The organism is Tardiphaga sp. 215_C5_N2_1 (assembly GCF_052076055.1).
Taxonomy (GTDB): Bacteria; Pseudomonadota; Alphaproteobacteria; order Rhizobiales; family Xanthobacteraceae; genus Tardiphaga; species Tardiphaga robiniae.
The window spans coordinates 3523571-3577902 of record NZ_CP197240.1 but is presented as its reverse complement, the minus strand read 5'-3'; the positions used below and the strand labels follow the sequence as shown (position 1 = coordinate 3577902).

The window sequence follows — 54332 nt, the reverse complement described above, 5'->3', positions numbered from 1 at the left end:
CCATCCCACACCGCAAGCACGCCGAGCGCGTCGGAGAGATTCTCTACCGTCACCTTGGCGCGCAGCTTGTAGAAGCCGAGCTTGGTGGCCAGCGGTTGTGCCAGTTCGCGCGGGCAGTCGATCAGGAGCCCGCCGCCATGGCCAGCCGGTGCTTCGGTGATGAGGAAGTCGGCGATGATCTTGCCCTGCGGCGTCAGCAGCGCGCCGAACCGCGCGGTGCCCGGCGTCACCACCTCGATCTCGGAGGTTACGAGGTTGTTGAGGAAACCGCGGGCGTCGTCGCCGGCGATTTTCACCACACCCCGATCGGGGAGAAACGCTGCTTTCATTGGGAAAATCTCGAAAAATCCAATAAACGAGCCAGGAAACGAGGGTGAATCACGGCTGGCGGATATGACAGCTAAAGTTAAGCCGCTAAGATGCCGACAACAAGGCCTGCGCTCATCCTGCGCGGCATTCACAGGCTGTGACGAGACCAGATGACCCAGACATTCGATACGATTTTGAAGAACGGCACCGTCGTCAATCAGGACGGCGAGGGCGTGCGCGATATCGGCATTCGCAATGGCCGAATTGCGGCCATCGGATCGCTCGGTGCGGCCTCGGCCGCTGAAGTGATCGACTGCAAGGGGCTGCACATCCTGCCGGGCGTGATCGACACCCAGGTGCATTTCCGCGAGCCGGGCCTCGAACAGAAGGAAGACCTGGAGACCGGATCACGCAGCGCCGTGATGGGCGGCGTCACCGGCGTGTTCGAAATGCCGAATACCAATCCGCTGACCATCGACGAGGCGACCTTCACCGACAAGGTGAAGCGGGGTCATCATCGCATGCATTGCGATTACGCCTTCTTCATCGGTGGCACCCGCGAGAACGTGCAGGACCTGCCGGAGCTCGAACGCGCGCCCGGCTGCGCCGGCGTGAAAGTATTCATCGGCTCGTCCACCGGTGCGCTGCTGGTTGAGGACGATGACAGCCTGCGCCGCATCTTCCAGGTCATCAAGCGCCGCGCCGCCTTCCATGCCGAAGACGAATATCGCCTCAACGAGCGCAAGAACCTGCGCATCGAAGCCGACACCCGTTCGCACCCGGTTTGGCGCGACGAGACTGCGGCGCTGATGGCGACGCAGCGGCTGGTCAACCTTGCGCGCGAGACCGGCAAGCGCATCCATGTTCTGCATATCTCGACGAAAGAAGAGATCGAATATTTGCGCGACCACAAGGACGTCGCGTCCTGCGAGGCGACGCCGCATCATCTGACCATGGCGGCTCCGGAATGCTATGAGCGTCTTGGCACGCTGGCGCAGATGAACCCGCCGGTGCGCGATGCCAGCCATCGCGACGGCATCTGGAATGGCATCAGTCAGGGCATCATCGATGTGCTCGGCTCCGACCACGCGCCGCACACGCTCGAGGAAAAGAAGAAAATCTATCCGGCGTCGCCCTCGGGAATGACCGGCGTGCAGACGCTGGTGCCGATCATGCTGGATCACGTCAATGCCGGCCGCCTGTCGCTGGCACGCTTCGTCGATCTGTCGAGTGCAGGTCCCGCGCGGCTGTACAACATCGCCATGAAGGGCCGCATCGCGGCGGGCTATGACGCCGACTTCACCATCGTGGATCTGAAGCGCACCGAGACCATCACCAATGACTGGGTAGCCTCGAAGGCCGGCTGGACGCCCTATGACGGTGTGAAAGTCACCGGCTGGCCCGTCGGCACCTTCGTGCGCGGCCGCCGCGTGATGTGGCAGGGCGAACTGGTCACGCCGTCGCAGGGCGAGACGGTGAAGTTCCTGGAGACGTTGAAGGCTTGAACTCTTCACCCTCCCCTGGAGGGGGAGGGTCGATGCGAGCGAAGCTCGCAGCGGGGTGGGGTGAAATCACGAGCGACGTAGTGTGTGGCCTCACCCCACCCCGTCTCGCATCCGCTTCGCGGATTGCTCACCGACCCTCCCCCCCTTCAGGGGAGGGTAAGAAATCTTACTGCCGTGCCAGTGTCAGCGAGAACTCGCCATTGCGCACGCGGCCCGGAAGACCCTCGACAAACTTCGCCACGGCGTCTTCGCCATAGGTGCCGACGAGCTCGGCAAAGGCTGCGAACAAGCTGGCCTGCGCGAGGCAATCGCCATCGACGCCGTCATGCCGTGCTTCCGCCCAGGCTTCGTTGAGATAGCTCAGCGCGGCCTGCTTCTGTTCCTGATCCGGTAGCGGATCGCGGGCGGGGCGGTACGACAATGATTCGCTCATGAAATTCCCAAAACGGTCTTCGGTGCGCATCAAAGCGAAGCGCGCCTCGCAAGTTCGAATCGAGATTTACCACGCGGAGCAGGTTCCGCGAGCGACATCTTTAAGAAAGGTTAACGACAGTGACTCACATTGTCCGACATTATGTTAACAGCGGGAACCGGTCATCTTGACCGGTTGAGGAAGCCTATGGACGCAAACAGTTTTTCGTCTTTCGCGAGTCCCGGCGACGCTGCGCGCGCAGCAGAGTTGCGCCGCGTCAAGGCGATTGCGGCGCTGGTGCTGGCGAGCTGTCTGGTCGTGTTTGTCGGTGCAAAAATCTTGCTGCCGATTCATCCCGCGTTCGGATTCGTTGCGGCCTTCGCGGAAGCGGCCACCATTGGCGGATTGGCGGACTGGTACGCCGTTGTCGCGCTGTTCCGTCGGCCGCTGGGTCTGCCGATTCCGCACACCGCGATCATCCAGGCGAATCAAAATCGCATTGCCGACAAGTTGGGTGAATTCATCGAGGTGCATTTCCTCGAAGCCGGGCCGGTCGAGGCCAAATTACGTGAGGTGGATTTTGCGAGTTTCGTTGCAGACTGGCTGAGCGATAAAAAGCGTAGCGCGGATCTCGCGCGTTTCTTGCTGCGGCTGTTGCCGGAGGCGATGTCGGCGACGGAAACGTCTGGTCTCAAAACCTTCATCACGCGCCGCGTGATGACCCAGCTGCAGTCGGTCGATCTCGCGCCCATCGCTGCCGGCACCATGCGCGGCTTCATCCGGGATGGTCGCCATCAGGGCCTGCTCGACAATCTGCTCGGCGCGATGCATGGCGCGCTGACCGAGCCGGACACGCTGGCTGTCATCAAGAACAAGATTCGCGACGAGCTGCCGACGTTGCTCAAACTCTATCGCGCCGATGCGTTCCTGCTGAAGCGCATCGTCGCGTCGGCCACGACCTTCTTTGACGATGTACGCAAGGATCCAGCGCATCCGTTCCGTGGTGAGTTCGACCGCATGCTGCTCTCCTTCGTCGATCGGCTGGAGACCGAGCCCGGCTTCACCGGCCGCATCGATGGGTTGAAGCGCGATCTGCTGGCGCGCCCCGAGCTTGCCGAACTTGGGCGTAATCTCTGGAACAATGCGCGCAGCTTCATCGAGCGCAGTGCATCAGGTGAAAGCAATGTACTGGCACATCATCTGGCCAATGTGTTCGTCGAGGCCGGTGCAGCGCTGCGCGCCGATGCCGAGATGCGCGGCGAGATCAACCAGGGCATCGTCGTGGTGCTGCGCACGTTCATCGCCGATCAGAAAAGCGGCGTGTCGAGTTTTATCGCCGATCAGGTGAAGGGCTGGGACATGCAGCAGCTGATCGGTGTCATCGAAGTCAATATAGGCCGCGATCTGCAATATATCCGCTTCAACGGTTCGCTGATCGGCGGCCTCGCTGGGCTGGCGCTCTACACGATCGAATATCTGTTGCGACTGCTGTGAGAGCAGTTCCGCATTGCGGAAGTGAGGCGCCGGGGGGTATCGGGATGCGCTTGAACTGCCACAAACCCGACCTTAACTTGAGTGAACTGATAGTTGCTTCGGTGCGTTGTGTGATTCCCTCCCTGTGAGGCTGCATTCAAATCAATCGATATGACCGGCCAGCGCGCCGGCGAGAGGAAATCAGATGTCGGCTACGGCCCAGGCGCAACGTCCCCCATCGAAAACCCTGATGTTTCTTGAAGGCCGTGCGGTTCACGAATTCGGCGCCTTTCTCGGCGCGCTGCCGCTGCTGAATCTCGCGCCGCGTGGCGATGGTCATCCGGTACTGGTACTGCCGGGCCTTGTGGCCTCGGATGTTTCGACAGGTCCGCTCCGCACGTTTCTCAAGGGCCGCGGCTATGCCGTCAGCGGCTGGAAGCAGGGCCGCAATCTCGGGCTGCGTGACGGCGTGCAGGGCAGCATGGTCGAATTGCTGAAAGAGATGAACGAGACCCACGGCCGCAAGGTGAGTCTGGTCGGCTGGAGTCTCGGCGGCCTTTATGCGCGCCAGCTCGCCAAGATGATGCCGGACCGCGTCCGTTCGGTGATCACGCTGGGTAGCCCGTTTGCCGGCCATCCGAAATCCACCAATGCCTGGCGTGTCTATGAATTCGCCAGCGGCAAACGCGCCGACGACACCGACGACGATTTCGGTGGTTCGCTTGCCGATACGCCGCCGGTCCCGACCACCGCGATCTACAGCCGCACCGACGGTGTCTGTGCCTGGCAGGGCTGCATGGAGAAGTCATCGGCGATGTCCGAGAGCATCGAGGTCGAGAGCAGCCATTGCGGGATGGGGCATCACCCCGCTGTCGTCTATGCAGTGGCGGAGCGTCTCGCGCAGAAGGAAGGCGCGTGGGCGCCGTTCGATCGCTCGGGCTGGCGCAGCCTAGTCTATCCGGACCCTAGCAGGTAAAGGCGCGTCAGCGACACGCTTACTCTGCTGCTGTCGTCACGATCCTGATCTCAGATGTCAGTGTCCGGTGTACCGGGCACTTGTCAGCGATCTCCATGAGCTTTGCGCGCTGCTCCGCATCGAGCTTGCCGTCGATCGTGATGACGCGTTCAATCTGGTCCAGCATGCCGTCCTTGGTCTCGCATTCCTCGCAATCCCTGGCGTAGATCTTCTTGTGGTTCAGCGTCACCGTGACGTGGTCCATCGGCAATGCCTTGCGTTCGGCATAGAGCCGCATGGTCATCGCGGTGCAGGCGCCGAGCGCGCTGAGCAGCAGATCATACGGACCGGGTCCGGTGTCCTCGCCGCCGGCGGCGATCGGCTCGTCGGCGAGTATCTGATGCGGGCCGACAGTGATGACCTGCTGGAATTTGCTGGCGCGCGTCTCGCTCACCACCACCTTGCGCGGCTCTTCAGGCAGGCTCGCTACGGGCGTGACGGCGACCGCATTGAGATAGCGTCCGGCCCAGGCGGCGATGACATCGGCGACATAGATCGCGTCATGCTTTTGCGTGAGCAGATGATCGGCGCCGGCCAGCGAGACGAAGCTCTTGGGATGTTTGGCAGCGACGAAAATCTTCGTGGCGTTGTCGATGCCCACTGTGTCGTCGGTGGGCGCATGCATGATCAGCAGCGCCTTGTGCAGCCTGGTCACCTTTGTGATCAGATTGTGCTCGGCGATATCGTCGAGGAATTCACGCTTGATGCTGAACGGCCGGCCGGCGAGCTTGACCTCGACCTCGCCTTTTTCGCGGATCGCGTCGACATGTTCGGCGAACATGTCGGTGACATGCGCGGGATCGGAGGGCGCCGCGATGGTGACAACGGCCTTGGCTTCCGGCACCTGTTCAGCGGCGGCGAGGATCGCTGCGCCGCCGAGGCTGTGGCCGATCAGGATTGCCGGTGTCTGGCGTATTTCCCGCAAATGGTCGGCGGCCTTTACGAGATCGGCGATATTCGACGAGAACGTGCTATTGGCGAAATCGCCCTCGCTGGAGCCGAGGCCAGTGAAGTCGAAGCGCAGCACGGCGATGCCCTTGAGCGTCAGCGCCGCGGAGATACGCCGAGCCGCGAGCACATCCTTGCCGCAAGTGAAGCAATGCGCGAACAGCGCATATGTATGGACAGCGCCATCGGGCAGGTCCAGCGCCGCCGCCAGCATATGGCCGGCCGCGCCGGGGAATTGAAAGCGTTCAGTTGGCACGGTGGGCTCCTGTCGTGACAGATGACTCTTTCTACACCGATTCCACCCAATCAATCAGTGGGTACCCAACACCCGCGCGAGAATGAGGCCGAGCTGCTCTCTTGGCGTCGCACCTCGGGTTGAACTTTAGTTCTGCGCGGCCGCTCGAGCACGCGCTTGCCGGCCTCCGATGTCGGTGCTAGATGTCGGGTCATCGTACAACTTTTGGGGTGCGCTGCCGCTACAAGCTGATGGACGGCGGGCCGGCACGCTCCTAGAATTGTGACAAGATCGACCCCGCAAAGGGGCGAACCAGAATAATGGCCAACGCGCCGCATCGGGAAATTCACAGGGAGGATTTCGTCCATGAAGAGAAGAGATGTCGTCAAAGGCGGACTGGCCGCGCTCGCGGTTGGCGCTACCGGTCTCGGGCGGTTCACGCCTGCGCAGGCGCAGACCAAGATGGTCCTCAAGGCCTCTGATGTCCACCCGCTCGGCTACCCCACGGTCGAATCCGTGGTGCGCATGGGCAAGAAGCTGGATGCCGCCACAAGCGGCCGGCTCACCATCCAGATGTTTCCGTCCATGCAGCTCGGCGGCGAGAAGGAAGCCATCGAGCAGGCCCAGGTCGGCGCTCTGCAGATCGCGCGCATTTCCGTCGGCGCCGTCGGCCCGGTGGTCGATGACGTCAACGTCTTCAACATGCCGTTCGTGTTTCGCGATTCCAAGCACATGGAAGCGGTCCTCGATGGCGAGATTGGCACCGAGCTGCTGAACAAGATCACGGCCAATGAAAAAACCGGCCTGGTCGCGCTTGGCTGGATGAATGCCGGCTCGCGCAACATCTATAACAGCAAGCGCCCGATCAAGACGCTCGCTGATCTCAAGGGTCTCAAGATCCGGATGATCGGCAATCCGTTGTTTATCGACACCATGAATGCGCTCGGCGGCAATGGTGTCGCCATGGGCTTCGATCAGGTGTTTAGCGCCATGCAGACCGGCGTCGTCGATGGGGCCGAGAACAACCTGCCATCCTTCGTGGCGCAGAACCACTTCCAGGTCGCCAAGTATTTCTCGATGACAGAGCATCTGATCATTCCGGAATTGCTGGTGTTCTCGAAGGCGTCATGGGCGAAGCTCACGCCGGACGATCAGGCGCTGCTGAAGAAATTCGGCCGCGAAGCGCAGCTCGAACAGCGCGTGCTCTGGTACGAGGCGGAGAAGACCGCGCTGGACAAGATGAAGGAAGTCGGCACCGACATCGTCACGTCCATCGACAAGCAGCCGTTCCGCGATGCCGTGAAGCCGGTGTGGGACAAATACGGCGCGAAATACGCCGAGATGACCAAGCGCATTGCTGCGGTGAGCTAGCGGCATGTTCTCAATGTGTCGTCCCCGCCTTCGCGGGGACGACAGGATAGGCCAGCGCTTCCGTCGCGTTACCTGAGGTCTTCATGTCTGACGTTATTTCCAAACTGCCGGCTGCATCCAGTCATCACGCCGATACGGCCAGCCATGGTGCGGCTTACGCGTTCCGCCGCGCCATGAACGCACTATACTGGTCCGGCGCCGTGTTTTCTTGCCTGGCGCTTGTGCTGATCTCCGCGATTATTCCTTGGGCTGTTTACACCCGCTACATTTTGAACAGCGCGGCGTCGTGGCCGGAGCCGCTGGCGGTGTTGCTGACGATAGCGGTGACTTTCATTGGCGCCGCCAACTGCTATCGCCAGCGCATCCACATGAACATGACGGTAGGTACCAACCTGCTGCCGCCTCACGCGCGTGTCGTGGCTGCTTTCATCAGCGAGTTGCTGATGGCTGCGGTGGCACTGTTCATGGTGATCTGGGGCATGAAGCTGGTGATGACCACCTGGGGCAATTCGGTGGATGAATTTCCCTGGTTGTCTGTCGGGATCACCTACATGCCGATCCCCGTTTCCGGCGCGATGATGTTTCTCTTTGTCGTCGAACGCCTGACCATCGGTCCGCCGCCACAGGATGGCAGCGACGCACACATACCTCTCGACTAGCTTCGCCGATCAGCTCCAGCCAGAATAAAGAAAATCCGACATGGACATCGCCGTTCTTCTGCTCAGCATGTGTCTGTTCTTCGCCGTCGGCATGCCGATCGCCTTTGCCCTGGCGCTTTCCGCGCTGGTCGGCGCACTGTGGATCGATCTGCCCGTTGCAGCTGTGATGCAGCAACTCTCCAGCGGCGTCGGCAAGGTGTCGATGCTGACCGTGCCGTTCTTCGTGCTGGCCGGCGCCATCATGGCAGAAGGCGGCATGGCCCGAAGGCTGGTTGATTTTGCAGCCGTCGTGGTCGGCTTCACGCGCATCCGCGGCGGCCTCTCCCAGGTCAATATTCTGGCTACGACCATCATGTCCGGGATCTCCGGCTCGTCGGTCGCGGATACGTCGGCGATTGGCTCGGTGATGATCCCGCAGATGGCGGCGAAGGGTTATCCACGGGTATTCGCCACCAATGTGACCATCTCCGCCTCGGTCCAGGCGATCCTGGTGCCGCCGAGCCACAATGCGGTGATCTATTCGCTGGCGACCGGCGGCGTGGTCTCGATCACCAGCCTGTTCCTGGCAGGTATCGTGCCCGGTCTGTTACTTGGCTTCGCGATCATGTTGTTGTGTCTCTACTTTGCCTATCGCGATGGTCATCCGAAGGGCGAGCCGGTGCCGGTGAAGCAGGCGCTGAAGATGCTGGGGGATGCCACCTGGGGCATCGTCACACTGGTGATCGTGCTCGGTGGCATTCTTACAGGCGTGTTCACGCCGATCGAGGCTGGCGCTGTGGCGTGCGTCTGGGCCTTCTTCGTCACGATGTTTATCTATCGCGACTACAAATGGTCCGAGCTGCCGATGCTGACCTACCGGACGCTCCAGACGGTGGCGATGGTGCTGACGCTGGTCGCGACCGCGTCATGCTTCGGCTATGTCGCTGCGATGATGCGGATGCCGGCGCATATGACGGAGTTCTTCGTCGCCATCTCGTCGAACAAATACGTGCTGCTGATGTGGCTCAATATCATGCTGCTGATCCTCGGCACGGCGCTCGATCTCGCGCCACTGCTGCTGATCTGCACGCCGATCCTGCTGCCGGTGGTGAAGAGTTTCGGGATCGACCCCGTGCATTTTGGCATCGTGATGCTGCTCAATCTCGGCATCGGTCTGCTGACGCCGCCGGTCGGTACCACGCTGTTCGTCGGCTGCGCCATCGGCAAGGTCTCGGTGGACGAAGTGATGCGCGGAATCTGGCCGTTTTACTGGGTGATGTTCGCCGTCTTGATGCTGGTGACTTACGTGCCGTGGTTCTCGATGGCGCTGCCGCACGCGTTCGGCTTCAGGTGAGCTACTGGACCGGATCGACTGACAACTGCTTGTAGCGTTCCTTGCCGTTCAGCAAATGCCGGCGCATCGCATCGCGAGCCTTGCGCGGCGAACGGGCGCTGATCGCATTGACGATGACTTGATGCTCCTTCTCGATACTCTCGAGATAGCGCTTCTGCAATTCGACTTTGCCATCGAAGGTGCGGATGCTCTGGCGCGGGATGATAAGACCGCCAAGGAATTCCAGAAAACCGACAAAGCGCGCATTCTGCGTGGCGACAGCAATGGCGAAGTGGAAGTCGAAATCCTCCTTCACTGCGCGGTCGCCATTGGCGATGGCGCGGCTGAAGGTAGCCGCGGCCTTGGCAATGGCTCGGATCTGGGCAGCGGTGGCGCGCTCGCTGGCTATAGCCGCGGCCTCCATCTCGACGGCCGTGCGCAGTTCAAGAATTTCGATCACGCTGCCAAGCGAGCCCAGGCCGTCGGGGTCGATGGCATAAGGTTGCTGATCGGGCTCACTGTTGACGAAGGCACCGGCGCCCTGCCGGGTGGTTACAAGGCCCCGGGCGCGGAGTGCGGCAATCGCCTCGCGAACGACCGTGCGGCTGACGCCCATGGCCGCCATCATGGCCTGCTCGGTCGGCAGACGCGCGCCTGCGGGCAAGCGGCCTTCGATGATCTGGGCAGCGATGCGCTCGACGACTTCCTCAGTACGGCGGCGCACGGGATTGAGCGGTCGCAGCAAAGGCGTGCCTGCGGCCCCATTGGTTGTCTTGCGCTTGGTGCGTGGCTTAGCTTGTCCGGTCATCGTACAACCGGGCTATCATCGCCGATGTCGCTGCGCAAGCTTGCGGCACGCGTCATTGCGCTGCACGCTCTTACATTGTTTCGAGTTCGGGCAGCTTGAGATCGCATTCGACCCAGGCGCCGTTAATGGTGAAGCGCTGGAACGGCGAGTCGGGCACCGGTGCCTGCAATGGGGCGAGGAACTGCGCGTCGGCGGGGCTGCGGAGGTGAAACTGGATATGGCTGGCGGAAAGGGCGTTGCGCGACAGCCAGATCATGCCGGAAAACAGCTCGATCAGCAGTTGTCCGTATTTATCGAGACCGGCACTCCCGAAGTCGTAGGTCGGCGACACGGTCATGAAACGGCAACGCAGCACGGGACCTTCGAATTTGGGCATCAGAAGTTTGCTGACCTGACAGAAAGCCTGCGGAACGGTGCCGTCGTAGAGACCGTACAACCCACCCTTGCCGCCCTGCATGACAGGGTCCAGCGCCGCGAAAATACCCTGGGTGTAAGTGGAGAAGTCTTCCTCGGCTGCCTCGGCAGCCTTCCGCCACTGCGACTTCAGTGAAGCCCAGCTTCTGTCGGCGTCGGTGATCGGCACGAGCCGCATCTCGAGGTCCCCCCGCCGATTTACACACGGCCGGATGCAACCCTAGCTATATACCCTCAAGATTTTGATAACGCGGGAACTTGGCGCCAGCGGCGTTTGCGCTCCCGCGGACGTCTACAGAGCGCATTCAGGCGCCAGCGGACTGTAGTCCGGCTGCAGCTGCGGCCACGATCGACGCCACCACCTGCTTCCAGGTCTTCGACGACTGCGGGCGATGAGACGAGGCTTTGAAGCGCATGGTCTTGTCCGGTTTGGCCGCACATATTGCTGCGCAGCCGAGCGTCCTCAGGGACGACATCCGGAAAATCGTGCCTTGCGCGGGCGAAGTCGATCCCCCGGCAAAAATAGCAATACCCGCGCTGCTCTCGTGCCGGACGGCGGTTGGCTTGTTCTCTGCCGGCAATGAACGGCAGTGAATTATTCTCGCTGCCTCAACCCATCGCGGGAGCTTGCTCCTGCACTGCCGCCGGTTCCTGGCAAACATCGACCCAGCTGGCCCCGGTCAGTTCGGCCATCCGTGCCGGGGACATCCGCACCGAACTGTTGACCGAGCCCGCCGCCGGCCACACCTCGGCGAATTCCTTCAGCGACACGTCGCAGTAGACTTGTAATGGCGTTGCCAGGCCGAACGGGCAGACGCCGCCGACCGGATGGCCGGTGAGGGCAACGACCTCGTCGGCCCCCAGCATGCGGGGCTTGCCGCCAAGTGCATCGCGTGCCTTCTTATTGTCGAGCCGCGCTGTACCCTTGGTCACCACCAGCACCACCCGGTCGCCGACCCGCACCGACAGCGTCTTGGCGATTTGGCCGGGTTCGACGCCCAATGCCTCGGCGGCGAGAAGGACCGTGGCCGAGCTTTTGTCGGTGACGGTGACGGATAATTCGGGGGCGTTGGCGGTGAGAAAGGCGCGGACGGACTCAAGGCTCATGATGCGGTCTCGGTGACATACCGCCACGCCCTCTCACATGTCGCCGACAAAGTGAAGTCACATCCGTGCATTGGGGAACTGGGGCGGCGCTGCCGCGCCATTCCCTCGCGCCGGTTTTGACCTTATACGGGCTCTTGTCTGGCTGACCGTGCCGGATGATGTTCTGGAGCCTACCCCTCGATGCTGCCGGCCTATGTGATCCATGCCAAGTCGTTGCCCGAGCGCACGGAGCATATCCAGCGCGAGCTCGACCGCGCGGGCATCAAGTTCGAGTGGGTGCTGGATTTCGATGCCGACGAGATCACCTCCGATGTCGATCGGGCTTATTTCGCCGAAGGCGCCGATCTCACGCTGCGGCAGAAATCCTGCGCGCTGAAACATGTCGTCGCCATGCAGCGCATCCGCGAGCGCGGCCAGGATCTGGCGCTGATCTTCGAGGATGACGCATTGCTGGTGCCGGATTTCTGCGACCAGTTGAAGCGCGTGCTCGACGAAGCCGAAAAGTGGCCGCGGCCGCGCATTCTGCATCTTGGCGCCGCGACCAATTTTTACACCCCGGCGTCGGAGTTGCGCCCGGGCCAGATCGTCTATCCCGGCAATCGCGTGCGCAATATGGAAGCCTATGTGCTGGGCGCGCCGGAGGCCTCGGCGCGACTTGACTGGATCGCGCGGCATCCCATGCACGAGCCTATCGACATCGCCTTTAACACCGGCGATCCCGCCATGGGCATCCCGTTCCTGTGGCCGGAACCGCCGCTAGCCGAACAAGGCTCGCTCAACGGCGTGTTCAAGAGCTCACTCGATCGCAAGGGGCATGCGCAATTGCAGTTGCGCATACAGTTTGCCGTGCAGAAGTTCAGGCGGCGTTATTTGAAGCGGTGGCTGAAGCTGAAGTAGTTTGCGGCTTTTGGCCGGTCATTCCGGATGGAGCGTTGCGCACCAGCGCGCCCAGCAATCCCACTGCCAGGCAGTATAGCATCCCTTGCGTCACCGCCGAGATGTGACTGTTGAAAAGTCCGCCAATCACGTTCTGCAACACGACGGCCTGGCCGAGGATGCTTGCATAATCGCGCGCGAGAAAAAGCCGTGCATGCGCGATCCACATTGCCCATAGTAGCAGCCCGCCGATCAGGCCGACCTGCAGCACGGTATGAAGCGTTTGATTGTGCGGATCGGGCGTGGCCTGGCCATAGGGCGACGGCTTCGTCGCCTCCATGCTCTGATACAGCGGCTTGATGCTCCCGGTGCCGTGGCCGACGATGGGCGAGGCCTTCACGAAGCCGACTGCCTTGCTCCAGAAATCCAGCCGCGATGCAGTCGAGATTGTTTCGCCGCCTGCGGTCTGGCCGCTATTGGCGTTGATGTCCGAGTTGATCTCTGCAATCCGGCGCTGGGCTTGTGGCGAGGTCAGCAGTGCGATGCCGATTACGATCATGGCTGCGACCGCGACCATGGCAGAGCGTCGCCAGCCGCCGGCGTGGATGACGAATAAACCGAGTAATGCGGCGGCCATGATTGCGCCGGTCTTCGACACATAGATCAGGAAAATGTCGGCAAAGAACAGAAGCGCGAGCACGATCATCGCGATGGCGCGGCGGGTGTCCTGGACCCAGATGCGCATCGCGCCGATCGCCAGAGCGAAGGCACAAAGTGCGAAGCAGCCGGATTGAACCGCGTTGTCCTTGAAGGGCACGCCGGGCGCCTTGAACCAGCCCCACGGCCCCGTGGGCCACAGGAACGCAGCCCATGACAGGGCGAGAAGACATATACAGGCGGCAAGAAAGCCATAAGCGATCTGTAATGCTTGTTTCGGCGTAAATGCCGTTGCCATCACCAGTGGGATCAGCAGCAGCTTGGCGTAGGGACCAACCCATCTGATCGCGCCGCTGAGCGGCTGCATCGACCAGAGCACGCCGACCAGGATCAGCACGAACAGCGCGACCGGCAGATAGGCCGCCGGCCTCCGCAACGTGGCGATGAAACGATCGCGGTCGAGTGTCAGCAGCGCGAGCACTGCAAAGATCGACACCGCGATAGCCTGACCGCTGGTTGAGAACGGCAGCGAGAAGCCGGTGGCAATGGCGGCGATCTGCCGGGCATCCGCAAGTTTGCGCGGCAGATCGTTGTTCGTCATATGCCCAGGAGTTTCCGTGCGTTGTTCTTCAGGACCTTCGGACGCACCTCGTCGCGAATGTCGAGCTTGGCGAAATCGGCCATCCAGCGATCCGGCATGATCACTGGCCAGTCGGAGCCGAACAGCATCTTATCCTGCAGGATCGAATTGATGTAGCGCACGAGGATCGGTGGGAAGTATTTCGGCGACCAGCCGGACAAGTCGATATACACGTTGGGCTTGTGGGTCGCGACCGACAGCGCCTCTTCCTGCCAAGGGAAGGAGGGATGTGCCAGAATGATCTTCAGGTCCGGAAAATCCACCGCAACGTCGTCCATATACATCGGGTTGGAATATTTCAGCCGCATTCCCATGCCGCCGGGCATGCCGGAGCCGACGCCGGTCTGGCCGGTGTGGAACAGCGCGATAGCGCCGCCTTCCTGGATCGCCTCATAGAGCGGATAGGCCATGCGGTCGTTGGCGTAAAAGCCCTGCATGGTCGGGTGGAACTTGAAACCCTTTACCCCGTATTCGGAGATCAGCTTGCGTGCCTCGCGCACGCCGAGCTTGCCCTTGTGCGGATCGATCGACGCGAACGGGATCAGCACGTCGGCGTTCTCTTTGGCGATCTCCAGCATCTCGTAGTTGTTGTAGCGGCGGAAGCCGGTCTCGCGCTCGGCGTCGACCGGGAAGATCACCGCGGCAATCTTTTTGTCGCGGTAATAGGCGGCTGTTTCCTGCACTGTCGGCGGATGCTTATGCGGCGACTTGAAATACTCGGCCATGCGGGCCTGGAAATCATCATAGCCGTCGTCGGCGTGGCAGCCGCATGGCTCTTCCGCATGGGTGTGGATGTCGATGGCGACAAGGTCGTCCGGATTGAGCAATTTCATGTCCCGCGTCTCCCGCACTTTCATCATTATCGTTGGCGGTTGCTCTAGCAAACCGGCCTGCTGAATGAAAGGCGCGGAACGCTGCCGACCTAGCCGGTAGAGAAGGACTGTGTCCGGATATCCTGCGCGGTGCGGCGGAGCGGGATCAGGTATTTCTCCTTTGCCGTCGCCTCGTCCATTGTGCCCGAGATCGCATTCACGCTGATCGCCGCGACGACCCGGCCGCCGTGGTCGCGGACGGGGACGGCGATGCCGCAGATGGCTGGATCGAGTTCGCCATCGACCCAGCCATAGCCTTTGGCCTCGACGCGTTCGAGCTCGCATTCCAGCAGCACGGGATCGGTGATGGTGTGTGGGGTGATCTGCTTAAATTCGGTGGTGGCGAGATAGTGCGCGCGCTGGTCCGGCGGCAGGGCCGCCAGCAGGACCCGGCCGAGCGACACCACGTGGGCGGGCAGGCGGCTTCCGACGGCGAGATTGGCCGAGAGAATGCGCTGCGCCGGCAATCGCAACGCATAGACGATCTCGGTCTCGTCCAGCACGGCCAGCGAGCAGGATTCGCCGATTTCGTTGCGCAGGTCTTCCAAAGCGCGTTGCGCATAGCCCCAGTAAGGCAGTGCATTGAGGTAGGACAGGCCAAGCCCCAGCGCCCGCGGGCGTAGGCTGAAATAGCGGCCATCGGCTTCGCAATATTTCATCACGATCAGCGTCGCCAGCATCCGGCGCGCCGTCGCGCGGCTGAGGCCCGCGATCGCGGCGACTTCCGAAAGCGTGTGCCGGCCCGGTGGGCGACCAAGCGCTTCGACGGCCGCAAAACCACGGGCGATCGCCCGAACGAAACCGTCACTGTCTTTGGCCATGCACCATCCTACCGGTTCGGACTTGTCAGTCCCGGGAAACCGCGCCTATACTTGTTCGTAAGGCGGACATAAAGTTCGCCTGGTGAACGTTAGTGGAGAAGGCGCTATGGCGCAAGCGGAAGTTTTTGAAACCGATTTCTGGAAGGACGCGAACCTGCGCAAGGTCTGGGACGAGATCGTCCCGGGCGAGCCACGCAAGACGCTGCCTTATGTCCTGACGAGGGAGGCGATCCAGCTTTATTGCCGCTCGGTCGGCGAGAACCACCCATTGTATTTCGACGAGGCTTACGCGAAGGCGTCGCCCTATGGCGGTCTGATCGCGCCGCCATCGATCCACATCCTGTTGATGTTCTCCTGCACGCCGGCCGACGACTGGATGCGCACACCTGGCACCGTCAATGCTGGCCAGTCCTGGAGCTACAACATCCCGGCACGGCCCGGAGACACCATCACCCTGCAGGCCCGCGCGCTCGACAAATTCATCAAGCGCGAGCGGCTGTTCGTGGTCCACGACAACGTGTTCTTCAACCAGCGTGGCGACGTCATCTGTTCTGGCCGCGGCCAGACCATCCGCCCGATGTGAGTGTGGCAAGGAGATCAACCATGACAACCAGCTTTGACAAACTCTCCACCGGCGACACCATCGACGGTCCGAGCTTCGCAGTGTCGCGCGAGTCGATCCGGCTCTTCTGCGACGGATCGCTCGACTACAATCCGCTGCATCTCGACGACAACTACATGAAGAACTCGTTCGGCAAGACCAATTTCGGCGGCATCATCATGCATGGCATGAATAATTTCGGGCTAATCACCCGCATGCTGACCGACTGGGCCTATCCTGCGGGTGCAATCCATCGCCGTCTCGAAACGCGCTGGGTCAAGCCGGTGAAGCCTGGCGACACGATCCAGCCGGTCGGCATCATCAAGGCCAAGCAGACCACCGAGAAATCGCGCTGGGTGCTGATCGACGTGCTGGTGAAGAACCAGAACGACGAGAAGGTCGCGACCGGTGAGGCGATGGTTGAATTTCCGCTGACAGCCTAGTGGCTCAATGCAACGGCGTGCGGCATAGTCCGCACGCCGGACAAGAACAGGCAAGGGATCGAAATGAAGAAGCTCACGAGGCTCGCCCTGTCGTGTCTGGCGATGACTTTTGTCATGTTGTCGGGCGCGCTGGCGCAGAATTTTCCAGTCAGTCAGATCAAGATCATCGTGCCGTTTCCAGCGGGGGGCACAACGGACATCCTCGCGCGGTTCGTCGCGCAATATCTCGGCGAGAAGCTCGGCGTCACTACGATCGTCGAGAACCGGCCAGGCGCATCGGGTACGATCGGTTCGGAGGTCGTGGCGAAATCGCCCGCCGATGGCAGCGTGTTGTTGGTCACGGCCACGCATCACGTGATCAATCCGAGTCTGCGCAAGAGTTTGCCTTACGAGACACAGAAGGACTTCTCGCCGATCGCCCTGATCGCGACGGCGCCAAATGCGCTTGTTGTAACCAGGGACTTTCCGGCGAAGTCGGTCGCCGAGTTGATCGAACTGGCGAAGAAGCAGCCCGGCAAGCTGTCCTTCGGATCGGCCGGCGTCGGCGGCGCCAATCATCTGTCGGGCGAATTGTTTAAGCAGATGGCTGGAATCAATATCGAGCACATCCCTTACAAGGGGGCCGCGCCGGCGATGAACGACCTGATCGGCGGCCATATTCCGATCATGTTCGATACGTTGCCGACCGTTTTGCCTGCTGCCGAGGCGGGCAACATCCGCGTGCTCGCGGTCACCAGCCTGACCCGAGCGGCCTCGCTCCCCAACGCCCCGACCCTCGATGAGGCCGGCGTAAAGGGGTTCGAGGCGACCGCCTGGTTCGGCATGTACATGCCACAGGCCAATGGCAGCCCGGCCTATACGAAGCTGGTGGCGGCCATGAAGGAGATCCTGGCGGCACCCGCGACCCGCGAGAAATTCGCCACCCAGGGCGTCGAGCCGGGCAAGCTGACGGGAGCTGAATTCACGGCTTTCGTCGATTCGGAGATCAAGAAGTGGGGCGCAGTGGTGAAAACCGCGAATGTCCCGCAAGAGTGATCCGCACGTGTTTGAAGGGTCCGGTGGCTGTTCCCGGACCCTCAAGCCACCAAAATACCTGCAAATATCGATCCGATGGTCGTCAGATGCCCGGATCGGATTGACAGTCCGGCGCCCGATGGCTTAGAAACCGCGGGTCCCGGGCGACTTGGTCGCCAGCGGGTTCAAGCTCATTTTCGCTGATTTCGGCCTGCTGCGCACGGCCTTTGACGTCAGTATCGCAAGCTATCAGGATTGACCGATGAAAGTCCGTAACTCGTTGAAATCGCTGCGCGGTCGTCACCGCGACAACCGCTTGGTCCGCCGCAAGGGCCGCGTCTACGTGATCAACAAGACCCAGCGCCGTTTCAAGGCTCGCCAGGGTTGAGTTGCTGCGCGGCCGGCATTTTGCCGGCTGGCCTCACGACATCACAGGTGTTTGACGCGCTGCTGCTTTGCAGCGCGTTTTTTCGTGTCTAGACTTGTGGCATGGCATTGAGAATCCCGGCCGCAGGTTTTGGAATTCTGCTGAGCGCATTTCTGGGCGCAGCACCCGTCTACGCGCAGGTCAAAGATCCGCAGATCGTGACCCCGGATGCGCCGAAGAAGATTCCCGAGCCGCCCGCCAAACTGCCGAAGGTCAATGCCGACAAGACGCGCGGCCTTGATTTTCTGTTTGGTGCGCTGAAAGCGGCGCCGGACGAAGCCAGTGCCAAACACGTCGAAGGCCGGATCTGGGCCCTGTGGTCGCAGACCACAAGCGACACTACCGCGCTGCTGATGACCCGCGCCAAGACGGCGCTGGACGCCAAGCAGGTCGATCTGTCGCTGCAATTGTTGAGCGCGGTGGTGAAGCTGCGCCCCGATTACGTCGAGGGTTGGAATCGGCGCGCCACGCTATATTACCTGCAGAACGATTACACCCGGTCGTTGCAGGATATCGAGCAGGTGCTGATACGCGAACCCCGGCATTTCGGTGCTCTGGCAGGGCTCGGCATGATCATGCAGGAGCTGGGCGACGACAAGCGTGCGCTCGATGCGTTCCGCAAGGCGCTTGCGGTCAATCCGCATCTCGAAAAGGTGCCGGAGCTGGTCAAGACCCTGACCGAAAAGGTCGAAGGCCGCGATATCTGAGATTCCTTGAAAGTTGGGGCGCTCGCGGGGCATCGTGGGAACATCACCCTGCTTTGATGCATCCCTGCTGCCCGCGATGGAAAAACAAGACATCGTCGCCGGGGAATCAAACTTCTGACACAGGAAACGGGCGAAAAGGGCGTTTTCCGAGCCACAGGAAGGGACACCTTTTGGCGCCGAAGTCATTTCCGCTATTCGCTTTGCTATGTGTGTTGATGGCCGCACCGATGGCTGCTGTGACCGGCCCTGCGCTGGCGCAGAAAGCCGATGCGCCGCCGGCGCCTGCAGCTTCGACGCTGTCCCCCGATCAGGCCAAGGCTGCGCTCGACACATTGCAAGACGACGTCAAGCGCAAGGAAATGATCGATACGCTGCGCGCGGTCGCCACGGCGACACCTGCATCGCCGGAGAAGAAACCGGCCATTCCGCTCGACGCCGACAGTCTTGGCGCGCAATTGCTCGTGACTATTTCCGATCAGCTCGGCGATATTACACGCGAGGTCTCGACAGCCGTGCAATCGGTCACGCGCTTTCCGGCGCTATGGTACTGGCTACAGCGCAGCGCGAACGATCCCGCCACCTATCATCTCCTGTTCGACATCGCCTGGAAGCTTGTTGTCGTATTCGGCGGTGCGCTGGCGGCGGAATGGCTCATGGTTTGGCTGCTGCGGAGGCCGCAGGCCGCGCTCGAGGCGCGCATTCCTTTCGTCGCCCGTGCGCCGTCCTCGCTCATCGAACGTGCCGATCCACCGTCGTCCACGGCGGACGTCACCGAGACGCCTGATCTCAACAAACGGCGGCGCAGCCTGACCCGGGCGTGGCAATCGCTGCTGCGGCTTCCCTATGTGGTCGGGCGTCTTCTCCTCGAATTGTTTCCGATTTTCGTCTTTACCGGCACGGTATCGCTGCTGCTCGGCACCCAGATCGGCGATGCCGGGATCACGCGCCTCGCGATCCTTGCGATCGTAAACAGCTATGTGGTGGCGCGCGCCATCATCTGCGCGATGCGCGCGTTGTTCGGGCCGCTCGCTCTGTTCAGGGTGAAGGAGGAGACCGCAGCCTATCTCGAAATCTGGACGCGTCGCATCGTCGGCGTCGGCGCCACCGGCATCGCAATCGCCAATGTCGCCCTGATGATGGGCCTCTATCGTTCGGCGCATTTTGCGTTGATCAAGCTCGTGATGCTGGTCGTGCATCTGTTTGTCGTCGTCATCGTCCTGCAGTGCCGGAAGCCCGTTGCCGATGCACTCCGCGCGCCGATCGGTGCTACGGGCTTCCTGAGCGCGATGCGAAATCGCCTCGCCAGTCTCTGGCATGTGCTGGCCATCGTCGTCGTGATGGCGGCTTGGACCATCTGGGCGCTCAATATCCAGAACGGTTATTCATTGCTGCTGCGATACATCGTCGGCACGGTCATTGTCGCGCTGGTGGCCCGGCTCGTCTCGATGATTGCACTGAGTCTCATTGATCGCGGTTTCCGCATCAAACCGGAAATCCTGCAGCGCTTTCCAGGTCTTGAGACGCGTGCCAATCGTTATCTGCCCCTGTTGCGCAAGGTCGTCGCAACGATCATCGCGGTGATCGGCCTCGTTGCCTTGCTGGAAGTGTGGGGCGTCAATGCCATTGTCTGGTTCTATGGCGGCCAGATCGGCAGTCGGGTCGTCTCGGCTGTCATCACCGTCGGCGTAGCGGCCATTGTCGCTGCGGTTGTGTGGGAAGGTAGCAATGCGCTGATGGAGCGTCAGCTCGCGGCGCTGACGCGCGATGCTCATTTCGCCCGCGCGGCGCGTCTGCGCACGTTCCAGCCGATGCTGCGCACGACATTACTCGGTGTAATCATCGCGGTGGTTGCGCTCACCGCGCTGAGCGAGATCGGTGTCAATGTTGCGCCGCTGCTCGCCGGTGCCGGCATCCTCGGCATTGCCATCGGCTTCGGTTCGCAGAAGCTGGTGCAGGACGTGATTACCGGCTTGTTTCTGCTGCTGGAAAGCACCGTGCAGGTCGGAGACAACGTCACGGTGTCGGGTCTCTCGGGTGTCGTCGAGAACGTCTCGATCCGTACCATCCGGCTGCGTGCCGGCGATGGTTCGGTTCACATCATTCCCTTCAGCGCGGTGACCACCATCACCAATGCCAGCCGCGGTGCAGGCAACGCGGCCGTCAGCGTCAGCGTCGCTTACAAGGAAGATACCGACCGCGCCGGCCAGTTGCTGAAGGACATCGTCGAGCAGATGCGCAATGAGGCAGCTTTCAAGCCGCTGATCCGCAGCGATCTCGAATTGTGGGGCGTCGACAAGGTCGATGGCTCGATGGCGACGATCGTCGGGCAGATCCGGTGTACCGATTCCGGCCGCTGGGCCGTACAGCGCGAATTCAATCGCCGCATGAAAATCCGCTTCCAGGAAGAAGGTATTGAGATCGCGTCACCCGGACAGATCGTCCTGATGCAGTTGTCCCCGCCGACCACTGAAGCTGCAGAGGACAATGACGCAGATATCCAGCAGAGCAAGTCAGCGCAGCGCCGCGTCGGCTAGTCATTATCGCTGTCTTTCGACGATGCAGCAGCTCCGGATTAACCAAAGTTGCGACTACGTGGGGCGCAGTGGCACGAGTTCAAGACGCGCGTACGTTCCACCATTCCACAATGTCCGAAAGTCGAAGACAAAGACGATCCAGAATAGGCGCGTTGGTCGATCTAGTGCAGGACGTTATTGCCGGGCCGGATAGCACCGAACTGGGGTGAAGCGGCATAGAGTTGCTGCAATTCCGCTTCCAGTTGTTCGTTGACCATCAGCAAAGCCTTGAGCGCGCCGCGCAAGTCGCCATTGCAGGTAGAAATGATTTCGTCGATCACAGCATCGGTTGGGCGGGCCGTCATGGAACTATCTCCAGTTCAGATCATGGCGTCAGTCCGCCGCCTGATCGTGGCGATAACCGGGCGGGAACGAATGCGTTCCTGTGGATAGCGTGGACAGTCCTTGCAGGCCGTTTGTCGCGATCGCCGTGGCAAAGCCGCCAAACGCCCCCATATCCACAATATTGTTTCCCGCCACGGGCCCTTCCTCAGTGAGAAAATTTGTGATTGTGCTGCTCGCGCTTCTTGTCGTTCCCATCGTTGTGTCGGCCGCCAGATACTGGATGGGTGATCGCTCGGTCGATTGGCAGAGCGCGGATCGTTCCAGCGCCGGCCTGTTGCCACCGCCCGCTGCGCATCCCGAGGCGCTGGTGCGGGTCTTTGCAGCGCGGACGGTGCGCTGGCGCGGTATTTTTGCGGTCCATAGCTGGATCGTATTCAAGGAAAAGGGCGCGTCGCGCTACACCCGCTACGATTATACGGCGTGGGGCGAGCCGATCCGCCTGAATGGTTTTGCCGCTGACGGCCGCTGGTTCGGCGACGTGCCGACCGCTATCGCAGCCGCCGATGGTGACGCGGCCACCGCGATGATCCCGAAGATTCAGGCGGCGATCGCCAGCTATTCCTGGCGCTCCTACGGCGACTATCGGGCCTGGCCCGGGCCGAACTCCAACACCTTCGTCGCGGCCGTTCTGGCCGCCGTGCCCGAATTGCAGGTGGCATTGCCGCCCACCGCCATCGGCAAGGATTTCCCCTATGCCGGCAATGCCTTTGGCTGGACACCTTCCGGCACCGGCGTGCGCGCCACGCTGGGCGGCTATCTCGGCGTTACCGCAGGCTGGGTCGAAGGGCTCGAGCTCAATCTGCTCGGTGCCGTATTCGGCCTCGACATCCGCCGGCCCGCGATCAAACTGCCGGGTATTGGTCGTCTTGGCGTCAGCGCGTAAGTGGCGCGCGGCGCGAAACCCTCAGGGTACCGTCGCGTAGCTGGATCGTGCACAAAAGTCCCCGGATATTGGCAATGATCTCAGTCACTGTAGTAGTCGCGCTATGCGTGCTGGCCGTGGCCACACAGGTCGGCGTGCTCGTATTCGAGCGCAAATATTCGCCAACGGGTGAGCTTGTCGATGTTACGGGCGGCCGTCTGCATGTGGTGCAGATCGGACCACGCGATGCATCAGGCCCGCCGATTGTCCTCATCCATGGCGCCACGTCGAATATGGAAACCATGCGGCTGCCGCTCGGCAATATGCTGGCAGAAAAACACCGCGTTATCCTGATCGACCGTCCCGGCTTTGGCTGGAGCTTGCGTGACAATTTGTCGAACTCTTCTCCGGCGATGCAGGCGAGGATGATCGAGGAAACGCTCGAAAAACTCGGTGTCGATCAGGCGATCGTTGTGGTGCATTCGCTTGCCGGCGCACTCGGCGCGCTGATGGCGCTGGACTATCCGCAGCGTGTCGCAGGACTGGTCATGCTGGCGGGTGTCACTCATCCCTGGCCCGGTGGCGTTGGCCTCTATAACGAGGTCGTCACCACTCCGGCCATAGGCAAGCTGCTGGCCTATACGATCACGCTGCCGCTTGGCTATTTCCTGACGGGCATGGCCGGCGGCGCAGTGTTTGCGCCGCAGCCGATGCCGGAAGGCTATATCGCGCAGACCGCGACGCAACTTGTACTGCGGCCGCGCAACTTCCTCGCCAATGCCTGGGATCTGGTAACGTTGAAATCTGCCGTCATGGCGCAGGCATCGCGCTATGCCGATATCAAAGCTCCGACCGTCGTGATCGCAGGCTCTGCCGACACCATCGTATCGCCGGAGATTCATTCGCGTCATTTCGCGAAAACCGTGCCGGGCGCCAAACTAATCGTGCTGCCGAACGTTGGTCACATGGTGCAAAATGCTGCACCTGATCTTATCATGAGGGAGATCGAGGGCATGATCTCGGCCGCTGACACAAAACCGAAGGCCGCCTTGCGCTAACCTCCCGTTCGATCGACTTCAACTCAAATTGAGGAGAATTGCATGACCACGACTTTCGGTTCGGCCAAATGGCAGGGTGGCATCAAGGACGGCAAGGGATCGATTTCCACCAAGAGCGGCGCGCTCGCCGACTATCCCTACGGTTTCGCCAGCCGCTTCGAAGGCAAGCCGGGCTCCAATCCTGAAGAGCTGATTGGCGCGGCCCATGCCGCCTGCTTCACAATGGCGCTGTCTCTGATCCTCGGCGAAGCCGGTTTCAAGGCTGACAATATGGAGACGAAGGCCGACGTGACGCTGGAGAAGCAGGGTGACGGCTTCGCCATTACCAAAGTGCACCTCACGCTCTCGGCCTCTATTCCCGGCGCCGACGAGGCGAAGTTCGACGAACTCACCGCCATGGCCAAGGCCGGCTGCCCGGTGTCGAAGGTGCTGAATGCAGAAATCACGCTCGACGCGACGCTGCTGGGTTAAGCCTCAGGCGGCGAATACAATCTCTCCCCGCCAATCGTGGGGAGAGATTGTATCAGTGAACTACATATCTGGGTCGTTTGGCCCGACATAAGCGATGCGGACCATGTTGGTCGCACCTGGGGTGCCGAGCGGCACGCCAGCGACAATGATGACCCGCTGGCCGGCTTTGGCGAAGCCGTCACGGAAGGCGATGCGTCCGGCGCGATCGACCATGTCGTCGAGGTCCTTCGCATCCTCCGCCACCACGCAGTGTACACCCCACACGACCGAGAGCTTGCGACCGGCGGCGAGGTTCGGCGTGATCGCTACCACCGGCGGCTTCGGCCGTTCACGGGCGACGCGGACGGCGGTGGATCCTGAGCTGGTCCAGCAAATGATCGCAGACAGATCCAACGTCTCTGCGATTTGTCGTGCGGCGTCCGCAATGGCGTCACCGACGGTCGGCTCGGGTTCGGGGCGCTGGGCCATCAGTACGGTGCGATAGGTCGGATCGCGCTCTACTTCCTCGCCGATGCGGTTCATCGTTGAGACGGCTTCGACCGGGAATTTGCCAGCGGCGGATTCGGCCGACAGCATGACGGCGTCCGCGCCTTCATAGATGGCCGTTGCCACGTCGGAGACTTCGGCGCGCGTCGGCACCGGACTCTGGATCATCGACTCCAGCATCTGCGTAGCGACCACCACCGGTTTGCCGGCGCGGCGCGCCATGCGCGTCATGCGCTTTTGTAGACTTGGTACCCGTTCCAGCGGCAGTTCGACGCCGAGATCGCCGCGCGCGACCATCAGCGCGTCGGACGCTTCCAGAATGGAATCGAGACGGTCGATCGCCTGCGGCTTCTCGATCTTCGACATGATGGATGCGCGGCCGCGCACCAGTCGCTTGGCCTCATGCACGTCCTCGGCGCGTTGCACGAAGGACAGGGCTATCCAGTCGATGCCGGTCTCGAGTGCCGCTTCCAGATCCAGGCGGTCCTTCGGCGTCATGGCCGACACCGGCAGGTCTGTATCGGGCAGGCTGACGCCCTTGCGGTCGGAGATGCGGCCGCCGACCACCACGCGCGTCACCGCGCGGTCGTTCGATGTCTCCTCGGCAATCAGCCGCAGCTTGCCGTCGTCGATCAGCAGCGCATGGCCCGGGCGAAGTGCAGCGAGAATTTCCGGATGTGGCAGGTGCACGCGGGTGGCGTCGCCGGGCGCGGGATCGGAATCCAGCACGAAACTCTCGCCGTTCTTGAGCTGCACACCGCCTTCGGCAAAGGCGCCGACGCGCAGCTTCGGGCCCTGCAGATCGACCAGAATGCCGATCGGGCGCCCGTAGCTGCTTTCGACATTGCGGATGGTCTTCACCAGCTCGCGCATCTTGTCATGCGGCGTGTGGCTCATATTGATGCGGAACACGTCGGCACCAGCCTCGAACAGCTTGCGGATCATCGCGCTGTCCGAGGAGGCGGGGCCGAGCGTGGCCAGAATCTTGATGCGGCGTTGACGTCTCATTGTTTGCCTCCCGGCGGTACTGATGGCGGCAGGGTCGTTGACCCGCCCGGGGGCGCGCCACCTGGCGTGTTGGGCAGACCGGGGAAGCCCGCGCCGGGTGCGCCCGGAGGCGGTCCGGTTGGGCCCGGAATGCCCGGCAGCTTCGGCGGTTGTTCGTTGGTCTCGGTCAGTTGCACCGTCCAGGCGCGCTGTTCGCCGGTGTCGACCTCGAAGAAGCCGGTCCGGTCAAAGCCGCGTGCGAGGCAGTTTTCGGTGCCCTTGATGGTGAATTCTTTGTCGCGGGAGCACATGAAGGCCTGACCCGACCACTCACCACCCCGATCGTAATCGAGTGCGTAGATATAATAATACCGCGCAACCAGGGTTCCGCGCAGCAAGGTCTCGCAGGCTCGCGACGAGACATTCCACCAGCCCTCGGTGGTCCAGCCTTCGGCATCCTTGTAGCCCAGCGCGATCCCGACCCGGCTCGAGGTGTTGTTGCATAGCCGGAAATCAGCCGCCGCGGGGGTCGCCCACAGGCACGACAGGGCCAGCGCCAGCACTGGCAACAGGCCGGCGAGGGGGACGCGTCGAAAGGGGCGGGAATGGGAATCTTTTGCGGTCATGCGGCGAAGCTATCTCAATTCGTTGACGATTTCGCTTGACCCGGCGGGCCTGTCAACGGTCGCGGAACCAATTCTGTCCCGCCAGGCGGTTTGCGTTGTGATATGGCAAAATCTGTGACAGCGCCCATGTTACATGAAGACGACAGGCCGGTATCGGGTGCAACAGCGAGACCATTCATGGCGATTGACGACAAGATCCAGACCGAACTCGAGGCCGCCGCCTTTCGCCGGCTGGTTGACCATTTGCGCGGTCGCACCGATGTGCAGAATATCGACCTGATGAATCTGGCCGGCTTCTGTCGGAACTGCCTGTCAAACTGGCTGAAGGACGCTGCCGACGCCAAGGGCGTGGCGATGACCAAGGATGAGAGCCGCGAAGCGATTTACGGCATGCCTTACGAGACCTGGAAATCGCTGCATCAGGCCGAGGCCAAACCCGAACAAATTGAGGCCATGAAGAAAGTGCACAGCGGGCACTGACGATTTCTGGTCTTTTTGAGGCATGAAATCAAAGCTGTGGGGGCGCTGTGGATGACCGCGAAGGCGCCTTGACGCAAGGCGCCGTGGTCTTGAGTGTCATTTCCTTAAGATTAATGCGCGCATAACGCTGCGCACTAAACCCACCCCATATCCGCTTAAAGCAACATCAGTTCACCAGGAGTTTTCGATGGCCACCTCTGCTGCGTCCGTGCTGGACGATCAGGCGACGCATTCTTTCGCCAAGGATCAGCTCAAGGCTATCGTCGAGCGTATCGAGCGCCTTGAAGAAGAAAAGAAGACGATCTCCGACGACATCAAGGACGTCTATGGCGAAGCCAAAGGCAACGGCTACGACGTGAAGGCGCTGCGCACCATCATCCGCATGCGCAAGCAGGATGCCAATGAGCGCGCCGAGCAGGAGACGATCCTCGAGACCTACCTGCAAGCCTTGGGAATGCTGTAAGGCGCTTAGCGCGCCAATACTCAGCCAAACACTCAGGTGTCATACGCGGGCAAAAGCGCGAAGCGCGTCTTCGCGCTAGACGACCCGCGTATCCATCTAGCCACAAAAAATCGATGGATGGCCGGGTCAAGCCCGGCCATGACACCATTATAGTCTGAGAAATTCGCGCGCTTAACGCAGCGACGCCGTGCGCATCACAAACGCAGTCGTCGCAAGCGAGGCCGTTGCCGAGCCGGTGAAGCGGTCGCAGACCAGACCGAGCTGCGGATCATCCGAGAAAGTCATTGCCACCACCGCCTGCGGCTTGACGAAGTGTGCGCGCAGGATGGTCATGTCGCCGTCGCCCATCACTGAGGCCGACATCGACGTGGTGGCGCTCGGCGCGAGGATCATTGCGCGCATCCAGACATGGTTGTCGGGAATGGCAGCGGCAGTGAGGCGGGTCGCGACTGCAATAGTGCTGTTCTGGCCCTGAGCGCCCTTCGCGACGACGGTGGTGATGTTGTTCACCGCCATCGGGTTCTTAGCCACGGAGGCCGGACGCATGCTACGCGGGATCGGCGCACTGGCGGCGACGACATTGGCGCGATCAACCGGGGAGTTGGCCGGCGGCGCATAGGCCATCGCCTTGGCGAAGCTGGACTCGGTGGCGGCCGGCTGCGGATCGACCACATTGGCCAAGGCCTGGCGTGCGGTGATCGCGGCGACCTGCTGCGGCGTGGCCTGTTTCGGCGCCGGCATATCATCCCAGAAGCCGCGGGCATTGATAATATCGGCCGGCGTCTGCGGCCGGTTGTCGGCCTTGGTCGCGGGCGCCGGAATCGGTGCCTTCGGGCGCGGTACCGGAACGGTCTCGGTGTCAGCCGATGCGAGCTGATAGGTTGCCGCTGCGGCCGGCTTGGAGCGCGGCATCGGAACGGGGTCCGAAGACTTCGCCTCAGCCAGCTTCGTTTCGGCCTGCTTCGTATCGATCGGTTTCGCAGGCATCGCGGCGGCCATCATGCCGACAGGCGACGGCTTGGCGGGCGCGATCGCGGCTGCTGCGCTCTCGTCTTCGTCGTCATTCGACTTGCCGCCACGGAACAGCGAGGCGAACAGACCCGGCTTGCTCTTGGCAAAAGCTGCACTGTCGCCATCGCCGCGCTTCTCGATCTCAGCCATTGCCAGCTGATAGCCAGCCAACGGACGGCCGTCGGTGGGGAGATGCACGGTGCGACCATCGGGGAAGACGCGCGCCAGCTGGTCATGCGTCATGCGCGGCCAGTGACGGATGCTGCCGGTGTCGAGATGCACGAAAGGCGAGCCGGAGGTCGGATAGAAGCCGACGCCGCCGCGCTGCAGGCGCAAACCGGCAAAGCGGATCTTTTCCAACGCCACGCCGGGAATGAAGAAGTCCATCGCGTGGCCGAGCATATGCTGGCTGGCGCGAGCGACGCCGGACGAGCGGCGGCGGAGCATGGCGTTGGTGGTGGGAGAGCGATAGGCGGAGATAATCTGGATCGGCGCCTTGCCGTCGACGTCGCGATAGACTTCCCAGAGGATGTCGAAGAGGCGACGATCCATGTTGGTTTGGTCCTGGCTGCGCCAGTCGCGGAGGAAGTAGTTGATCTTCTTCATCGCGTCGTCGTCATAGCGGCCGTTGCGCTTGAACGTGACGGTGAGGTCTTCGCCTGAATGGGTGTGGTGGAACGAGAGGGTGCGGGTTTCGTCGAGAGCGGTGGCGTTATGGACAGAGCTGGCGCCTGCGATCAGCAGGACAGAAGCGAGGCCGGCATGAAAGCCAGCGCGCGATGTTCGCAATCTCGTTTTGCGTGCGAAACCGCTCAGCACGTATGAACCCACCCAAGTCGACAACTCTCTCGCTACCCCATGCGGCGACAGAGAGTGAACGTACTCTTAAAACGGGAGGGTTAACCGAGATTTACAACCCATCCCCCAAGCGGGCTTTTCAGCCAGCCATTAAACTTAACCCATTGAGTATGGCGAAAAATAGCCCGCTGCCGGGTTCCAGATGGACGATGGTTAATCTGGATAAAGGGCGAAACGTAAAAAGGGCTCCACCGGAAGGTGAAGCCCTTGATAAGTCTTCAGAATATTAGCGCCGACGTCGCAGTTTAGCGGGTTACCGTGCGGCGCGGCTTCTGGCCGGGTGCCACCGGTTGAGGTGCCGGGGCACCGCCGCCGAACAGGCGCTCGAAGAAGGACAGGCCGCCATTGCTGGCCATGCGCGAGCCGTTGTCGTTGAAAGCCACGCCCTGCGGGATATCCGCGCGCGGGCGCGAATAGCTCGGCTGGGCCCGGGCAACGACCTGTTCCAGATCCTTGTTCTTGCCTCCGCGGAGCAACTGCATCATCTGCGCGTCGCGTCCGTAGATATCCTTGCGCAGCTGCAGCTTGCCAGCGTCATCGACGAAGGCGGTCTGGTACGTGATGTTCACCGGGATCGGCGTCGGGAATTTCAGATCGATCTCGCTGCGGCCATACATGCCGCGAACCTTCTCCGGCGTGTAGTGCTCGTTCGGCATCGTGATGTTCAGCAGCGTCGCGGCGTATTGGTCCGGATTCTGCACGCGCATGCAGCCGTGGCTGAAGGCGCGCTCGTCGCGGCCGAACAGGTTCTTGTCCGGTGTATCGTGCTGATAGACGAGGAACTTGTTCGGGAAATTGAAGCGGATGCGGCCCAGCGCGTTGGCTTCACCGGGCGGCTGCGCAATGTGGATGCTGCCGTCGGAATTGCGCGTCAGCTTCAGGCCCATGCGGTCAAGCACCGTCGGGTCCTGCTGCAGAGCGGGCAGGTATTCGTTGTAGATGATCGAGGGCGGCACGTTCCAGGTTGGGTTGACCGTGATGTACTTCATCGTCTCGGTCATCAGCGGCGTGGCGTGATTGCCCGGCTTGCCGACGACGACGCGTGTGGTCCAGACCTGCGCGCCGTTCTGCATCACTTTCAGCGTATAGTCCGGGATGTTCAGCATCACATAGGCATTGCCGACTGCGGACGCGCCGAGCTGGCGTGGCAGCCAGCGCCAACGCTCCATGTTGACCAGCACCGTATCGATGTGGCGGTCGCGCTTCGGCGAATTCATCGCGCGCACGGTCGCCTCGTCCAGTACGCCGGTGGCCTTCAGATCGTTGCTGGCCTGATACTTGCGAACGGCTTCGGCGACGGCAGCGTCGTATTTGGTCTCGGCCGGATTTTCGACGTTGAGGCGAGTGCGCAGCAACGGCACGCGCGGGTCGTCCGTCACGGTCGGGTTCGGATTTTTCTTCGTGGCCTTGGCGAAACGCAGCGCCGGGCCTTCGCCGATCGGCTGTACGGGCATTGCGGTTTCGCCGCGCAGTTCAGCGAGCTTCTTCTTCAGCTCCTGATAGCCCTTGTGCGGCGGGTTGTAGGCGTCGAGGGTTGCCGAAGCGTTCTTCGCCGTCGAGATATTGGCGAGCACTTCCGCCGGATCGGTTGGATGCTCCGGATACATGATGTCGCCAGTCACCTGCGACCAGTGCATGCGGCCGCTCTGGGCCTGGCGGGCGTAATCGAGCATGCTGGCGGTGAGCTTCAGCTCCGCCTCGGCGAGCGCATCGGGCGTATTCGCCGCGGTGAAATCCGGCACGGGATAATCGGCGGTGTCGAGGCCGTCAGAAGCGGCGTCCTTGAGGCGCGCAATGACGCCCTTGGCGGCAGGGGTCGTTGCGCCAGCCTGGGTCCAGATCGGTGCGAAGTCACGTGCGGTGTAGAACTTCTCGACCGCGGCGCGCTCGCCCTTGCGGTCGAAATAGCGCGTGGACTTGGCGCCGAACATATCGCGCAGTTTCTCGGCGACGGGCTGATCGCTGGACGCAACGGTGGTCGCGGGCTTGGCGATGTCCTTGGCGACATCCTTCGGCGGCTCGGCTGCGGGCGCAGGAGGTGCCACAGCAGTCGCGGCCGGCGGTGTCGCAGCGGCGGGCGCGGTTACAGCCTCGCTCGGCTTCACATCCGCAGGCGCTTGCACGGCCTCGGTTGCCTTTGGCGTATCGGTCGAGACCGAACCAATGGTCTTCTCGGACGCCTTGGTTGCATCGGGCACGGACGCCGTGGTGTCGGCCTTCGGCGCCTCGGCCTTGAAGTCGGCAGCGGTCGGCGGGGCAACATTGGCGGGTTCGGGGCGCGGCACCGCCGCATCGATGGCGAGTTCGGAGACACTGTCGCGGGGCGCTGCGCTCTGGGCAGCAGCTGCGGCGCCAGCGGAAACCGTCAGGAATGTCGCGGCCACGGCCATCAGCACGCGGTCGAATCCCGAGCGGCCCTTGGAATAGTCTCGCATTCTCGCACCTCGTTAGGTGAGCTGTTCCGGCATGGAACAGTTCTAGTCTGACATCATCAGCTTCGGTTGAAGCAGTCGCGCTGTTTTGCCTGCTCGCTCCGATTCAGAGCGCTTCCTGTGCAGACGATACACGCGCCCGGCACAAGCGCTAGCGCTTGTCGGACAAGTCACAACAAACTGACCTCAACCTCCCCGGTTTGCAACGCATACCGAGGTTTCACCGATGCTTTTGACTTTGTGTGTCACCAGACCGCAACGGTTCAAGTTCCATAGCGATCGCAACAACATGTTCAATCGCGTGGGAGGCGAGAAGTTCAGTTCGACGGTGCGGAATCCGCAATCGATGAATCTTTCTCCGCTGCCTCATCGAGCTTGCGGTAGAGCGTCGACCGGCCGATTTTGAGGCGCCGTGCAACTTCCGACATCTGACCGCGATAGTGCGCAATGGCAAAGCGGATGATCTCGGATTCGAGCTCTTCCAGTGCCCTTACCTCGTTCTCCGCTGTCAGCATGGACAGGCTTCCGGCGGCGAGCGATATCGGGGCTGCGTCGATGCCCGGTACCATGGTCGGCGCCATCGTGTGGAAGACGGGGTCTACAATCAGCGGCGCGACCGCCGATGCCACGATCGATGGAGCGTACGCGGTCGTTTGCGGGAAGTCGGCCAGTCCGAGTTGATCGCCTTCGCTCATCACGACGGCGCGGTAGACGGCGTTTTCCAGCTGCCGGATATTGCCCGGCCAGTCGAGCTGCGTGAGCATCGCCATGGCGTCGCCGGCGATGCTGGTAATCGGCCTGTTCTCCTCGGCGCAGAAACGCGCCAGGAAATGTCGCAGCAGATACGGAATGTCCTCGCGGCGCGCCCGCAGCGGTGGCACCGTCAGCGGCAGCACATGCAGGCGATAGAACAGATCTTCGCGGAATTGCCCGGCTTTGACGAGATCGAGCAGCTTGCGGTTGGTAGCCGAAATGATGCGGACGTCGACCTTGACCGGCTTGCGCCCGCCCACGGCCTCGACCGAACCTTCCTGAAGCGCGCGCAGCAGCTTCACTTGCGCCGATAGCGGCAGCTCGCCGACTTCGTCGAGAAACAGCGTGCCGCCGTGAGCCTCGACAAACTTGCCAAGATGCCGGTCGGTAGCGCCGGTAAAGGCGCCCTTCTCGTGGCCGAACAGGATCGACTCCACGAGGTTGTCGGGAATGGCGCCGCAATTGACGGCCACGAACGGCTTGCTGCTGCGTTCGCCAGAGCCGTGGATGGCGCGCGCGATCAATTCCTTGCCGACGCCGGACTCGCCTTCGATCAGCACGGGAATCGTGGAGGTCGCCGCCTTGCGTGCGGTGCGCAGCACGGCGTCCATGCCGGCATTGCGTGTGACGATGTCGGCAAAAGTGAGCTTGCCTTCGCGGCTGTGCCTGATGCGCTGCAATTCGCCTTTCAGTGCGCTGGTATTGAGCGCATTGCGCAGGCTCACCTGCAGACGTTCGACGCCGACAGGTTTGACGACGAAATCATGTGCGCCGGCACGCATGGCGGACACAACATTCTCGATACCGCCATGGGCAGTCTGGACGATGACCGGGATGCTGAGGCCGCTATCGCGGATCTTGTCGAGCACGCCCATGCCGTCGAGGCCGGGCATCATCAGGTCGAGGACCAGAGCATCGATGGCGGCCGCTTCGGGATCAATCAGCCTGGCCATGGCAGCGTCGCCGCTATCGACCGTGATGACCTCATAGCCGCAGCGCTGCACCATGTTTTCGAGGAGGCGGCGCTGGACGGCGTCGTCATCTGCGATGAGGATTCGTTCGGCCATGGCAACTCCAGAGCGGGTATGTCCCGATTTGAGCCACCATGGCGATCAAAGCCTTAATGCTTTCATAACACCGGGGCGAGGTAAGCCGTCGCATAGGGCCAGACTTCGCGGGCACCGCGATAGATCATGTCACCCGCCACATAGAGAATGATGGCGAGGCCGACATAGGCGATCCAGCGGTGCTTCTGCAGGAGCTTGGCGATGAAGGAGGCGGCGAGACCCATCAGCGCGATCGACAGCACGAGGCCGAAGATCAGGATGCTCGGGTGTTCACGCGCGGCACCGGCGACCGCGAGCACGTTGTCCAGCGACATCGACACATCGGCGACGGTGATCTGCCAGATCGCCTGGCCGAGCGTCTTGCGCGGGCCGTTGGCCGTGCCATCGGCATTGAGCTGGTTCTCGAGCGCGTCGAGATCGTGCTCATGCCCGGCGCGCAATTCGCGCCACATCTTCCAGCACACCCACAGCAAGAGGATGCCGCCGGCCAGAAGCAGGCCGATGATCTGCAGCAGTTGGACGGTGATGCTGGCGAAGCCGATGCGCAGGATGGTGGCGGCGATGATGCCGATCAGGATGGCTTTGCCGCGCTGTTCCTTGGGAAGGCCGGCGGCCGCAAGGCCGATCACGATGGCGTTGTCGCCGGCGAGAACCAGATCGATCATCACGACCTGGAAAAGTGCAGTCATAGCTTCAGCGGTGAAGAAGTCTGTCATGTGGGCCACTCCGTATGAACGTCCAGTCCGACATCACAGTTCGGGTGAACTGCCAGAGGGGCCCGGGCCAGGACGTGCTTGTTAAAAGTCGTACTTTGCAAAACATGCGGGTTTGATCCCGCGGTTGATCCGATCCGTTACTCGGGTTGATCGGAGAGGGTGACGAGCCGAACCATCTGGTCGGGCTCAATGAAGATGCTGATTCCGACCCCGATGAAGGTCAGGACGCCGGCGACATCGAACCAGGTCGCGCGCCGCGCGAAGTTCCGCGGAATCAGCGCGCCACCGGCCATCAATGCTGCAAGTGCGAATAGCAGGGTGGCGACCATCGGCGCCAGCGCATCGAGCGAGACAAATGCGCGCAAGGCCAGTGCCGCGGTCAGCGCCAGCAAAAGGGTTGCGGCAAACAGCTCCTTGACCCGGTGAGGGGCAGGAGGCGCATAATTGCGGCCAATGCTGTTGCGATCCGTAAAGGCCATCGTTGTCCTGTCGGGTATCGTTTCATCCCGTCCGCAACGTTCTTGCAGCTCGATAGTCGTGCTACAGGAAGTCGTCAGATCTTTAATTCATACTGGATAGTTTCGTAATCATGAAACGTGGCGAAAATCAAGAAGATTTCGCTGGAGTGCAGCGCGGCAAAGCCTTGCCGGAAGCGCGGCAGTTGCGAAAACAGGCTGGGGATTGGCTAAAAGCGCGACGCGCGGAAGCCGGGTTGTCGCAGGTCGATCTCGCCGCAAAACTTGGTCTCAAATATTACACGTTCATCTCGCAGGTTGAGAACGGCTTCAGTCGGGTGCCCACCGAAACGATGGAAGCATGGGCCATTCAGCTCGGTCTGGAGCCGGCCGCCTTCGCAAAACATTTGCTGGTCTATTACGAGCCGGAATTGCACCGGCTGCTGTTTGGAGCACCCAAATGAACGTCATCGCATTTCAGCGCAAACCGCTGCAGGGCGCGTGGAGCGAGACCGAGCTCGCAACGCTTGCCGACACGATCAATCTCGGGCATCGCGGCCGCGAATGGGAGACTGGCATCACTGAGAACGGCGATGCGCAGCTCTATCTGCTGGAACCGCAGCCGGAGCAGGCCTGCGAATTGTGCGTATCGCGCGTGGATGGCCAGTACATTCTCGAAGACGGCACCGGGCGCCTGTTGTTCGAGCATCGCAGCCTGCCGCTGGTGGCGGCGCATGCCCGCACTGCGCTGCGCGGGACGCGATGGTGGCTTGTCGCACGGATTGTCATGGTGTGGTGTACGATTCGCCATATGCTTCATGACGAGATCGAACCCTTGATGACCGAGGGCGAAGAACTGCTTGTCCATTTCGCTCCGCAGCTCGCTGCTTTCGTGTGACGGCTGCATCCAACCGAAAGTATTCATGACGAAATCTGCGACTGCTCGGACTGCCAAGCCTTCTCGAAAGACCGCTTCTCGCAAAACTGTTTCGCGCAAATCCGCTCCGGCCAAAAAAGCCGTGAGCAAGCTGGCGTCGAAATCATCGGCCAAATCGCCGGGGGGCAAGCTGCCGGAATGGAATCTTGCGGATCTCTACACGGCGATCGACGCGCCGGAGATTGCCGGGGATCTCGACAAGATCGACGCCGAATGCGCGGCATTCGAAGCTGATTACAAGGGCAAGCTCGCGGAAGAGACGGCTAAGCCCGGCGGTGGTGTGTGGCTCGCGGGCGCTGTTCGCCGTTATGAGGCGATTGACGATCTCGCCGGCCGGCTCGGCTCCTATGCCGGTCTCGTCCATGCCGGCGACAGCGTCGATCCTGCGATTTCGAAATTCTACGGCGACGTCTCCGAGCGCATCACCGCGGCGTCGGTGCATCTCCTCTTCTTCGGCCTCGAACTCAATCGTGTCGACGATGCCGTGATCGAGCAGGCGATGCAGACGCCCGAGCTTGGCCACTACCGGCCGTGGATCGAAGACAGCCGCAAGGACAAGCCCTATCAGCTCGAAGACCGCGTCGAGCAGCTGTTTCACGAAAAGTCCCAGACCGGTTATGGCGCCTTCAACCGCCTGTTTGATCAGACAATCGCGGGGCTTCGCTTCAAGCTCGGCGGCAAGGAGCTGGCGATCGAGCCAACGTTGACCATGCTGCAGGACCGCGCGCCGGCCAAGCGCAAGGCGGCCGGGCAAGCGCTGGCGAAAACCTTCAAGGCCAATGAGCGCACCTTTGCGCTGATCACCAACACGCTGGCCAAGGACAAGGAAATCTCCGACCGCTGGCGCGGTTTCCACGATATTGCGGATTCCCGCCATCTCAACAATCGCGTCGAGCGCGAAGTGGTGGACGCACTAGTATCATCGGTGCGCGCGGCCTATCCGCGGCTGTCGCATCGCTACTATCAGTTGAAGGCGCGCTGGTTCGGCAAGAAGAAGCTCGCCCATTGGGACCGCAACGCGCCGCTGCCATTCGCACCGACCGGCACGATTCCATGGTCGGATGCGCAGGACATGGTGCTGACCGCCTATGGCGCGTTTTCACCCGACATGGCCAATATCGCCAAGCGCTTCTTCACCGATCGCTGGATCGATGCGCCGGTGCGCCCGGGCAAGGCGCCCGGAGCGTTCTCACATCCGACCACGCCGTCGGCGCATCCCTATGTGTTGATGAACTATCAGGGCAAGCCGCGCGACGTGATGACGCTCGCCCACGAACTCGGCCATGGCGTGCATCAGGTGCTCGCCGCCCGCAACGGTGCGCTGATGGCGCCGACGCCGTTGACGCTGGCCGAAACCGCCAGCGTGTTCGGTGAAATGCTGACCTTCAAGCGGCTGCTGTCGCAGACCAAGAGCGCCAAGCAGCGTCAGGCGCTGCTGGCGGGAAAGGTCGAGGACATGATCAACACGGTGGTGCGGCAGATCGCGTTCTATTCATTCGAGCGCGCTGTTCATACCGAGCGCCGCCACGGCGAACTCACCGCGCAGCGGCTTGGCGAACTCTGGCTCAGCGTGCAGACCGAAAGCCTTGGGCCGGCGATCGAGATCAAACCGGGTTACGAGAACTTCTGGATGTACATCCCGCACTTCATCCATTCGCCGTTCTACGTCTATGCCTATGCCTTCGGCGATTGCTTGGTGAACTCGCTCTATGCGGTCTACGAGAACGCCCAGGAAGGGTTTGCGGATCGCTACCTCGCGATGCTCGCCGCTGGAGGCACCAAGCACTATTCCGAATTGCTCAAGCCCTTCGGCCTCGACGCCAAGGACCCGACCTTCTGGGACGGCGGCCTCTCGGTCATCGCCGGGATGATCGATGAGCTTGAAGCGATGGGGTAGGCGTACGTAAAACATTTGTTGTACGTACGCGAGCTTTCTGTTATACATTCCGTACAACAGGGAGTTGGACCTATGAATGGAGCTGCCCGGAATCCCGAATTCGAGGCAACGGCGCTTCAAATTCGTAAAATTGGTAATTCGGTGGGAGTGATTTTGCCGAAGGAATTGCTCGCGCGCCTCAATTTGAAGGAGGGCGACAAATTCTATCCGGTTGAACAGCCAGACGGAAGCTTGCGGCTGTCTCCCTTCAATCCGAAGCATGCGCGGACGATGGAAATCGCCCGCAAGGTGATGCACGAATACAGGGATACATTCGCCGCGCTGGCTAAATGAACGCGACATTCGAGCCATTGTGGCTTGATGTCGATGAAGTAATCGACATGCACGCGGAACAGCTTGCTATGTTTGGTGGTCCCGAAGGTGTTCGGGACCACGGCCTCCTTGAGTCGGCAGTGCTACGGCCGATCAATCAATGGCATTACGGCGAGACTGATATGGCGGCGCTTGCTGCAGCTTATGGATACGGTCTCGCCAAAAATCATGCGTTCGTTGATGGCAACAAACGCATCGCCTTTCATGCGATGATGGTGTTCTTGCGCATGAATGATATCTCGTTCGCCCCAGATCCCGGCGAAGCTACAGAGATCATCCTTGCCCTTGCTGCCGGCGAAGTCAGCGAGCAATCGCTCACGCGCTGGATTCGGGACAACTGGCCGGCCTGACGCACTGCGGTATGTAAAGATTGCCGTGGTATGCCACGAACCGTTGCTCTCCATATCCAATTGCGCTAATTCCGTGGCAACATACGAAATACGAGGCGGGAGACCCTGATGTCCGATCACAGCGAAGTCGCTTACACCACGGCCGATGGCAACGACTATCCGGCGCATGAGCAGACCTATGAGGGCTTTCTCATGCTGGTGAAGTGGGGCACCATCGGCGTCATCGCCATCGTGGCCCTGATGGGCATCTTCCTCACCTGATCTATCGCCGATTGCGCCGCCCGACTTGGGTGGCGTTCTGTCCTATTTGCTCACGCGCGTGCCTTGCGCCGCCGGAGGCCCCATGAAGATTGCCGTTGCCAAGGAAATCGATCCGTCCGAACCGCGCGTGGCGATCTCGCCCGACACGGTGAAGAAGTTCAAGGCGCTCGGCGTCGATGTGGCGATTGAGCCTGGCGCCGGCATCAAGTCCGGCCTACCGGATTCGGAATACACGGCCGTGGGCGCCACCATCAGCGCCGATGCGGTGAAGGACGCCGACATCGTCATCAAGGTGAAGCGTCCTGAGGTGTCCGAACTAGCCGGTTACAAGCGCGGTGCGCTGGTGATCGCGATCATGGACCCCTATGGCAACGACGCGGCGCTGAAGGCGATGGCGGATGCCGGCGTGTCGGCCTTCGCGATGGAGCTGATGCCGCGCATCACCCGTGCGCAGGTGATGGACGTGCTGTCGAGCCAGGCCAATCTCGCCGGCTACCGCGCCGTCATCGAGGCCGCCGAAAGCTTCGGCCGCGCTTTCCCGATGATGATGACAGCCGCCGGCACCATTCCGGCCGCCAAGGTGTTCGTGATGGGCGTCGGCGTTGCCGGCCTGCAGGCGATCGCGACCGCGCGCCGCTTGGGCGCGGTGGTCACCGCGACGGATGTGCGTCCGGCCACCAAAGAGCAGGTCGAGAGCCTCGGCGCGAAATTCCTGGCCGTGGAAGACGACGAGTTCAAGAACGCGCAGACTGCCGGCGGTTACGCCAAGGAAATGTCCAAGGAATATCAGGCCAAGCAGGCCGCGCTCACCGCCGAGCACATCAAGAAGCAGGACATCATCATCACCACCGCGCTGATCCCGGGCCGGCCTGCGCCGCGTCTGGTCACCGCCGAGATGGTGGCGTCCATGAAGCCCGGTTCGGTGCTGGTCGATCTCGCCGTCGAACGCGGCGGCAATGTTGAAGGCGCCAAGCCCGGCGAAGTCGCTGACGTCAACGGCATCAAGATCGTTGGTTATACCAATGTCGCCGGCCGCGTCGCCGCCTCGGCGTCGAGCCTCTATGCGCGCAATCTGTTCTCGTTCATCGAAACGTTGGTCAACAAAGAGACCAAGGCGCTCGCGGTGAACTGGGACGACGAACTGGTCAAGGCAACAGCCTTGACCAAGGACGGCGCCGTCATTCATCCGAACTTTCAGCCGAAGACCGCTTAAGGAGCGCTGCCATGGATCATGCCTCGCTGGTCAGCCCGTTCGTCTTTCAGCTCTCGATCTTCGTGCTCGCCGTGTTTGTCGGCTATTTCGTGGTGTGGTCGGTGACCCCCGCGCTGCATACGCCGCTGATGTCGGTGACCAATGCGATCTCTTCGGTGATCGTGGTCGGCGCACTGCTCGCGGTCGGTGTCAACATGGTCGGCAGTGGCGGCGCCTTGGCGCGCGGCTTCGGCTTCGTCGCGCTGATCTTTGCATGCGTCAATATTTTCGGCGGCTTCCTGGTCACGCAGCGCATGCTTGCGATGTACCAGAAGAAAAAGAAGTAAGGGCAGCCCGATGAACGCCAATCTCGCCGCACTGCTCTATCTCGTCGCGGGCATCCTCTTCATCCTATCGCTGCGCGGGCTGTCCAGCCCGGCGTCCAGCCGCCAGGGCAATTTCCTCGGCATGGCCGGCATGGTCATCGCCGTGGGCACCACGCTCGCCGCGCATCCGCCGGCCGACGCGCTCGGCTGGGTCCTGGTGATCCTCGGTATCGCCATCGGTGGCGGCATCGGCGCGGTCATCGCCAAGCGCGTGCCGATGACCTCGATGCCCGAACTGGTCGCGGCCTTCCACTCGCTGGTCGGCATGGCCGCGGTGCTGGTTGCCGCCGGCGCGTTCTATGCGCCGGAAGCCTTCGGTATTCTCGATCCGGTGACCAAGAAGATCGTCGGCGCCAGCCTCGTCGAAATGTCGCTCGGCGTCGCCATCGGCGCGCTGACCTTCACGGGCTCGGTGATCGCGTTCGCCAAGCTCTCCGGCCGCATGAGCGGCTCGCCGATCATCTTGCCGGCGCGTCACATCATCAATATCGCGCTCGGCCTGGCGCTGGTGTTCTTCATCTTCGGTCTGGTCCGTTCGGGCAGTGCGGTCGACTTCTGGCTCATCACCGTCATCGCGCTGGTGCTCGGCGCGCTGCTGATCATCCCGATCGGCGGCGCCGACATGCCGGTCGTGATCTCGATGCTGAACTCCTATTCCGGCTGGGCAGCCGCGGGCATTGGCTTCACGCTGGGCAATTCCGCGCTGATCATCACCGGTGCGCTGGTCGGCTCGTCCGGCGCGATCCTGTCCTACATCATGTGCCACGCGATGAACCGTTCCTTCATCTCGGTCATCCTCGGCGGCTTCGGCGGCGAGACCGCGGCGGCCGGTGGTGGCTCGGGCGAACAGAAGCCGGCCAAGCTCGGCTCGGCGGACGACGCGGCCTTCATCATGAAGAATGCGCAGAAGGTCATCATCGTGCCCGGCTACGGCATGGCGGTGGCGCAGGCGCAGCATGCTTTGAGAGAGATGGCCGACACGCTGAAGAAGGAAGGCGTCGAGGTGAAATACGCCATTCATCCGGTGGCAGGCCGTATGCCCGGCCACATGAACGTGCTGCTGGCGGAAGCCAACGTGCCTTATGATGAGGTGTTCGAACTCGAGGACATCAATTCGGAATTCGCGCAGGCTGACATCGCCTTCGTGATCGGCGCCAACGACGTCACCAATCCGGCGGCGGAAGACGACAAGACTTCGCCGATCTACGGCATGCCGGTGCTGCAGGTGTGGAAGGCCGGCACCGTGATGTTCATCAAGCGCTCGCTGGCGTCCGGCTATGCCGGCATCGATAACCCGCTGTTCTATCGCGACAACACCATGATGCTGCTCGGCGACGCGAAGAAGGTGACGGAGAACATCGTGAAGGCGATGTAAGTCCCACCCTGATGACCTTCATCAAAACGCCCGGCTACAAGCCGGGCGTTTTTTGTTTGAAAGGTCAGCTCGCAGCGTCTTCCTTTGGCAAGCGATACAGCGCGCACAGCTTGTTGCCGTCGGGGTCGCGCAGATAGGCCAGATAAAGCTTCACGCCGCCTTCGCGGATGCCCGGCGGTTCTTCGCAGGTGGTGGCGCCATTGGCGATGCCGGCGGCGTGCCAGGCATCGGCTTCTTCCTGCGATTTGGCGAGAAAACCGATGGTGCCGCCATTGGCAGCGCAAGCAGGCTCGCCATTGATCGGCTTCGACACCGAGAAAGTACCGGTCTTGGTCCGCCAGAAAACCCGGTGGCGATCGACGGCGCCGGGCGGGACGCCCAGCGTGCCGAGCAGCTTGTCATAAAACGACTTCGCGGCTTCGAGGTCGTTGGTGCCGATCATGACATGTGAAAACATCTCGCTTCCTCTCCCACTTTCTTGCAAACTCACCTTCAGGTGATACGCAACTATACGCATCATATGCAGTTTGGCGAGACGGCATGATCCCGCCGCGCAATCGGTTTTGTGGGTCTGCAATAGCGGCGTGTCGCTTGCTGCCGAACCCGTTTTCAATCAGGACACTTGCTTGATGTCAGCACACCCCATGCCCAGATCGTCCTGGATTTTCCCAACGTTGGCCGTTTTGCTTTTTATCGCGACGTCAATTCCTTCGCTCGGGATCGGATTCACGGAGACGACTGCTGGCATTGTGTTCGCGGTTGTTCTGCTGGTCATCCTGTTCGGCACGGTGTTCGCCGCCGTGCATCATGCCGAAGTCATCGCACACAAGATCGGCGAACCGTTCGGCACGCTGTTGCTGACACTGGCCGTGACTATCATCGAGGTGGCGCTGATCGCCTCCATCATGCTGGGTGACAAGGCCGTCCCGACGCTGGCGCGCGATACTGTCTTCGCGGTGGTGATGATCGTTTGCAACGGGTTGGTTGGCATCTGCATCCTCGTCGGAGGGTTGCGTTACCGAGAGCAGGATTTTCAGGTCACGGGGTCGAATATTTATCTCAGCGTACTGATTGTGATGGCAACGATCACGCTGATCCTGCCGAATTACACCCTGACCACTCCGGGACCTTTCTATTCGAACGCACAGCTCGCTTTTGTCAGCGTCGCCACCATCATGCTCTATGCGGTGTTTCTCTACACACAGACCATCCGACATCAGGATTACTTCGTCGCAGACGGAAGTGGCGAAGGTGCCGTAGGCGGGCATGTTTCCAACCGTCTTCTTGCCGTAAGCGCCGTTTTGCTGCTGGTCTCGTTGTTGGCGGTGGTGCTGCTGGCGAAGAAATTCTCGCTCGTGGTGGATGCCGGCATTGAACGGATCGGCGCGCCGGAAGCCTTTGCCGGTATCCTCGTGGCGCTGCTGATCTTGCTGCCGGAAAGCGTCGCCGCCATTTCTGCCGCGCGTGGCAACGATCTGCAGAAGAGCATCAACCTCGCACTCGGCTCATCGCTCGCCACTATCGGACTGACGATACCTGCGGTTGCGGTGGCGGCCTATGCGTTAAACAAGGAACTCGTGCTCGGTCTCAGTGCGCAGAAGATGGTGCTGCTGGTGATGACCTTCGTGCTGAGCATGCTGACCTTTGGCACCGGACGCACGAACATCCTGTTCGGGCTGGTTCACTTGGTGGTGTTTGCGGTATTCATCTTCATGGTGTTTGTGCCGTGACCACTTTGGAGAATGAGACGATGCTCGCTGCCCAGTCCGACGTTCAGCAGGACACGCCCGAAGTTCGCGTCACCGAATGGCGGCTCGCGCCTGGCGCGGCGACTGGTCACCACACCCATGGGATGGACTATGTGATCGTTCCGATCACCACGAGCGTGATGACCATCGTTGCGCCGGACGGCACCCGCTCGCAGGCGCCGATCACGACCGGCAAATCCTATTTCCGCAAGGCAGGCGTCGAGCATGACGTTCTGAATGAAACCGACAAGGAAATCGTGTTTCTCGAGGTCGAGGTTAAGAAAGCTTAACCTTGTCTGCCTCCAGCGGCTGCCGGTTCATTGTGTTTAGCCTGCTGAGGACCACCTGAAACAATTCAATGCGACGGATTGGAACTTTGCCTTCGATCCGTCGCGATTGATCCCTGAATCAGCCTCAAATTCCTAGCATGAAGCAGCTTGGGGAAGAGGCCGGTTCATGCTGCACAAGTATCTCTCGAAGTTCACCATCGATATCTTGCCGTCGATTCTGGCGACGATCGTGGGTGCCTATATCGTCAATCACTACATCATCCCGAAGGCGAGCCCGGATCGCCCCGCTGCGGCTGTCGCATCGACGCCTGCGGAACCGAAGCCTGACACCAAGGCAGCGACAGCCAAGCCCGCCGAGAATTCTGCCGACCTCGCCAATCTGCCCGAATCGGCCCCGGCCAAGGCCGGCGACAAGCCAGTGGTCGAGAAGGCCAGCATCGAAAAGCCCGAGGCGGCCACGACACCCGAGCCGCGCCGCCATCAGCCGGCATTGCGCGAGAAGGCAGCGGCCAAGCCCGCGCCGGCTCCGGCCGCGCCTGCGCCCGTCCTTGCCACCGTGGGCACCGCGCCGGCGGCAAATGCCAGTGCCGATGAACGCCGCGACGCCAACGATCTCGCCCGTGCTGCCATCGAGCGCCTGAACCGCAGCGAGCCGCGACCCCAGGAAGCTGCCCGTACGCCTGAGACCCCGCGCGCTCCGGAGGCGCCGCGGGTGCAGGAAGCCGCACGGACTGTTTCCCCTCCGTCGATGCAGCAGCTGCCGCCGCCGATCGTGGTGGCGACGCCAAGCGTCGAGAAGTTCGATCCTATGCCTTCGCCGCAGTCTGAGCGTTCCGAAGCGCGGCGCATGCGACCGCCTGGCGAGATCCCGGCGCCGCAGCCGGTGGACCTGCAGGCGGATGCTGCTGGCACACCGCGATCTGAGCGCACCAACGTGGCCGAAGATGTGCTGTCTGCGGCAAAGTCGGTGTTCAATTCGGTGATCCCGCGCCCGTTCGAGCGGTAAGGGAAACGGTGGATTTTCCGCGCGCCGCTCTCACGCATGCAGGGCGACGTCGTATTGCTATCAGCCTGACCCCTGCCAGCTTTAGCTAGCCCGCGCGTCCACCCATGCGGGCGAGGCCGCTCCGCGCTGCATCGTCCTTCGGGCGCAGCGCGACAGCGCGGCTGTAGGAGTCTGCGGCCTTGGCCCTGTCGCCAAGCTTCTCATACGTCGCGCCGCGGGTCAGCCAGACCTGGGCATTGCCCGGTGCCACCTGCGAAGCCTCGTCGAGATCCGCTGCGGCTTCCTGATGTTTCCCGAGGGCGAGATAGCATTGCGCGCGGCCGAGCAGGGGATCGGCCTGCTGCGGCGTCAGGCCGTTGGCCGACGTAAAATCCGCGATGGCAAATTCATATTTCTTCTCGGACTGATAGAGCAGCCCGCGTTGGTAGAAGGTCTGCGCACTGTGCGGATCGAGGTCGAGTGCCTGATTGAAGGCCAGCAGCGCGTCATCGGGTTTGCCGGATTGTGCGAGCGCCTGCGCGCGTGCGGCGTGGATCTGTGCATCCTGCGGATTGGTCTTGCCGGAATTCGCGGGCGGCGGGGGCGCCAGAGCCGTCGTCTTCGGTTCGTCCTTGTCAGACCCCGGTGTTAGTGACGACAGGTTGAACGAGCATCCGGTGCCGCACAGACCCGTAACGATAAGGGCAATCGCGGTAAGGCCGCGGGCGCCGAAGCGGGACGGGGACTTGCGGACGGGACATTCCATGCAGGGCCAATCTCACGCAGCGACCAATGACCTATTGGTAGCGCGACATCGGGCAAAATGCACCCGATCAAGACCAGCGCGCCAAAGAAGTAGTTCGCACAAAAAGCAACTGCGCAAAAAAATAACGCGGGCTTTGGCCCGCGTTATCAAACTCGGTGGATGAAGTGCGCTTAGCGCGCCGGACGCGGAGCGCCCGCGCCGCCAGCGCCAGGACGGCCGCCACGATCGGCGCCAGGACCCGCGCCGAACACCGGCTTCGGCTTCATCGGCAGCAGGCCTTCGCGCTGCAGCTTCTTGCGAGCCAGCTTGCGTGCGCGACGCACAGCCTCAGCCTTCTCGCGAGCCTTCTTCTCAGAGGGCTTCTCGTAGTGACCGCGGAGCTTCATCTCGCGGAAAATACCCTCGCGCTGCATCTTCTTCTTCAGCGCCTTGAGAGCCTGATCGACGTTATTATCGCGAACGAGAACCTGCACGCGGCATCCTCTTTTCAATTGATCGGATTTGAATTTCGGTAAAGTGAAGGGCCGACAAAGGCCATGCCCTTAACCTCAAGGGCGCCGATGTACCAGATGAAATGGCGAATGTCCACCTTGCGGCGCCGTCATTTTAACCTTCTGGGCCGGGAAAATAACGTATTTTTTCCGAATTTTCCCGGGTGGGGATAGGGCAGGTTCCCTGTCTCGACAGGTATTGGAGCACGGACGCATAATTCCCGCGGCGACTCAGCCGGGACGCCGATTACGACCGGAGAGCATCATGAATGGGAAAAAATACGCGGCCGAGCTGATCGGCACCTTTTGGCTCACATTTGCAGGCTGCGGCAGTGCCGTAATCGCGGCAGCATTTCCGCAGGTCGGTATCGGTCTCGTCGGCGTCTCGTTGGCCTTCGGCCTCAGCGTCGTGACCATGGCCTATGCCATTGGCCACGTTTCGGGCTGCCATCTCAATCCTGCGGTCACCGTGGGTCTTGCGGCGGGTGGACGTTTCCCCGCCGGCCAGATTCTCCCTTATTTGATTGCGCAGGTCGTCGGTGCGGTTGCAGGTGCGGCCGTGTTGTATGTCATTGCCAGCGGCGCTGCCGGTTTCGACCTTGCCAAGGGCTTTGCGTCGAACGGCTACGGCGATCATTCGCCCGGCAAATACAGCATGGTGGCGGGCTTCATCATGGAGGTGGTTATGACCATGATGTTCCTGTTCATCATCATGGGCTCCACGCATGGCAAGGCGCCTGCGGGCTTCGCGCCGCTGGCAATCGGGCTTGCGCTGGTGATGATCCACCTCGTCAGCATTCCAGTCACCAACACGTCGGTGAATCCGGCGCGCAGCACTGGGCCGGCATTGTTTGTCGGCGGCTGGGCACTGCAACAGTTGTGGCTGTTCTGGGTGGCACCGCTGGTTGGCGGTGTTCTCGGCGGCGCGATCTATCGCTGGCTGAGTGACGAGCCCACTGGCGTGGTGGAAGGCAAGGCGACCGCCTGACGAATGAGGCGGTGAAGCCGGCGTTGTTACGTCGCCGGCTTCACCTCAACCACGTGGCCCATCTTGCGGCCGGGCTTCGGTGCGCCCTTGCCATAGAGATGCACGGTGGCGCCGGGGACGGTGAGCCACTTGCCGTAGTCGAGAATATCGTCGCCGATCAGGTTGATCATGGTGACCTGGCCGTGGCGGACGGGTTTGGCGAGCGGCCAGCCGGCGATGGCGCGGATGTGCTGTTCGAATTGCGACACCGAGGCGCCATCGAGCGTCCAGTGGCCGGAATTATGCACGCGCGGCGCAATTTCGTTCACGACAAGCGTCGCGCTGTCCTTACCGGGCACGACAAACAGTTCGACGGCAAAGACGCCGACATAACCCAGCGCAGTGCCGATCTTCTCGGCGATCTCACGCGCCTTTGCGGCAAGCGTGTCGGAGATGCGTGCGGGCGCGTAGGAGAATTTCAGGATGTGATCGCGATGCTCGTTTTCGGTGACGTCGAAACATTCGACATGGCCGTCGGCGCCGCGTGCAGCGATGACCGAGACCTCGCGTTCGAACGGCACGAAGGCTTCAAGGATCGCGGAGTTGGTGCCGAGATCCTTCCAGACCTGATCGAGATCGTCACCCTCGCGGATGATTGCCTGGCCCTTGCCGTCATAACCGAAGCGACGCGTCTTGATGACAGCTGGCAGACCGATCTTCTTGACCGCTGCATGAAGCTCGCCAGCGTTCGAAACGCCTGCGTAATCGGCCGTGCCGATACCCAGTGACGTTACAAAATCCTTCTCGGCCAGACGATCCTGCGTGGTCTGCAGGATTGTCTGCGCGGGCAGAACCGGGCGCCGCGCGTCGAGGATCATCGCGGTGGCGGCCGGCACGTTCTCGAATTCGTAGGTGATGACGTCGCAATCACTGGCGAACAGTTCGAGCGCCTCGACATCAGCATATTCAGCGCATGTCGCGTTCTGCACCACATCGAAAGCCGGCGAATCCGGATCCGGTGAAAAAACCTGACAGCGGAGGCCGAGGCGCGCTGCGGACATCGCCAACATGCGACCGAGCTGGCCGCCACCGAGAATGCCGATCGTATCGCCCGGCTTGAGAACCTTCGTCACCACAGCGCTCACGCTGCACCTTCCGGCTTTTCAGCCACGGCATCGGTCTGCGCCTTGCGCCAGGCGGCGAGCTTTGTTGCCAGTGCCGTGTCGTGCAGCGCCAGCACGCTCGCCGCGAGCAGTGCCGCATTGATCGCGCCGGGTTTGCCGATGGCCAGCGTGCCGACGGGCACGCCGCCCGGCATCTGTACGATCGAATAAAGCGAGTCGACGCCGGACAGCGCCTTGGATTCCACGGGCACGCCGAATACCGGGAGTTCCGTCAGTGCCGCGGCCATGCCGGGCAAATGCGCAGCGCCGCCGGCACCGGCGATGATGATCTGGAAGCCCGCTGCCTTGGCGCCCTTGGCGAATGCGACCAGCCGGTCCGGCGTGCGGTGGGCCGAGACGATGCGCGCCTCATGGGATACGCCGAGCGCTGTCAGCGTTTCGGCGGCGTGGCGCATGGTTTCCCAGTCCGACTGGCTTCCCATAATAATGGCGACGGGCGCGGTCATTCCGTATTTTCTTTCGCGAATCCAGAAAGATAGGCTGGAAATACAATGTCGTCCCCTTGCGTGGCAAGGAGCGTGGCAAACATGATCTCGTCTTGGTGAAGACTGGCAAGCCTTGTAACAAATCCCATGCAAAAGAAAACCCGAACGCCTGCTGCAAAGTCGGTCAAACGCTCGATGAAGCCGGCGTTGCGCGGTTCCAAGGCGTTGGTGCCGCTGCCGAAAGCCGCGCGCCGGCGGCCACGCTGACGATCCGGCGGCTGGAGGCGCAACTTACGGAGGCGCAGGCGAAGATTGCCGAATTGCGCGCTTCGGCGGAAACTGACTTCCTGCTCGATATTCTCAACCGCCGTGGCTTTGCCCGCGAGCTGACCCGCGCCGTGGCGATCGACCAGCTCACTTTCGTCTTCCGCGACATCAACGTGTCGGCTGGCGCCTCTGCAGGCGCCGCACTGCTGGGTCCCGATGCCGATGGCGAAGCCGCGTTGGTTCAGGCAGACAAGGCGATGTATGAGCGCAAGACCGCGTGACGTGCGAAAGTGTAGTTAGTCGATTGTCGGCGTTGGCGCCCTTACAGCGCGCTGAGGTCGCTTGGCACTTCGCCAAAGGCGCGGATCACCTGGGCGTCACCGAACTCGCCGATCATCGGATCGCCGGTACGGCTGAAGGCCAATGCGCCGATTGAACCTGGCGCACGGGACAATAGTTCGGCGCGGCGGATGGCGCCGGATGCGCTCTGACATTCCTCGGCGGCACCGGCGGCCGGCGAACCAGAGTCGTCGTGCAGGAAGGGCAGTGCGACATAATAGGTGATATCGGCCATGGTGCCCTCACGAGTCGATTGATCTCGGCGCAAGAATGTTCTTATTTTGTTCTTATTGTCAAGTTTCGACAGCGCCTCGTTTGCAGTCGCCCCATTTCGCTCCTGTTAGGCCGCAATAGCTGGCTTGCGTAGTGCGAGCGTCACGTCGGCCAGCGCGAGCGCCATGGCGATCAATTCGCGGCCCAGCAGTTTTCACCGCGCCACAATGCGATGCTGGCCAGAATTTAAGTCTGGCTGTCGTGCCTACGATGCCGCGCGAAAAGAGCGGCGGCCGTCGCGAAGCAAGGTTTTGACGACGGGCGAGTTCAACGCCCAGCCTGCTGCATTCACCGCGAGTTAAAGAAAGCCGATCCATCGATCATCGCGCGTTGAGTTCGTAGCCCTGGCCGTTCTTTAAGCCACAGCCACAGCGCGACGCGTTGTCTCAGGCAATAATATCCGGGGTGATCTGGTCTTCGATAAAGGAGATCCGGTCTTTCAGCTGAAGCTTCCTCTTCTTCAACCGTTGCAGTCGCAAAAGATCGGGTGCCGGTGAATGTTGCAAGGCATCGATAGCGGCGTCGAGGTCGCGATGTTCCTGCTGCAATCGGGCGAGTTCTAACGGGAGTTCGCGATCTTCGTCGTCGTTCATGTTTCTAGCTGACTGGATTCGCAAGTCATTTGCGAGGAATTTCTAGGATGACTATCGCCGGTGCAGGCGCACCACGCAAGCCGTCCGGTTCCATGTTTTTGCGGCGCGATCAGGTCACGATTCGTTTCACACGATACCTGAAACTCAAAATACACTTTTCAATACCCATCGACAGATGTCCACTGTCATGTAGAATTCATCGTCCAACCGAACGTATCCTGAGGTTCAATCCTACCGAGGAGTTTTCGAATGGCACTACAGGCGCATCTCGTCGAACTGGAACGCAAGCACAAAGTTCTCGAAAGCGAATTGCACGAAGCGCTCGTGCACCTGTCTACCGACGATCTCCGCATCGTCGAACTCAAGCGTCGAAAACTGATGGTCAGGGACGAAATCCAGCGTCTCAAAAACGGGGCCAGCGAAACGGTGCACTGATCAACGGCTGCACTGATCAGCGAACGATAAATCACAGCATCGACATCGCCGTCTACGTCACTGCTTTTGCGTAGGTGCGATGACGTCTTCCCCTCATCCCGCGATAGGTTTGCGACGAAGCTCCAGTATTCGGTTGGCCTGGATCGCTTCGCCTGCAACCTTTCGCGTTCAATGTCCCGCCATCTCAGCCACGTAGTCCGCGATGGCCAGTGATGATGTCAGCCCCGGTGACTCGATGCCGAACAGGTTGATAAGGCCCGGCACGCCATGGGTCTGGGCACCTTGGATCATGAAATCCTGCACTGCGACTGCGGGCGGCACGATCTTCGGCCGCATTCCGGAATAGCTTGGCATCAGTGCGCCGTCCGGTAGACTCGGCCAGTAGCGCCTGATGGCCGGATAGAACCTCTCTCCGCGTGCCGGATCGACCGTGTAGTCGATATGATCCACCCACTCGACGTCAGGGCCGAAACGCGCCTGACCGGCCAGATCGAGCGTCAGATGCACGCCGAGGCCGCCCGGTTCCGGCACGGGATAGATCAGCCGCGAGAACGGTGCTTTCGCATTGCAGCTGAAATAACAGCCTTTCGCCAGATAAGCGGGCGGTATGAGGTCGAGCGGCATGCCGTCGAGCATGCGAGCGATCGCGGTTGCGGACAGGCCTGCTGAATTGATCAGCATGTCGCAGGCTAGTGTCATCGGAGCCTCGCCGCCGATATCCAGCTCGAAACCGTCGGCGGTGACCCGGCCACGTTCCAGCGGCGCGAGGAATGCGAAGGCCGCGCCGGCGGCTTCCGCTTCACCGCGCAGCGACAACATGTAGCTGTGGCTATCGACGATTCCGGTGGAGGGGGACAACAGCGCGGCTTCGCAAGCCAATGCCGGCTCCAGCGCCCGTGCCTCTGTCCCGGATAATTGCTCGAGATCAGCGACGCCATTGGCTTCGGCATGCGCTTTGATCGACGCCAGTTTGGCGATTTCCTCCGGACGTGTGGCGACGATCAGTTTCCCGGAGTTGCGATGCGGGATGCCGCGATCGCGGCAATAATCATAGAGCGCCTGTTTTCCAGCGACGCAGAGCCGTGCCATCAGGCTTCCGGCCGGATAATAGATGCCGGCATGGATGACCTCGCTGTTGCGCGACGAAGTCACGGTACCGATCGCGTCCGCGGCCTCCAGCACGATGACCTCGCGTCCCGCTTCCGCCAGTCGCCGGGCGATCGCAAGACCCACGACGCCGGCGCCCACCACCACGCATTCAACCTTGTCCATGTCGCGTCCGATAGTTTGCTGCGCCGGTCAGCTGCGGTTCGACCTTGCGCATGTGGCGCATTAGTAAAACATTAAGCATCACAGCTAATTACCACCAAATTTCGCCGCATTCTGCAGGTGCGACGATACGCATTTACCTGATCCACATACCTGTAACCAAACACTCACGCTGCGAATACGCGGGTGTGTAATGACTGGCAAGATCGGGCGATCAGACAGCAAGGCGGCAGTGTCCGTCATCGCAGTCGCGTGCCTTCTCGGCAGCATTGCCGGAGCCCACGCAGAATCCCCGGCGGTTCATTATATCAGTGAACTCGACCCGCAAATGATCTGGCAGATCCTCATCGGTGGATTTGTCGCGCTGGCATTTCTCGCCGCCATTGTGCTGTGGGTCGCCTCGGCGCTGCGCAATGTGCGTCGCGAGCAGCATCGTCGCAATGCGTTTGTCGGTTCTGCCCTCAATCATCTCGGCCAAGGCATCGTGATGCTCGACGACCAGAAGCGGGTCGTGTTTTGCAACGATCGCTATCTTGAGATCTACGACCTGACGCGCGCCGACATCACCAAGGATATTACCGGTCCAGAATTGCGGGAGTTACGCCGCCAGCGTGGCAAGCTCGATCTGGCCACCCAGAGCTTCTACGAGCAGACTGTTTCCGCCGGCGAGTACATTGCCGAAATGCCCGGCGGGCAATCCGTTCACGTCAAGTTCAGCCGGCTTCCCAATGGCGGCGCCATTGGCATTCATGAGGACTGCACCGAGCAGCGTTTCCTGCAGCGCGAGCTTGCGACCACCAAGCAATTCCTCGAATCTGTCCTTGATCACGTCCCGATCTGCGTCGCGGCCAAGACCATTGACGATGGCCGCTATATCTTCGCCAACCGGGCTTTCGAGACCTTCTCTCGGCTCTCGCGCGATAAGATCGTTGGCAAGCGACCGGATCAGATATTCTCCGCACAGTCTGCGAAAGCGATTGCCGAAGCCGATGCCCTGGCAGTGGAAACGCGCAGTCAGTGTCGCAGCGAGTTCAATGTGGAGATTGGTTCAGACCTCCGCACGCTGGATAGCAATCGCGTGATTGCCTTTAACGAACGCAATGAGCCGGCATTTCTGATTGCGCTGTTCGAGGATGTGACCGACCGCAAGTCGCTGTCCAAGGAACTGGAGAACGCCAAGAAATTCCTTGAGACCGTGCTCGACAACATTCCTGTGTCGCTGATGGTGCAGCAGATCAGCACCGGTCGTTATCTGTTCGCCAACCGCGGCGCAGAGGTCATTTTGGGTCGGAAGCGCGAAGACGCTATCGGTCTGACGGTTCCCGAAATGCTTCGCCCGGAAGAAGCGAAGCTGATCGTCAGCCGGGATCAGGCCGCGATCAGGGGCCGAACACCGATTGCGGAAGAGCATCCGATCAGCACGCGCGACGGATTGCGGCTGTTCCTGACCCGGCGGGTCACCGTGCTCGACGAAGCAGGCGAGCCGCAATATCTGATCAAGACCCACGAAGATGTCACCGACCGCCGCCAGACCGAGGCGCGGATGGCGCATATGGCCTATCACGACGGCCTGACCGATCTGCCGAACCGCCCGGCCTTTTTGCAGGCCCTGTCGCAGATGATCGATGCCTGCGGCGAGACTTCCGAGGAATTCGCGGTGCTGTCGATCGATCTCGACGGCCTGAAGGAGGTCAACGATGTCTTCGGTCACGCCATCGGTGACAAGCTGCTGATCGAAGTGTCGCGTCGTGTCGATGCAGCCGTGGGCGGCGGAGTTGTGGCGCGGCTCGGCGGTGACGAGTTCGGCGTGATCATCGACGGCGCGCAGCCCGCGGCCGGGCTGTTGATCGCAGAGCGGATCTCCGCGGCCCTTGCGGAGGAATTCCCGATCGAGGGCAAATCGGTGCGTACAGGCGTCACCACGGGCATCTCGCTGTTCCCGCGCGACGGCCATGACCCGGCCGCGTTGCTGGCGAATTCCGGCGCGGCGCTGTTCCGTGCCAAGTCGCAGTCGCGCGGTTCGATCAGCATCTTCGAGCCGCAAATGGACCAGCAACTGCGCGATCGCCGCGTGCTGCATCAGGACCTCTCGGCCGCGATCCGCAATGGCGAATTGTCGCTGCACTACCAGCCCCAGGCTCGCGCTGGCCAGACCGTCGTCGATGCCGACATTACGGGCTTCGAGGCACTGGCGCGGTGGATTCATCCGACGCGCGGTTTCGTGCCGCCCGGAGACTTCATTCCGCTGGCCGAAGAAAGTGGCCTGATCGTCGAGATGGGCGAGTGGATCCTGCGCCAGGCCTGCCTTGAGGCTGCCTCGTGGCCGGTGCCGCTGCAGATCGCGGTCAATCTGTCGCCCGCGCAGTTCATGCATGGTGATCTCGTCGGCCTCGTGCATTCAATCCTGCTCGAAACCGGCCTGCAGCCCGGTCGCCTTGAGCTGGAAATCACCGAGGGTGTGCTGATCGAGGATTTCGATCGCGGCGTCGCATTGCTGCGGCGGTTGAAGGCGCTCGGCGTGCGCATCTCGATGGACGACTTCGGCTCCGGCTATTCGTCGCTGACCTATCTGCAGGCATTCCCGTTCGACAAGATCAAGATTGACCGCGCTTTCGTGATCAATCTGGGGCTCAATCCGCAGTCCGCTGCCATCGTGCGCGCGGTCATCGGGCTGGGCCATGGCCTCGACGTCGCGATCGTTGCGGAAGGCGTCGAGACCCACGAGCAACTCTGCTTCCTCGCCAGCGAAGGCTGCGACGGCGTACAAGGCTACTTCATCGGGCGTCCTGCCCCGATTGCGCAATATGCTGCGCTGGTCGGACGGATTGCCGCCGCTGCGCCCGCCGCGCGCATGGTCGGTTGAGCGACAGGCCGTTGCGAAGTGCTGATGCTGTTGAGCCCGCGGCGTTCCGCGGCTAGCTTGCGGTTATGACGAATCTCACTGCGACAGTCGCGGATCCGGCGGCCAGCGATGCGCCGGTCATCGCCTATCCCACGCCCTTGCTGCGGATCGACGGTGTCACCAAAAAATTCGGCGCGCATAGCGCAGTGGACAATCTCTCTTTGGACATCAAGGCCGGTGAATTCTTCGCGCTGCTCGGCCCGAGCGGTTGTGGCAAGACCACGTTACTGCGCATGCTGGCAGGTTTCGAAGCGCCGGACACGGGCAAGATCGAGTTGAACGGCGAGGATATCGCCGCGGTCTTGCCGCATCAGCGGCCCGTCAACATGATGTTCCAAAACTACGCGCTGTTTCCGCAT

61 protein-coding genes (2 of these 61 running past the window's edge) are annotated in these 54332 nt (G+C 61.6%); 35 read left to right on the top strand and 26 right to left on the bottom strand.

Annotated features, from left to right (window positions below):
- Positions 1–329, bottom strand: partial view of a CAF17-like 4Fe-4S cluster assembly/insertion protein YgfZ gene (ygfZ, locus tag AB7828_RS17060; protein ID WP_441230692.1) — the 5' end (the start) only. The gene continues 556 nt to the left of window position 1, outside the view; the window shows 329 of its 885 coding nt (coding positions 1–329); its start codon is at positions 327–329; its stop codon lies beyond the left edge, outside the window.
- Positions 330–479: 150 nt separating this feature from the next.
- On the opposite strand from ygfZ, the gene AB7828_RS17055 reads away from it, so the two are divergent.
- Complete coding sequence (locus tag AB7828_RS17055; protein WP_441230691.1) at positions 480–1814, top strand: dihydroorotase; 1335 nt, start codon at positions 480–482, stop codon at positions 1812–1814.
- Between the two features lie 166 nt (positions 1815–1980).
- Here the strand turns inward: AB7828_RS17055 and AB7828_RS17050 are convergent, their stop codons facing one another.
- On the bottom strand, positions 1981–2247 hold the full coding sequence (locus tag AB7828_RS17050) for a hypothetical protein (protein ID WP_068730348.1): 267 nt from the start codon (positions 2245–2247) through the stop codon (positions 1981–1983).
- 186 nt (positions 2248–2433) lie between these two features.
- On the opposite strand from AB7828_RS17050, the gene AB7828_RS17045 reads away from it, so the two are divergent.
- Both AB7828_RS17045 and AB7828_RS17040 read left to right on the top strand, forming a co-directional pair.
- Positions 2434–3720 (top strand): DUF445 domain-containing protein, encoded by a 1287-nt coding sequence (locus AB7828_RS17045; protein ID WP_231079203.1) that lies wholly within the window; start codon positions 2434–2436, stop codon positions 3718–3720.
- A 184-nt stretch (positions 3721–3904) separates the two neighbouring features.
- Positions 3905–4675 (top strand): esterase/lipase family protein, encoded by a 771-nt coding sequence (locus AB7828_RS17040; protein WP_441230690.1) that lies wholly within the window; start codon positions 3905–3907, stop codon positions 4673–4675.
- 19 nt (positions 4676–4694) lie between these two features.
- Here the strand turns inward: AB7828_RS17040 and AB7828_RS17035 are convergent, their stop codons facing one another.
- On the bottom strand, positions 4695–5918 hold the full coding sequence (locus AB7828_RS17035) for a bifunctional alpha/beta hydrolase/OsmC family protein (protein ID WP_441230689.1): 1224 nt from the start codon (positions 5916–5918) through the stop codon (positions 4695–4697).
- A 345-nt stretch (positions 5919–6263) separates the two neighbouring features.
- Between AB7828_RS17035 and AB7828_RS17030 the strand changes: the two genes are divergently transcribed.
- The 3 genes from AB7828_RS17030 to AB7828_RS17020 all read left to right on the top strand — a co-directional run bounded on the left by AB7828_RS17030 (position 6264) and on the right by AB7828_RS17020 (position 9260).
- Positions 6264–7268, top strand: a complete 1005-nt coding sequence (locus tag AB7828_RS17030; RefSeq protein ID WP_093757160.1) for a TRAP transporter substrate-binding protein — start codon at positions 6264–6266, stop codon at positions 7266–7268.
- 83 nt (positions 7269–7351) lie between these two features.
- Positions 7352–7927 (top strand): TRAP transporter small permease, encoded by a 576-nt coding sequence (locus AB7828_RS17025; protein ID WP_175367803.1) that lies wholly within the window; start codon positions 7352–7354, stop codon positions 7925–7927.
- Between the two features lie 40 nt (positions 7928–7967).
- Complete coding sequence (locus AB7828_RS17020; protein ID WP_089265860.1) at positions 7968–9260, top strand: TRAP transporter large permease; 1293 nt, start codon at positions 7968–7970, stop codon at positions 9258–9260.
- A 1-nt stretch (position 9261) separates the two neighbouring features.
- Here the strand turns inward: AB7828_RS17020 and AB7828_RS17015 are convergent, their stop codons facing one another.
- The 3 genes from AB7828_RS17015 to AB7828_RS17005 all read right to left on the bottom strand — a co-directional run bounded on the left by AB7828_RS17015 (position 9262) and on the right by AB7828_RS17005 (position 11568).
- Positions 9262–10047: a FadR/GntR family transcriptional regulator gene (locus AB7828_RS17015; protein WP_089265861.1), complete on the bottom strand. Its 786-nt coding sequence runs from the start codon at positions 10045–10047 to the stop codon at positions 9262–9264.
- A 70-nt stretch (positions 10048–10117) separates the two neighbouring features.
- Entirely contained in the window at positions 10118–10639 is a 522-nt protein-coding gene (locus AB7828_RS17010) for a hypothetical protein (RefSeq protein WP_175367806.1), read from the bottom strand.
- A 431-nt stretch (positions 10640–11070) separates the two neighbouring features.
- Positions 11071–11568 carry a YbaK/EbsC family protein gene (locus tag AB7828_RS17005; protein WP_175367807.1) on the bottom strand — a complete coding sequence of 166 codons (498 nt, stop codon included), beginning with the start codon at positions 11566–11568 and terminating at the stop codon, positions 11071–11073.
- Between the two features lie 180 nt (positions 11569–11748).
- Here AB7828_RS17005 and AB7828_RS17000 point away from each other — a divergent pair, with 180 nt between their 5' ends.
- Positions 11749–12465 carry a glycosyltransferase family 25 protein gene (locus AB7828_RS17000; RefSeq protein WP_089265863.1) on the top strand — a complete coding sequence of 239 codons (717 nt, stop codon included), beginning with the start codon at positions 11749–11751 and terminating at the stop codon, positions 12463–12465.
- On the opposite strand, the gene AB7828_RS16995 is transcribed toward AB7828_RS17000, so the two are convergent.
- The 3 genes from AB7828_RS16995 to AB7828_RS16985 all read right to left on the bottom strand — a co-directional run bounded on the left by AB7828_RS16995 (position 12425) and on the right by AB7828_RS16985 (position 15434).
- Entirely contained in the window at positions 12425–13702 is a 1278-nt protein-coding gene (locus AB7828_RS16995; protein WP_441230688.1) for an O-antigen ligase family protein, read from the bottom strand. The two genes, AB7828_RS17000 and AB7828_RS16995, sit on opposite strands and share 41 nt — an antisense overlap.
- The gene (locus tag AB7828_RS16990) at positions 13699–14574 is read right to left on the bottom strand and encodes an amidohydrolase family protein (protein ID WP_184512024.1); all 876 of its coding nucleotides are present in this window, start codon (positions 14572–14574) and stop codon (positions 13699–13701) included. Before AB7828_RS16990 ends, AB7828_RS16995 begins: the two co-directional genes overlap by 4 nt.
- Positions 14575–14663: 89 nt before the next feature.
- Complete coding sequence (locus AB7828_RS16985) at positions 14664–15434, bottom strand: IclR family transcriptional regulator domain-containing protein (RefSeq protein WP_441230687.1); 771 nt, start codon at positions 15432–15434, stop codon at positions 14664–14666.
- A gap of 106 nt (positions 15435–15540) precedes the next feature.
- Between AB7828_RS16985 and AB7828_RS16980 the strand changes: the two genes are divergently transcribed.
- From AB7828_RS16980 to AB7828_RS16955, 6 genes are all read left to right on the top strand, one after another.
- Complete coding sequence (locus tag AB7828_RS16980; protein WP_093757153.1) at positions 15541–16017, top strand: MaoC family dehydratase; 477 nt, start codon at positions 15541–15543, stop codon at positions 16015–16017.
- A gap of 20 nt (positions 16018–16037) precedes the next feature.
- A complete protein-coding gene (locus AB7828_RS16975) occupies positions 16038–16478 on the top strand; it encodes a MaoC family dehydratase (protein ID WP_320445514.1) in 441 nt (146 codons plus the stop codon).
- Between the two features lie 63 nt (positions 16479–16541).
- Entirely contained in the window at positions 16542–17513 is a 972-nt protein-coding gene (locus AB7828_RS16970) for a Bug family tripartite tricarboxylate transporter substrate binding protein (RefSeq protein WP_441230686.1), read from the top strand.
- A 241-nt stretch (positions 17514–17754) separates the two neighbouring features.
- Positions 17755–17880 carry a type B 50S ribosomal protein L36 gene (ykgO, locus tag AB7828_RS16965; RefSeq protein ID WP_055038661.1) on the top strand — a complete coding sequence of 42 codons (126 nt, stop codon included), beginning with the start codon at positions 17755–17757 and terminating at the stop codon, positions 17878–17880.
- Between the two features lie 101 nt (positions 17881–17981).
- Positions 17982–18626 (top strand): tetratricopeptide repeat protein, encoded by a 645-nt coding sequence (locus AB7828_RS16960; protein WP_089265870.1) that lies wholly within the window; start codon positions 17982–17984, stop codon positions 18624–18626.
- Positions 18627–18841: 215 nt separating this feature from the next.
- Positions 18842–21160 (top strand): mechanosensitive ion channel domain-containing protein, encoded by a 2319-nt coding sequence (locus AB7828_RS16955; RefSeq protein WP_441230685.1) that lies wholly within the window; start codon positions 18842–18844, stop codon positions 21158–21160.
- A 161-nt stretch (positions 21161–21321) separates the two neighbouring features.
- Here AB7828_RS16955 and AB7828_RS16950 read toward each other — a convergent pair whose 3' ends face one another.
- On the bottom strand, positions 21322–21504 hold the full coding sequence (locus AB7828_RS16950) for a hypothetical protein (protein WP_068728843.1): 183 nt from the start codon (positions 21502–21504) through the stop codon (positions 21322–21324).
- A 28-nt stretch (positions 21505–21532) separates the two neighbouring features.
- Entirely contained in the window at positions 21533–21679 is a 147-nt protein-coding gene (locus AB7828_RS16945; protein WP_158005629.1) for a hypothetical protein, read from the bottom strand.
- 25 nt (positions 21680–21704) lie between these two features.
- Between AB7828_RS16945 and AB7828_RS16940 the strand changes: the two genes are divergently transcribed.
- The 3 genes from AB7828_RS16940 (at position 21705) to AB7828_RS16930 (ending at position 23935) form a co-directional block, all read left to right on the top strand.
- Complete coding sequence (locus AB7828_RS16940) at positions 21705–22427, top strand: DUF3750 domain-containing protein (RefSeq protein WP_441230684.1); 723 nt, start codon at positions 21705–21707, stop codon at positions 22425–22427.
- Positions 22428–22501: 74 nt separating this feature from the next.
- Positions 22502–23464, top strand: coding sequence for an alpha/beta fold hydrolase (locus AB7828_RS16935; protein ID WP_441230683.1), 963 nt, complete (start codon positions 22502–22504; stop codon positions 23462–23464).
- Positions 23465–23506: 42 nt separating this feature from the next.
- Positions 23507–23935 (top strand): OsmC family protein, encoded by a 429-nt coding sequence (locus AB7828_RS16930; RefSeq protein ID WP_441230682.1) that lies wholly within the window; start codon positions 23507–23509, stop codon positions 23933–23935.
- 60 nt (positions 23936–23995) lie between these two features.
- On the opposite strand, the gene pyk is transcribed toward AB7828_RS16930, so the two are convergent.
- Both pyk and AB7828_RS16920 read right to left on the bottom strand, forming a co-directional pair.
- Positions 23996–25429: a pyruvate kinase gene (pyk, locus tag AB7828_RS16925; RefSeq protein WP_441230681.1), complete on the bottom strand. Its 1434-nt coding sequence runs from the start codon at positions 25427–25429 to the stop codon at positions 23996–23998.
- A complete protein-coding gene (locus AB7828_RS16920; protein ID WP_175367813.1) occupies positions 25426–26034 on the bottom strand; it encodes a DUF1036 domain-containing protein in 609 nt (202 codons plus the stop codon). Before AB7828_RS16920 ends, pyk begins: the two co-directional genes overlap by 4 nt.
- A gap of 177 nt (positions 26035–26211) precedes the next feature.
- On the opposite strand from AB7828_RS16920, the gene AB7828_RS16915 reads away from it, so the two are divergent.
- Together AB7828_RS16915 and AB7828_RS16910 are read left to right on the top strand one after the other, a co-directional pair.
- Positions 26212–26514 (top strand): DUF1244 domain-containing protein, encoded by a 303-nt coding sequence (locus tag AB7828_RS16915; protein ID WP_089265876.1) that lies wholly within the window; start codon positions 26212–26214, stop codon positions 26512–26514.
- A gap of 187 nt (positions 26515–26701) precedes the next feature.
- A complete protein-coding gene (locus AB7828_RS16910; RefSeq protein ID WP_068728829.1) occupies positions 26702–26977 on the top strand; it encodes a DUF2312 domain-containing protein in 276 nt (91 codons plus the stop codon).
- 171 nt (positions 26978–27148) lie between these two features.
- Here the strand turns inward: AB7828_RS16910 and AB7828_RS16905 are convergent, their stop codons facing one another.
- The 5 genes from AB7828_RS16905 to AB7828_RS16885 all read right to left on the bottom strand — a co-directional run bounded on the left by AB7828_RS16905 (position 27149) and on the right by AB7828_RS16885 (position 34293).
- Positions 27149–28807: a DUF882 domain-containing protein gene (locus AB7828_RS16905; RefSeq protein WP_441230680.1), complete on the bottom strand. Its 1659-nt coding sequence runs from the start codon at positions 28805–28807 to the stop codon at positions 27149–27151.
- Positions 28808–29091: 284 nt separating this feature from the next.
- On the bottom strand, positions 29092–31281 hold the full coding sequence (locus AB7828_RS16900; RefSeq protein WP_441230679.1) for a L,D-transpeptidase family protein: 2190 nt from the start codon (positions 31279–31281) through the stop codon (positions 29092–29094).
- A 314-nt stretch (positions 31282–31595) separates the two neighbouring features.
- A complete protein-coding gene (locus AB7828_RS16895) occupies positions 31596–33098 on the bottom strand; it encodes a sigma-54-dependent transcriptional regulator (RefSeq protein WP_441230678.1) in 1503 nt (500 codons plus the stop codon).
- A 62-nt stretch (positions 33099–33160) separates the two neighbouring features.
- A complete protein-coding gene (locus tag AB7828_RS16890; RefSeq protein WP_231079233.1) occupies positions 33161–33814 on the bottom strand; it encodes a TerC family protein in 654 nt (217 codons plus the stop codon).
- 137 nt (positions 33815–33951) lie between these two features.
- On the bottom strand, positions 33952–34293 hold the full coding sequence (locus AB7828_RS16885) for a hypothetical protein (RefSeq protein ID WP_231079234.1): 342 nt from the start codon (positions 34291–34293) through the stop codon (positions 33952–33954).
- 110 nt (positions 34294–34403) lie between these two features.
- Between AB7828_RS16885 and AB7828_RS16880 the strand changes: the two genes are divergently transcribed.
- The 9 genes from AB7828_RS16880 to AB7828_RS16840 all read left to right on the top strand — a co-directional run bounded on the left by AB7828_RS16880 (position 34404) and on the right by AB7828_RS16840 (position 41039).
- A complete protein-coding gene (locus tag AB7828_RS16880; protein ID WP_089265882.1) occupies positions 34404–34733 on the top strand; it encodes a helix-turn-helix domain-containing protein in 330 nt (109 codons plus the stop codon).
- The gene (locus AB7828_RS16875; RefSeq protein WP_441230677.1) at positions 34730–35167 is read left to right on the top strand and encodes a hypothetical protein; all 438 of its coding nucleotides are present in this window, start codon (positions 34730–34732) and stop codon (positions 35165–35167) included. The genes AB7828_RS16880 and AB7828_RS16875 overlap by 4 nt, the downstream gene beginning before the upstream one ends.
- 25 nt (positions 35168–35192) lie before the next feature.
- The gene (locus AB7828_RS16870; protein WP_441230676.1) at positions 35193–37103 is read left to right on the top strand and encodes a M3 family oligoendopeptidase; all 1911 of its coding nucleotides are present in this window, start codon (positions 35193–35195) and stop codon (positions 37101–37103) included.
- Between the two features lie 72 nt (positions 37104–37175).
- On the top strand, positions 37176–37436 hold the full coding sequence (locus AB7828_RS16865; RefSeq protein ID WP_120287136.1) for an AbrB/MazE/SpoVT family DNA-binding domain-containing protein: 261 nt from the start codon (positions 37176–37178) through the stop codon (positions 37434–37436).
- Positions 37433–37825, top strand: a complete 393-nt coding sequence (locus AB7828_RS16860) for a type II toxin-antitoxin system death-on-curing family toxin (RefSeq protein ID WP_120287135.1) — start codon at positions 37433–37435, stop codon at positions 37823–37825. Before AB7828_RS16865 ends, AB7828_RS16860 begins: the two co-directional genes overlap by 4 nt.
- Before the next feature lie 108 nt (positions 37826–37933).
- Positions 37934–38086 (top strand): aa3-type cytochrome c oxidase subunit IV, encoded by a 153-nt coding sequence (locus AB7828_RS16855; RefSeq protein WP_089265886.1) that lies wholly within the window; start codon positions 37934–37936, stop codon positions 38084–38086.
- A gap of 82 nt (positions 38087–38168) precedes the next feature.
- Positions 38169–39299 carry a Re/Si-specific NAD(P)(+) transhydrogenase subunit alpha gene (locus AB7828_RS16850; RefSeq protein ID WP_120287134.1) on the top strand — a complete coding sequence of 377 codons (1131 nt, stop codon included), beginning with the start codon at positions 38169–38171 and terminating at the stop codon, positions 39297–39299.
- Positions 39300–39310: 11 nt separating this feature from the next.
- Positions 39311–39625 (top strand): proton-translocating transhydrogenase family protein, encoded by a 315-nt coding sequence (locus tag AB7828_RS16845; RefSeq protein WP_089265888.1) that lies wholly within the window; start codon positions 39311–39313, stop codon positions 39623–39625.
- 10 nt (positions 39626–39635) lie between these two features.
- Positions 39636–41039 carry an NAD(P)(+) transhydrogenase (Re/Si-specific) subunit beta gene (locus AB7828_RS16840; protein WP_441230675.1) on the top strand — a complete coding sequence of 468 codons (1404 nt, stop codon included), beginning with the start codon at positions 39636–39638 and terminating at the stop codon, positions 41037–41039.
- 64 nt (positions 41040–41103) lie between these two features.
- On the opposite strand, the gene AB7828_RS16835 is transcribed toward AB7828_RS16840, so the two are convergent.
- Entirely contained in the window at positions 41104–41496 is a 393-nt protein-coding gene (locus AB7828_RS16835) for a VOC family protein (protein WP_089265890.1), read from the bottom strand.
- 172 nt (positions 41497–41668) lie between these two features.
- Here AB7828_RS16835 and AB7828_RS16830 point away from each other — a divergent pair, with 172 nt between their 5' ends.
- The 3 genes from AB7828_RS16830 (at position 41669) to AB7828_RS16820 (ending at position 44083) form a co-directional block, all read left to right on the top strand.
- Positions 41669–42769, top strand: coding sequence for a calcium:proton antiporter (locus AB7828_RS16830; protein WP_439078365.1), 1101 nt, complete (start codon positions 41669–41671; stop codon positions 42767–42769).
- A 20-nt stretch (positions 42770–42789) separates the two neighbouring features.
- A complete protein-coding gene (locus AB7828_RS16825; RefSeq protein WP_068730343.1) occupies positions 42790–43077 on the top strand; it encodes a cupin domain-containing protein in 288 nt (95 codons plus the stop codon).
- A gap of 166 nt (positions 43078–43243) precedes the next feature.
- Positions 43244–44083 carry a hypothetical protein gene (locus tag AB7828_RS16820; protein WP_441230674.1) on the top strand — a complete coding sequence of 280 codons (840 nt, stop codon included), beginning with the start codon at positions 43244–43246 and terminating at the stop codon, positions 44081–44083.
- 85 nt (positions 44084–44168) lie between these two features.
- Here the strand turns inward: AB7828_RS16820 and AB7828_RS16815 are convergent, their stop codons facing one another.
- Together AB7828_RS16815 and rpsU are read right to left on the bottom strand one after the other, a co-directional pair.
- Entirely contained in the window at positions 44169–44828 is a 660-nt protein-coding gene (locus tag AB7828_RS16815) for a tetratricopeptide repeat protein (RefSeq protein WP_441230673.1), read from the bottom strand.
- A gap of 170 nt (positions 44829–44998) precedes the next feature.
- Entirely contained in the window at positions 44999–45301 is a 303-nt protein-coding gene (gene rpsU / locus AB7828_RS16810; protein ID WP_089265892.1) for a 30S ribosomal protein S21, read from the bottom strand.
- A 283-nt stretch (positions 45302–45584) separates the two neighbouring features.
- Here rpsU and aqpZ point away from each other — a divergent pair, with 283 nt between their 5' ends.
- A complete protein-coding gene (gene aqpZ, locus AB7828_RS16805) occupies positions 45585–46307 on the top strand; it encodes an aquaporin Z (protein WP_441230672.1) in 723 nt (240 codons plus the stop codon).
- 26 nt (positions 46308–46333) lie between these two features.
- On the opposite strand, the gene AB7828_RS16800 is transcribed toward aqpZ, so the two are convergent.
- Together AB7828_RS16800 and purE are read right to left on the bottom strand one after the other, a co-directional pair.
- Positions 46334–47419, bottom strand: a complete 1086-nt coding sequence (locus AB7828_RS16800) for a 5-(carboxyamino)imidazole ribonucleotide synthase (RefSeq protein WP_439078363.1) — start codon at positions 47417–47419, stop codon at positions 46334–46336.
- 8 nt (positions 47420–47427) lie between these two features.
- Positions 47428–47916, bottom strand: a complete 489-nt coding sequence (gene purE / locus AB7828_RS16795; RefSeq protein WP_068728790.1) for a 5-(carboxyamino)imidazole ribonucleotide mutase — start codon at positions 47914–47916, stop codon at positions 47428–47430.
- A 95-nt stretch (positions 47917–48011) separates the two neighbouring features.
- On the opposite strand from purE, the gene AB7828_RS16790 reads away from it, so the two are divergent.
- The gene (locus tag AB7828_RS16790; protein WP_441232256.1) at positions 48012–48443 is read left to right on the top strand and encodes a hypothetical protein; all 432 of its coding nucleotides are present in this window, start codon (positions 48012–48014) and stop codon (positions 48441–48443) included.
- Positions 48444–48484: 41 nt separating this feature from the next.
- Here the strand turns inward: AB7828_RS16790 and AB7828_RS16785 are convergent, their stop codons facing one another.
- Together AB7828_RS16785 and AB7828_RS16780 are read right to left on the bottom strand one after the other, a co-directional pair.
- A complete protein-coding gene (locus tag AB7828_RS16785; RefSeq protein WP_068728784.1) occupies positions 48485–48736 on the bottom strand; it encodes a hypothetical protein in 252 nt (83 codons plus the stop codon).
- Between the two features lie 424 nt (positions 48737–49160).
- A complete protein-coding gene (locus tag AB7828_RS16780; RefSeq protein WP_068728782.1) occupies positions 49161–49367 on the bottom strand; it encodes a YdcH family protein in 207 nt (68 codons plus the stop codon).
- A gap of 249 nt (positions 49368–49616) precedes the next feature.
- Between AB7828_RS16780 and AB7828_RS16775 the strand changes: the two genes are divergently transcribed.
- On the top strand, positions 49617–49802 hold the full coding sequence (locus AB7828_RS16775) for a YdcH family protein (RefSeq protein WP_068728781.1): 186 nt from the start codon (positions 49617–49619) through the stop codon (positions 49800–49802).
- A 168-nt stretch (positions 49803–49970) separates the two neighbouring features.
- Here the strand turns inward: AB7828_RS16775 and AB7828_RS16770 are convergent, their stop codons facing one another.
- The gene (locus AB7828_RS16770; protein ID WP_441230671.1) at positions 49971–51074 is read right to left on the bottom strand and encodes an NAD(P)/FAD-dependent oxidoreductase; all 1104 of its coding nucleotides are present in this window, start codon (positions 51072–51074) and stop codon (positions 49971–49973) included.
- A 190-nt stretch (positions 51075–51264) separates the two neighbouring features.
- Between AB7828_RS16770 and AB7828_RS16765 the strand changes: the two genes are divergently transcribed.
- Both AB7828_RS16765 and AB7828_RS16760 read left to right on the top strand, forming a co-directional pair.
- Positions 51265–53934 carry a sensor domain-containing protein gene (locus AB7828_RS16765; RefSeq protein ID WP_120287129.1) on the top strand — a complete coding sequence of 890 codons (2670 nt, stop codon included), beginning with the start codon at positions 51265–51267 and terminating at the stop codon, positions 53932–53934.
- A 65-nt stretch (positions 53935–53999) separates the two neighbouring features.
- Positions 54000–54332, top strand: the beginning of a protein-coding gene (locus AB7828_RS16760) for an ABC transporter ATP-binding protein (RefSeq protein WP_439061947.1). It continues 834 nt past the right edge of the window; the window shows 333 of its 1167 coding nt (coding positions 1–333); the start codon lies at positions 54000–54002; the stop codon falls past the right edge of the window.

Excerpts from the sequence above, each read along its gene's own strand:
- AB7828_RS16880 (WP_089265882.1), top strand. The coding sequence starts at position 34,404 with ATGAAACGTGGCGAAAATCAAGAAGATTTCGCTGGAGTGCAGCGCGGC.
- AB7828_RS17040 (WP_441230690.1), top strand. The coding sequence starts at position 3,905 with ATGTCGGCTACGGCCCAGGCGCAACGTCCCCCATCGAAAACCCTGATG.
- AB7828_RS16780 (WP_068728782.1), bottom strand. The coding sequence starts at position 49,367 with ATGAACGACGACGAAGATCGCGAACTCCCGTTAGAACTCGCCCGATTG.
- AB7828_RS17025 (WP_175367803.1), top strand. The coding sequence starts at position 7,352 with ATGTCTGACGTTATTTCCAAACTGCCGGCTGCATCCAGTCATCACGCC.
- AB7828_RS16770 (WP_441230671.1), bottom strand. The coding sequence starts at position 51,074 with ATGGACAAGGTTGAATGCGTGGTGGTGGGCGCCGGCGTCGTGGGTCTT.
- AB7828_RS16850 (WP_120287134.1), top strand. The coding sequence starts at position 38,169 with ATGAAGATTGCCGTTGCCAAGGAAATCGATCCGTCCGAACCGCGCGTG.
- AB7828_RS16920 (WP_175367813.1), bottom strand. The coding sequence starts at position 26,034 with ATGACCGCAAAAGATTCCCATTCCCGCCCCTTTCGACGCGTCCCCCTC.
- AB7828_RS16765 (WP_120287129.1), top strand. The coding sequence starts at position 51,265 with ATGACTGGCAAGATCGGGCGATCAGACAGCAAGGCGGCAGTGTCCGTC.
- aqpZ (WP_441230672.1), top strand. The coding sequence starts at position 45,585 with ATGAATGGGAAAAAATACGCGGCCGAGCTGATCGGCACCTTTTGGCTC.
- pyk (WP_441230681.1), bottom strand. The coding sequence starts at position 25,429 with ATGAGACGTCAACGCCGCATCAAGATTCTGGCCACGCTCGGCCCCGCC.
- AB7828_RS16785 (WP_068728784.1), bottom strand. The coding sequence starts at position 48,736 with ATGGCCGATATCACCTATTATGTCGCACTGCCCTTCCTGCACGACGAC.
- AB7828_RS17015 (WP_089265861.1), bottom strand. The coding sequence starts at position 10,047 with ATGACCGGACAAGCTAAGCCACGCACCAAGCGCAAGACAACCAATGGG.
- AB7828_RS16870 (WP_441230676.1), top strand. The coding sequence starts at position 35,193 with ATGACGAAATCTGCGACTGCTCGGACTGCCAAGCCTTCTCGAAAGACC.
- AB7828_RS16890 (WP_231079233.1), bottom strand. The coding sequence starts at position 33,814 with ATGACAGACTTCTTCACCGCTGAAGCTATGACTGCACTTTTCCAGGTC.
- AB7828_RS16955 (WP_441230685.1), top strand. The coding sequence starts at position 18,842 with ATGGCCGCACCGATGGCTGCTGTGACCGGCCCTGCGCTGGCGCAGAAA.
- AB7828_RS16970 (WP_441230686.1), top strand. The coding sequence starts at position 16,542 with ATGAAGAAGCTCACGAGGCTCGCCCTGTCGTGTCTGGCGATGACTTTT.
- AB7828_RS16885 (WP_231079234.1), bottom strand. The coding sequence starts at position 34,293 with ATGGCCTTTACGGATCGCAACAGCATTGGCCGCAATTATGCGCCTCCT.
- AB7828_RS17005 (WP_175367807.1), bottom strand. The coding sequence starts at position 11,568 with ATGAGCCTTGAGTCCGTCCGCGCCTTTCTCACCGCCAACGCCCCCGAA.
- AB7828_RS16915 (WP_089265876.1), top strand. The coding sequence starts at position 26,212 with ATGGCGATTGACGACAAGATCCAGACCGAACTCGAGGCCGCCGCCTTT.
- AB7828_RS17045 (WP_231079203.1), top strand. The coding sequence starts at position 2,434 with ATGGACGCAAACAGTTTTTCGTCTTTCGCGAGTCCCGGCGACGCTGCG.
- AB7828_RS16835 (WP_089265890.1), bottom strand. The coding sequence starts at position 41,496 with ATGTTTTCACATGTCATGATCGGCACCAACGACCTCGAAGCCGCGAAG.
- AB7828_RS16910 (WP_068728829.1), top strand. The coding sequence starts at position 26,702 with ATGGCCACCTCTGCTGCGTCCGTGCTGGACGATCAGGCGACGCATTCT.
- AB7828_RS16980 (WP_093757153.1), top strand. The coding sequence starts at position 15,541 with ATGGCGCAAGCGGAAGTTTTTGAAACCGATTTCTGGAAGGACGCGAAC.
- purE (WP_068728790.1), bottom strand. The coding sequence starts at position 47,916 with ATGACCGCGCCCGTCGCCATTATTATGGGAAGCCAGTCGGACTGGGAA.
- AB7828_RS16950 (WP_068728843.1), bottom strand. The coding sequence starts at position 21,504 with ATGACGGCCCGCCCAACCGATGCTGTGATCGACGAAATCATTTCTACC.
- AB7828_RS16960 (WP_089265870.1), top strand. The coding sequence starts at position 17,982 with ATGGCATTGAGAATCCCGGCCGCAGGTTTTGGAATTCTGCTGAGCGCA.
- AB7828_RS17030 (WP_093757160.1), top strand. The coding sequence starts at position 6,264 with ATGAAGAGAAGAGATGTCGTCAAAGGCGGACTGGCCGCGCTCGCGGTT.
- AB7828_RS17050 (WP_068730348.1), bottom strand. The coding sequence starts at position 2,247 with ATGAGCGAATCATTGTCGTACCGCCCCGCCCGCGATCCGCTACCGGAT.
- AB7828_RS17010 (WP_175367806.1), bottom strand. The coding sequence starts at position 10,639 with ATGCGGCTCGTGCCGATCACCGACGCCGACAGAAGCTGGGCTTCACTG.
- AB7828_RS16865 (WP_120287136.1), top strand. The coding sequence starts at position 37,176 with ATGAATGGAGCTGCCCGGAATCCCGAATTCGAGGCAACGGCGCTTCAA.
- AB7828_RS16820 (WP_441230674.1), top strand. The coding sequence starts at position 43,244 with ATGCTGCACAAGTATCTCTCGAAGTTCACCATCGATATCTTGCCGTCG.
- AB7828_RS17000 (WP_089265863.1), top strand. The coding sequence starts at position 11,749 with ATGCTGCCGGCCTATGTGATCCATGCCAAGTCGTTGCCCGAGCGCACG.
- AB7828_RS16995 (WP_441230688.1), bottom strand. The coding sequence starts at position 13,702 with ATGACGAACAACGATCTGCCGCGCAAACTTGCGGATGCCCGGCAGATC.
- AB7828_RS16895 (WP_441230678.1), bottom strand. The coding sequence starts at position 33,098 with ATGGCCGAACGAATCCTCATCGCAGATGACGACGCCGTCCAGCGCCGC.
- AB7828_RS16975 (WP_320445514.1), top strand. The coding sequence starts at position 16,038 with ATGACAACCAGCTTTGACAAACTCTCCACCGGCGACACCATCGACGGT.
- AB7828_RS16825 (WP_068730343.1), top strand. The coding sequence starts at position 42,790 with ATGCTCGCTGCCCAGTCCGACGTTCAGCAGGACACGCCCGAAGTTCGC.
- AB7828_RS16845 (WP_089265888.1), top strand. The coding sequence starts at position 39,311 with ATGGATCATGCCTCGCTGGTCAGCCCGTTCGTCTTTCAGCTCTCGATC.
- AB7828_RS16840 (WP_441230675.1), top strand. The coding sequence starts at position 39,636 with ATGAACGCCAATCTCGCCGCACTGCTCTATCTCGTCGCGGGCATCCTC.
- AB7828_RS17020 (WP_089265860.1), top strand. The coding sequence starts at position 7,968 with ATGGACATCGCCGTTCTTCTGCTCAGCATGTGTCTGTTCTTCGCCGTC.
- AB7828_RS16935 (WP_441230683.1), top strand. The coding sequence starts at position 22,502 with ATGATCTCAGTCACTGTAGTAGTCGCGCTATGCGTGCTGGCCGTGGCC.
- AB7828_RS16815 (WP_441230673.1), bottom strand. The coding sequence starts at position 44,828 with ATGGAATGTCCCGTCCGCAAGTCCCCGTCCCGCTTCGGCGCCCGCGGC.
- AB7828_RS16775 (WP_068728781.1), top strand. The coding sequence starts at position 49,617 with ATGGCACTACAGGCGCATCTCGTCGAACTGGAACGCAAGCACAAAGTT.
- AB7828_RS16930 (WP_441230682.1), top strand. The coding sequence starts at position 23,507 with ATGACCACGACTTTCGGTTCGGCCAAATGGCAGGGTGGCATCAAGGAC.
- AB7828_RS16875 (WP_441230677.1), top strand. The coding sequence starts at position 34,730 with ATGAACGTCATCGCATTTCAGCGCAAACCGCTGCAGGGCGCGTGGAGC.
- AB7828_RS16900 (WP_441230679.1), bottom strand. The coding sequence starts at position 31,281 with ATGCGAGACTATTCCAAGGGCCGCTCGGGATTCGACCGCGTGCTGATG.
- AB7828_RS16830 (WP_439078365.1), top strand. The coding sequence starts at position 41,669 with ATGTCAGCACACCCCATGCCCAGATCGTCCTGGATTTTCCCAACGTTG.
- AB7828_RS16990 (WP_184512024.1), bottom strand. The coding sequence starts at position 14,574 with ATGAAATTGCTCAATCCGGACGACCTTGTCGCCATCGACATCCACACC.
- AB7828_RS16860 (WP_120287135.1), top strand. The coding sequence starts at position 37,433 with ATGAACGCGACATTCGAGCCATTGTGGCTTGATGTCGATGAAGTAATC.
- AB7828_RS17055 (WP_441230691.1), top strand. The coding sequence starts at position 480 with ATGACCCAGACATTCGATACGATTTTGAAGAACGGCACCGTCGTCAAT.
- AB7828_RS16985 (WP_441230687.1), bottom strand. The coding sequence starts at position 15,434 with ATGGCCAAAGACAGTGACGGTTTCGTTCGGGCGATCGCCCGTGGTTTT.
- ykgO (WP_055038661.1), top strand. The coding sequence starts at position 17,755 with ATGAAAGTCCGTAACTCGTTGAAATCGCTGCGCGGTCGTCACCGCGAC.
- AB7828_RS16855 (WP_089265886.1), top strand. The coding sequence starts at position 37,934 with ATGTCCGATCACAGCGAAGTCGCTTACACCACGGCCGATGGCAACGAC.